Annotated in this window: 49 protein-coding genes (2 of these 49 running past the window's edge); 21 read left to right on the top strand and 28 right to left on the bottom strand. The window is 72.0% G+C overall.

Going from position 1 to position 57,671, the window contains the following annotated elements; all coding sequences use genetic code 11:
• Both ACWC94_RS14030 and ACWC94_RS14025 read left to right on the top strand, forming a co-directional pair.
• Positions 1-965 carry the 3' portion of an aldose epimerase family protein gene (locus tag ACWC94_RS14030; protein WP_450796776.1) on the top strand. It extends 181 nt beyond the left edge of the window, so 965 of the gene's 1,146 nt are visible here — the last part of the coding sequence; its start codon lies beyond the left edge, outside the window; the stop codon is at positions 963-965.
• Positions 966-1,066: 101 nt separating this feature from the next.
• A complete protein-coding gene (locus ACWC94_RS14025; RefSeq protein ID WP_450796775.1) occupies positions 1,067-2,761 on the top strand; it encodes a pyridoxal phosphate-dependent aminotransferase in 1,695 nt (564 codons plus the stop codon).
• An 87-nt stretch (positions 2,762-2,848) separates the two neighbouring features.
• Here ACWC94_RS14025 and ACWC94_RS14020 read toward each other — a convergent pair whose 3' ends face one another.
• Positions 2,849-3,514: a DUF4097 family beta strand repeat-containing protein gene (locus tag ACWC94_RS14020; protein WP_450796774.1), complete on the bottom strand. Its 666-nt coding sequence runs from the start codon at positions 3,512-3,514 to the stop codon at positions 2,849-2,851.
• A 236-nt stretch (positions 3,515-3,750) separates the two neighbouring features.
• Between ACWC94_RS14020 and ACWC94_RS14015 the strand changes: the two genes are divergently transcribed.
• Complete coding sequence (locus ACWC94_RS14015) at positions 3,751-4,500, top strand: helix-turn-helix domain-containing protein (RefSeq protein ID WP_450796773.1); 750 nt, start codon at positions 3,751-3,753, stop codon at positions 4,498-4,500.
• Here ACWC94_RS14015 and ACWC94_RS14010 read toward each other — a convergent pair.
• The 7 genes from ACWC94_RS14010 to ACWC94_RS13980 all read right to left on the bottom strand — a co-directional run bounded on the left by ACWC94_RS14010 (position 4,497) and on the right by ACWC94_RS13980 (position 12,157).
• Positions 4,497-4,958, bottom strand: coding sequence for an ATP-binding protein (locus tag ACWC94_RS14010; protein ID WP_450796772.1), 462 nt, complete (start codon positions 4,956-4,958; stop codon positions 4,497-4,499). The two genes, ACWC94_RS14015 and ACWC94_RS14010, sit on opposite strands and share 4 nt — an antisense overlap.
• A 132-nt stretch (positions 4,959-5,090) precedes the next feature.
• On the bottom strand, positions 5,091-6,527 hold the full coding sequence (locus tag ACWC94_RS14005) for an FAD-dependent oxidoreductase (protein ID WP_450796771.1): 1,437 nt from the start codon (positions 6,525-6,527) through the stop codon (positions 5,091-5,093).
• A gap of 121 nt (positions 6,528-6,648) precedes the next feature.
• On the bottom strand, positions 6,649-7,524 hold the full coding sequence (locus tag ACWC94_RS14000; RefSeq protein ID WP_450796770.1) for a geranyl diphosphate 2-C-methyltransferase: 876 nt from the start codon (positions 7,522-7,524) through the stop codon (positions 6,649-6,651).
• 58 nt (positions 7,525-7,582) lie between these two features.
• Positions 7,583-9,130 carry a family 2 encapsulin nanocompartment cargo protein terpene cyclase gene (locus ACWC94_RS13995; protein ID WP_450796894.1) on the bottom strand — a complete coding sequence of 516 codons (1,548 nt, stop codon included), beginning with the start codon at positions 9,128-9,130 and terminating at the stop codon, positions 7,583-7,585.
• 50 nt (positions 9,131-9,180) lie between these two features.
• A complete protein-coding gene (locus tag ACWC94_RS13990) occupies positions 9,181-10,611 on the bottom strand; it encodes a family 2B encapsulin nanocompartment shell protein (protein WP_450796769.1) in 1,431 nt (476 codons plus the stop codon).
• Between the two features lie 270 nt (positions 10,612-10,881).
• Complete coding sequence (locus ACWC94_RS13985) at positions 10,882-11,535, bottom strand: DUF4360 domain-containing protein (RefSeq protein WP_450796768.1); 654 nt, start codon at positions 11,533-11,535, stop codon at positions 10,882-10,884.
• Positions 11,536-11,698: 163 nt separating this feature from the next.
• Complete coding sequence (locus tag ACWC94_RS13980; protein WP_450796767.1) at positions 11,699-12,157, bottom strand: RrF2 family transcriptional regulator; 459 nt, start codon at positions 12,155-12,157, stop codon at positions 11,699-11,701.
• Between the two features lie 75 nt (positions 12,158-12,232).
• Here ACWC94_RS13980 and ACWC94_RS13975 point away from each other — a divergent pair, with 75 nt between their 5' ends.
• Complete coding sequence (locus ACWC94_RS13975) at positions 12,233-15,184, top strand: glycoside hydrolase family 35 protein (protein WP_450796766.1); 2,952 nt, start codon at positions 12,233-12,235, stop codon at positions 15,182-15,184.
• Here the strand turns inward: ACWC94_RS13975 and arfA are convergent, their stop codons facing one another.
• Positions 15,185-16,699, bottom strand: coding sequence for an arabinosylfuranosidase ArfA (gene arfA, locus ACWC94_RS13970; RefSeq protein ID WP_450796765.1), 1,515 nt, complete (start codon positions 16,697-16,699; stop codon positions 15,185-15,187).
• A 313-nt stretch (positions 16,700-17,012) separates the two neighbouring features.
• On the opposite strand from arfA, the gene ACWC94_RS13965 reads away from it, so the two are divergent.
• From ACWC94_RS13965 to ACWC94_RS13955, 3 genes are read left to right on the top strand one after another with little or no spacing between them, the layout of a single operon-like run.
• Positions 17,013-17,666 (top strand): toxin-antitoxin system, toxin component family protein, encoded by a 654-nt coding sequence (locus ACWC94_RS13965; RefSeq protein ID WP_450796764.1) that lies wholly within the window; start codon positions 17,013-17,015, stop codon positions 17,664-17,666.
• Positions 17,663-18,883 (top strand): MAB_1171c family putative transporter, encoded by a 1,221-nt coding sequence (locus tag ACWC94_RS13960; protein WP_450796763.1) that lies wholly within the window; start codon positions 17,663-17,665, stop codon positions 18,881-18,883. The genes ACWC94_RS13965 and ACWC94_RS13960 overlap by 4 nt, the downstream gene beginning before the upstream one ends.
• Entirely contained in the window at positions 18,876-20,276 is a 1,401-nt protein-coding gene (locus ACWC94_RS13955) for an FAD-dependent oxidoreductase (RefSeq protein WP_450796762.1), read from the top strand. Before ACWC94_RS13960 ends, ACWC94_RS13955 begins: the two co-directional genes overlap by 8 nt.
• A 63-nt stretch (positions 20,277-20,339) precedes the next feature.
• Here ACWC94_RS13955 and ACWC94_RS13950 read toward each other — a convergent pair whose 3' ends face one another.
• Both ACWC94_RS13950 and ACWC94_RS13945 read right to left on the bottom strand, forming a co-directional pair.
• Positions 20,340-21,188 (bottom strand): SMP-30/gluconolactonase/LRE family protein, encoded by an 849-nt coding sequence (locus ACWC94_RS13950; protein ID WP_450796761.1) that lies wholly within the window; start codon positions 21,186-21,188, stop codon positions 20,340-20,342.
• Positions 21,185-21,958: an IclR family transcriptional regulator gene (locus ACWC94_RS13945; protein ID WP_450796760.1), complete on the bottom strand. Its 774-nt coding sequence runs from the start codon at positions 21,956-21,958 to the stop codon at positions 21,185-21,187. Before ACWC94_RS13945 ends, ACWC94_RS13950 begins: the two co-directional genes overlap by 4 nt.
• A 140-nt stretch (positions 21,959-22,098) precedes the next feature.
• On the opposite strand from ACWC94_RS13945, the gene ACWC94_RS13940 reads away from it, so the two are divergent.
• Complete coding sequence (locus ACWC94_RS13940) at positions 22,099-22,656, top strand: hypothetical protein (protein ID WP_450796759.1); 558 nt, start codon at positions 22,099-22,101, stop codon at positions 22,654-22,656.
• A gap of 76 nt (positions 22,657-22,732) precedes the next feature.
• Here the strand turns inward: ACWC94_RS13940 and ACWC94_RS13935 are convergent, their stop codons facing one another.
• Together ACWC94_RS13935 and ACWC94_RS13930 are read right to left on the bottom strand one after the other, a co-directional pair.
• On the bottom strand, positions 22,733-23,563 hold the full coding sequence (locus ACWC94_RS13935) for an oxidoreductase (protein WP_450796758.1): 831 nt from the start codon (positions 23,561-23,563) through the stop codon (positions 22,733-22,735).
• 123 nt (positions 23,564-23,686) lie between these two features.
• Positions 23,687-24,559 (bottom strand): ATP-grasp domain-containing protein, encoded by an 873-nt coding sequence (locus ACWC94_RS13930; protein WP_450796757.1) that lies wholly within the window; start codon positions 24,557-24,559, stop codon positions 23,687-23,689.
• A gap of 185 nt (positions 24,560-24,744) precedes the next feature.
• Between ACWC94_RS13930 and ACWC94_RS13925 the strand changes: the two genes are divergently transcribed.
• Positions 24,745-26,262, top strand: a complete 1,518-nt coding sequence (locus ACWC94_RS13925) for an acyl-CoA synthetase (protein WP_450796756.1) — start codon at positions 24,745-24,747, stop codon at positions 26,260-26,262.
• Positions 26,255-27,586 carry a carboxyl transferase domain-containing protein gene (locus ACWC94_RS13920; RefSeq protein WP_450796755.1) on the top strand — a complete coding sequence of 444 codons (1,332 nt, stop codon included), beginning with the start codon at positions 26,255-26,257 and terminating at the stop codon, positions 27,584-27,586. Before ACWC94_RS13925 ends, ACWC94_RS13920 begins: the two co-directional genes overlap by 8 nt.
• Positions 27,587-27,592: 6 nt before the next feature.
• Here ACWC94_RS13920 and ACWC94_RS13915 read toward each other — a convergent pair whose 3' ends face one another.
• Positions 27,593-31,225 (bottom strand): S8 family serine peptidase, encoded by a 3,633-nt coding sequence (locus ACWC94_RS13915; RefSeq protein WP_450796754.1) that lies wholly within the window; start codon positions 31,223-31,225, stop codon positions 27,593-27,595.
• A 464-nt stretch (positions 31,226-31,689) separates the two neighbouring features.
• On the opposite strand from ACWC94_RS13915, the gene ACWC94_RS13910 reads away from it, so the two are divergent.
• Positions 31,690-32,727, top strand: coding sequence for a rod shape-determining protein (locus tag ACWC94_RS13910; RefSeq protein WP_450796753.1), 1,038 nt, complete (start codon positions 31,690-31,692; stop codon positions 32,725-32,727).
• Between the two features lie 22 nt (positions 32,728-32,749).
• Here the strand turns inward: ACWC94_RS13910 and ACWC94_RS13905 are convergent, their stop codons facing one another.
• Positions 32,750-34,153: an MFS transporter gene (locus ACWC94_RS13905; protein ID WP_450796752.1), complete on the bottom strand. Its 1,404-nt coding sequence runs from the start codon at positions 34,151-34,153 to the stop codon at positions 32,750-32,752.
• A gap of 93 nt (positions 34,154-34,246) precedes the next feature.
• Between ACWC94_RS13905 and ACWC94_RS13900 the strand changes: the two genes are divergently transcribed.
• Entirely contained in the window at positions 34,247-35,149 is a 903-nt protein-coding gene (locus ACWC94_RS13900; protein ID WP_450796751.1) for a LysR family transcriptional regulator, read from the top strand.
• A 51-nt stretch (positions 35,150-35,200) separates the two neighbouring features.
• On the opposite strand, the gene ACWC94_RS13895 is transcribed toward ACWC94_RS13900, so the two are convergent.
• Together ACWC94_RS13895 and ACWC94_RS13890 are read right to left on the bottom strand one after the other, a co-directional pair.
• The gene (locus ACWC94_RS13895; RefSeq protein WP_450796750.1) at positions 35,201-36,163 is read right to left on the bottom strand and encodes an anti-sigma factor RsbA family regulatory protein; all 963 of its coding nucleotides are present in this window, start codon (positions 36,161-36,163) and stop codon (positions 35,201-35,203) included.
• Complete coding sequence (locus tag ACWC94_RS13890; RefSeq protein ID WP_450796749.1) at positions 36,160-36,519, bottom strand: STAS domain-containing protein; 360 nt, start codon at positions 36,517-36,519, stop codon at positions 36,160-36,162. Before ACWC94_RS13890 ends, ACWC94_RS13895 begins: the two co-directional genes overlap by 4 nt.
• Positions 36,520-36,678: 159 nt before the next feature.
• Here ACWC94_RS13890 and ACWC94_RS13885 point away from each other — a divergent pair, with 159 nt between their 5' ends.
• The gene (locus ACWC94_RS13885) at positions 36,679-37,383 is read left to right on the top strand and encodes an ANTAR domain-containing protein (RefSeq protein WP_450796748.1); all 705 of its coding nucleotides are present in this window, start codon (positions 36,679-36,681) and stop codon (positions 37,381-37,383) included.
• Between the two features lie 233 nt (positions 37,384-37,616).
• On the opposite strand, the gene ACWC94_RS13880 is transcribed toward ACWC94_RS13885, so the two are convergent.
• From ACWC94_RS13880 to ACWC94_RS13850, 7 genes are all read right to left on the bottom strand, one after another.
• Positions 37,617-38,840: a cytochrome P450 family protein gene (locus ACWC94_RS13880; RefSeq protein WP_450796747.1), complete on the bottom strand. Its 1,224-nt coding sequence runs from the start codon at positions 38,838-38,840 to the stop codon at positions 37,617-37,619.
• Between the two features lie 11 nt (positions 38,841-38,851).
• Entirely contained in the window at positions 38,852-40,069 is a 1,218-nt protein-coding gene (locus ACWC94_RS13875) for a cytochrome P450 (RefSeq protein WP_450796746.1), read from the bottom strand.
• Positions 40,066-40,692: a GTP-binding protein gene (locus ACWC94_RS13870; protein WP_450796745.1), complete on the bottom strand. Its 627-nt coding sequence runs from the start codon at positions 40,690-40,692 to the stop codon at positions 40,066-40,068. The genes ACWC94_RS13875 and ACWC94_RS13870 overlap by 4 nt, the downstream gene beginning before the upstream one ends.
• The gene (locus ACWC94_RS13865; RefSeq protein ID WP_450796744.1) at positions 40,670-41,023 is read right to left on the bottom strand and encodes a DUF742 domain-containing protein; all 354 of its coding nucleotides are present in this window, start codon (positions 41,021-41,023) and stop codon (positions 40,670-40,672) included. The genes ACWC94_RS13870 and ACWC94_RS13865 overlap by 23 nt, the downstream gene beginning before the upstream one ends.
• Positions 41,020-41,442 carry a roadblock/LC7 domain-containing protein gene (locus ACWC94_RS13860; RefSeq protein WP_450796743.1) on the bottom strand — a complete coding sequence of 141 codons (423 nt, stop codon included), beginning with the start codon at positions 41,440-41,442 and terminating at the stop codon, positions 41,020-41,022. Before ACWC94_RS13860 ends, ACWC94_RS13865 begins: the two co-directional genes overlap by 4 nt.
• 2 nt (positions 41,443-41,444) lie before the next feature.
• Positions 41,445-42,827 carry an ATP-binding protein gene (locus ACWC94_RS13855; protein WP_450796742.1) on the bottom strand — a complete coding sequence of 461 codons (1,383 nt, stop codon included), beginning with the start codon at positions 42,825-42,827 and terminating at the stop codon, positions 41,445-41,447.
• Positions 42,828-43,539: 712 nt separating this feature from the next.
• Positions 43,540-44,268 carry a TetR/AcrR family transcriptional regulator gene (locus ACWC94_RS13850; RefSeq protein WP_450796741.1) on the bottom strand — a complete coding sequence of 243 codons (729 nt, stop codon included), beginning with the start codon at positions 44,266-44,268 and terminating at the stop codon, positions 43,540-43,542.
• Between the two features lie 351 nt (positions 44,269-44,619).
• Between ACWC94_RS13850 and ACWC94_RS13845 the strand changes: the two genes are divergently transcribed.
• From ACWC94_RS13845 to ACWC94_RS13820, 6 genes are all read left to right on the top strand, one after another.
• A complete protein-coding gene (locus ACWC94_RS13845) occupies positions 44,620-46,014 on the top strand; it encodes an MFS transporter (RefSeq protein WP_450796893.1) in 1,395 nt (464 codons plus the stop codon).
• Between the two features lie 35 nt (positions 46,015-46,049).
• Entirely contained in the window at positions 46,050-47,063 is a 1,014-nt protein-coding gene (locus tag ACWC94_RS13840) for an isopenicillin N synthase family dioxygenase (RefSeq protein WP_450796740.1), read from the top strand.
• A gap of 152 nt (positions 47,064-47,215) precedes the next feature.
• Positions 47,216-48,214 carry an isopenicillin N synthase family dioxygenase gene (locus ACWC94_RS13835; RefSeq protein WP_450796739.1) on the top strand — a complete coding sequence of 333 codons (999 nt, stop codon included), beginning with the start codon at positions 47,216-47,218 and terminating at the stop codon, positions 48,212-48,214.
• A 69-nt stretch (positions 48,215-48,283) separates the two neighbouring features.
• On the top strand, positions 48,284-49,045 hold the full coding sequence (locus tag ACWC94_RS13830) for a class I SAM-dependent methyltransferase (RefSeq protein ID WP_450796738.1): 762 nt from the start codon (positions 48,284-48,286) through the stop codon (positions 49,043-49,045).
• Between the two features lie 53 nt (positions 49,046-49,098).
• On the top strand, positions 49,099-49,827 hold the full coding sequence (locus ACWC94_RS13825; RefSeq protein ID WP_450796737.1) for an NAD(P)-dependent oxidoreductase: 729 nt from the start codon (positions 49,099-49,101) through the stop codon (positions 49,825-49,827).
• A 579-nt stretch (positions 49,828-50,406) separates the two neighbouring features.
• Positions 50,407-51,222, top strand: a complete 816-nt coding sequence (locus ACWC94_RS13820) for a hypothetical protein (protein WP_450796736.1) — start codon at positions 50,407-50,409, stop codon at positions 51,220-51,222.
• A gap of 85 nt (positions 51,223-51,307) precedes the next feature.
• On the opposite strand, the gene ACWC94_RS13815 is transcribed toward ACWC94_RS13820, so the two are convergent.
• From ACWC94_RS13815 to ACWC94_RS13800, 4 genes are read right to left on the bottom strand one after another with little or no spacing between them, the layout of a single operon-like run.
• Positions 51,308-52,636: an FAD-dependent monooxygenase gene (locus tag ACWC94_RS13815; protein ID WP_450796735.1), complete on the bottom strand. Its 1,329-nt coding sequence runs from the start codon at positions 52,634-52,636 to the stop codon at positions 51,308-51,310.
• Positions 52,633-54,225 (bottom strand): class I adenylate-forming enzyme family protein, encoded by a 1,593-nt coding sequence (locus tag ACWC94_RS13810; protein WP_450796734.1) that lies wholly within the window; start codon positions 54,223-54,225, stop codon positions 52,633-52,635. Before ACWC94_RS13810 ends, ACWC94_RS13815 begins: the two co-directional genes overlap by 4 nt.
• A gap of 40 nt (positions 54,226-54,265) precedes the next feature.
• On the bottom strand, positions 54,266-54,817 hold the full coding sequence (locus ACWC94_RS13805) for an SRPBCC family protein (protein WP_450796733.1): 552 nt from the start codon (positions 54,815-54,817) through the stop codon (positions 54,266-54,268).
• 21 nt (positions 54,818-54,838) lie between these two features.
• Complete coding sequence (locus ACWC94_RS13800) at positions 54,839-55,915, bottom strand: 3-oxoacyl-ACP synthase III family protein (RefSeq protein ID WP_450796732.1); 1,077 nt, start codon at positions 55,913-55,915, stop codon at positions 54,839-54,841.
• Between the two features lie 327 nt (positions 55,916-56,242).
• On the opposite strand from ACWC94_RS13800, the gene ACWC94_RS13795 reads away from it, so the two are divergent.
• Both ACWC94_RS13795 and ACWC94_RS13790 read left to right on the top strand, forming a co-directional pair.
• Positions 56,243-57,178 (top strand): amidohydrolase family protein, encoded by a 936-nt coding sequence (locus ACWC94_RS13795; RefSeq protein WP_450796731.1) that lies wholly within the window; start codon positions 56,243-56,245, stop codon positions 57,176-57,178.
• Between the two features lie 13 nt (positions 57,179-57,191).
• Positions 57,192-57,671, top strand: partial view of an arylamine N-acetyltransferase family protein gene (locus tag ACWC94_RS13790; protein WP_450796730.1) — the 5' portion only. Its footprint extends 321 nt past the window's final position; the window shows 480 of its 801 coding nt (coding positions 1-480); it begins with the start codon at positions 57,192-57,194; its stop codon lies beyond the right edge, outside the window.

Raw genomic sequence — 57,671 nt, 5'->3', positions numbered from 1 at the left:
TCCTCTCCTACGGCGGCATCGTCCAGTCCCTGGAGACACCCGACCGGCACGGCCGGTACGCCAACGTCTCCCTGGGCTACGACAACCTCGACGCGTACGTCAGGGGGACCACGTACTTCGGTGCCACCATCGGCCGCTACGGCAACCGCATAGCCAAGGGCCGGTTCACCCTGGACGGCAAGCAGTACCAGCTGTCCGTCAACGACGGCGTGAACAGCCTGCACGGCGGCAAGCAGGGCTTCAACACCAAGGTGTGGGACGTCGAGCCCTTCACCGCCGGCTGCGACGTCGGTCTGCACCTGTACTACACGAGCGCCGACGGCGAGATGGGCTATCCCGGCACGCTGAGGACGAAGGTCACCTTCACGCTGAACCGGCACGGCGACTGGCGGATCGACTACACGGCGACCACCGACAGGCCGACGGTCGTCAACCTCACCAACCACACGTACTACAACCTCGCGGGCGAGGGCAGCGGCAGCGTCTACGACCACGAACTCTGGCTGGCAGCCAGCCGGTTCACCCCCACCGACGCGGGTCTGATCCCCACCGGGGAGCGGGCGGGGGTCAAGGGCACCCCCTTCGACTTCACCCGCCCCAAGCCGATCGGCCGGGACATCCGCACCGGCCATCCGCAGCTGGTCACCGCCAAGGGCTACGACCACAACTTCGTGCTCGACAAGGGGGTGACCGCGCGGCCCGAGCACGTGGTGACGCTGCGCGACCCCGCGTCCGGCCGGACCCTGAAGATCCTCACCGACCAGCCCGGTGTGCAGTTCTACTCGGGCAACTTCCTCGACGGCACGCTCGTCGGCCAGTCCGGCCACACCTACCGGCAGGGCGACGGTCTGGCCCTGGAGACCCAGCACTTCCCGGACTCGCCGAACGAGCCGTCGTTCCCGTCGACCGTCCTGCGGCCCGGCCAGACGTACCGGACGACGACGATCCACAAGTTCAGCGCGTGAAACCTCGCCGGTTCCCCACGAGTTGAACGGCACCACCCCCGCCTCCGTACTGAGGGGTGGCCCGTGCTCCCCCGCACGGGCCACCCTGAACGGAGGACCCCTTGGCCGGCAACGTCACCTCGTTGTTCAGCGGCGGCACCGCGCACAGCCCCTCGATGGCGGCGCTGACGCGCGAGGGCGACGGCACCGGCCCGGTGGACTTCTGCATCCCGTGCAACCCGTACTTCCCGACCCCGGCCATGTACGACGAACTGTCGACCCGGTTGCGCGAGATCATCACGTACTACCCGAGCAGCGCCGAGACCATCACCGGCGAGCTGTGCTCCCTGCTCCAGCTGCCGCCGCAGTGCGTGGCGATGGGCAACGGCTCCACGGAACTGATCACCTGGATCGACCACCTGCTGGTGCGCGAGTCCCTCTCCGTCCCGGTGCCCACCTTCGGCCGCTGGACCGACCAGCCGATGGAGACCGGCAAGCGGGTCGACATGTTCCCGCTCCAGGAGGCGAGCGGGTTCGCGCTGGACCTGGCGCGGTACGCCGAGTTCATCCGGGCCCGCAAGACCCGGGTGGCGGTGATCTGCAATCCCAACAACCCCGACGGCGGGTATGTGCGCAAGCAGTCGGTGGTGCAGTTCATGGACGCGATGGCGGACCTGGACCTGATCGTGATCGACGAGTCGTTCCTGGAGTTCGCCGACGCGGAGGCCGAGCCCAGCGTCGTCCAGGAGGCCATGCTCCGCCCCAACGTGATCGTGCTGCGCAGCCTCGGCAAGAACTTCGGTCTGCACGGCATACGCTTCGGCTACCTGGTCGCCAACCCTGCGCTCGCCGGGAAGGTGCGGGCGATGCTCCCGAAGTGGAACCTCAACTCCTTCGCCGAGCACGTGGTGTTCATGCTGAAGGAGCACGGGGCCGAGTACGCGCGGAGCCTGCAGCAGGTCCGCCGCGACCGGCTGGAGATGGCCAGCCATCTGTCGGCGTTGCCGGGGCTGACGGTGTACCCGTCCCAAGGCAACTTCCTCTTCGTGCGCCTTCCCGTCGGCGCCGAGGGCACGGTGGTCCGGGACCGGATGCTCACCGAGCACCGGATCCTGGTCCGCGAGTGCGGCAACAAGATCGGTTCGTCCAGCCGCTTCCTGAGACTCGTGGTGCGCCCCCAGGTCGACGTGCGTCGCCTGGTGTCCGGCCTGGAGCAGGTGCTCTACGGGTCCAGGAGGGGAGCCGCCGTACCCGAGCTGGGCACCGGGACCAGCTACAGCTCGGGTACGGCGGCCGTGGACCGGCTGATGAGCGAGACCAACGGGCGCGGAATGCCGGCGCTGGCGCAGGCCGCCGCCGCTTCCGGCCCCGCCCCGGCCGCCGGCACCGGCATGCCGCTCCCCGCCGCCGTACAGCCCGGCGGGATGCCGATGCCGGCGGCGCCCCAACCCATGCCGGCCGCGCCGCAGCCCCTGCCGGTGGCGCCACAGCCGACACCGGTGCCTGCGCCCATGCCTGCCGCGCCTCAGCCGATGGCGGCCCCGGCCCAGCCCGTCCCTGCGACGCCTCAGCCGACACCGGTACCCGCACCGACACCGGTACCCGCACCGACACCCGTGCCCGCACCGATACCCGTGCCCGCACCGATACCGGCGCCCGCTGCCTCTGTCGCGCCCACGCCGCCCGGGGTACCGGCCAGGGGTGGGCTCACCGCGGCCCAGGTCCGGGGGATGACGGCGCCGGCCACGGGTCTGACCCCCGCGCCGGCCACGGGGTGGCCCAATGCGCAGAGCTGGCCGAACGCGGCGGGGGCCTAGACACCTGCGGGTCAGTACGCGACCGGCCCCGCGTACTGCGCCGTGTTCTGCGGGGAGATCCCGGAGAACGGTCCGGCTTCCGCCTCCTCAGAGGCTGCGGGCGGTGATGTCGCCGTGGGAGGTGGTGGCACGGATGTCGAGTTCGGCGGTGCCGTCGTTCTTGAGGGCGTTGGTGATGCGGCCGTAGGCGGTGCCGGCGTCCAGGGTGGCCGAGACACCGGCGGCGGCGCCGACCATGATGTCGCCGGACTGGGTGTTGAGCACGACCGCGCCGCGCACGGCCTCGGCTATCCGGATGTCGCCCCGTGCGGTGCTGATCTCCGCGGGGCCGCCCAGCCGGCCGACCTCGACGTCGCCGTCGACCGCGGTGAGGCGGAGGCTCGCGGTCTCGTCGACCTTGATCTGGCGGTACGCGCCCTCGAAGACGACGTCGCCGAGGCGGCCGACACCGCGCAGCTCACAGCTGCCGGTCCTGGCCTCGACACGGGAGCCGGCGGGCAGCTTGACGGTGATCTCCAGGGCTCCGGAGGGGCCGAAGATCTGGTTCTTGGGCTCAGGGGTACGGATCCGCAGCACACCGTCGGCGTAGACAACCTCCGTCTGCTCGGCGGACTGGACGTCACGCCTCTTGGCGGGGCTCGCCGGCAGGACCTCGACGGTGGTGTCGGCGCGGTCGGCGGCGATGAACTGGACGCGTCCGGCCGGGATGTCCAGGACGGCGGAGATCGGGGCGGGGGTCTCGAACTTCTGCATGGTGCTCTCCTCCTGCGCTGCTCGTTTCTGACACCAGAAACGCTACGTTGCTTTCCATATCTCGGCAACTACCTCGTTGCATAGAACCGCTAACTATGCTGGTCAAGGCCACTAAAGTGTTGCAATGAGCCTGACTGGTAATGCAACAAACATGTCTCTCCGTTGCAATGGGTGAGAAGTTAACGCTATAGTGGGGCCGTCGGGAAGCACCACGAAGGACCCCCAAGGAGATCGCGATGCCGGGAGGCAGGCTCACCCAGCAGGAACGCCAGCAGATCGCCCTGGGGCTGGCCGACGACCTCGCCTACGCGGAGATCGCCCGGCGCCTCGACCGTCCGACGTCCACGATCACGCGTGAGGTGATGCGCAACGGCGGCCCCACCGCCTACCGCGCCGACCTGGCCCACCGCGCCACCGAACGCCGGGCCCACCGGCGCCGGCCCGCCACTCCCCGAGGGGCGGAGTCGGTCCCCCAGCCCCACGGACGCGACGCCGACGCGGTGGCCGAGTTCCAGGAGAGGTTCACCACCGTCTTCATGGCCTCGGGTCTGCCCAAGATGACGGCCCGGGTTCTGGCCTGCCTCTACATGACCGACTCGGGCAGCCTCACCGCCTCGGAACTCGCCCAGCGCCTCCAGGTCAGCCCGGCGTCCGTCTCCAAGGCGATCACGTTCCTCGCGAACTTGGACCTCGTCCGCCGGGAGCGCGACGAACGCCGCCGCGAGCGCTACATCGTCGACAACGACCTCTGGTACCAGTCGATGATCCGCAGCGCGCGATCCAACGCCCAGCTCGTCGAGACCGCGCGGGAGGGCGTCGCCATCCTCGGCCCCCGGACCCCCGCGGCCACCCGCCTCGAGAACGTCGCCCGCTTCCTCGTCTTCGTCAACGAAAGCCTCCTGCGCGCCGCGGAACAGGCCCGCGAGGTCCTCTACACCAAGACCGGGACGACCTCGGCCGACACGGCCACGCCCCCTCACCCCTAGCGTGCGCGACGGCGCCCGCCGCACGGGGTCACGTCGACCTCGGCCCGCACCGTCTTCCGGGGCGGGTCCCGGTCGACCACCTCCCACCGGTCGGCCAGCGCGTCCACCAGCAGCAGCCCGCGTCCCGCGACCGCGAGGGGCGGGGGCTCGGGCACCTGGCCGGGGGCGGGCGGGCGGCGCTCGGCCCGGGTGTCGGTCACCTCGACTCGGAGACTGCCGTCGAGGAGGGACAGGCGGACCTCGAAGTCCCGCCCGGGCACACGACCGTGGGTCACGGCGTTGGCGGCCAGTTCGGCGACGATCAGGGCGACGGCCTCCGCGGTTTCGGTGCCGTGCGGGATCCCCCAGGTGTCGAGCTGGGCGAGGGCCACGTGTCGCGCGAGGCGGGCACCTCGGGGGGTGGAGCTGAGACGCTGGGCGAAGGTGCGGTCGGTGACCTGGGGGGAAGGGGCTTCCATGGGGCCAATGTGTCGGAGGGGAAAGGGACTTCACGAGGTCCGGCGCGCGTACGCTGCGGGAGCGTACGCGTTCACAGGCTGTGCGGCTTCAGGACTCGGTGAGCCTGCCGCAACGGATCCGAGGAGTCGACGTCACGCACGACGGCGACTGACGGTCAGGACCTTCAGGGCCACCAGGGGATGGAACAGCAGCGCCGGTGAGGCCACCATGTTCACCACGCGGACGAACCGCGCCCATACGGCCGCGTCCTTCACCGCCACGTGGAAGAGGCGGGTGTTGTACCAGTGGGCGAAGCGCGCGGCGAGGGGCTGGCCGGCCGGGGCCCACATCAGGTCCGAGTTGGTGGACAGCGTCCACGGGCCCAGCAGCAGGCGGCCCAGCTTCTTCTGGAAGCCGTCGGCGAGGCCGTCCAGCCGCCCGGAGGCGCGGCGTCGCTTCAGCATGTCCTGCAGCTGCTCCGCCTCCATCGCGGCCACCGTCATGCCCTGGCCGTAGACGGGGTTGAAGACGCAGACGGCGTCGCCGAGGGCGATGAGGCGGTCCGGCCAGTCCTTGACGGTGTGGAAGGGCCGCCACTGGTTCTCGGTGTTGGTGTAGCGGCGCGTGGGCTCCTGGGCGGTGCGCCGGCCGATCTGTTCGGCCAGGTGCGGGTTCTTCAGGGTCTCGGCGAAGGCCAGGTAGCCCTTGTCGTCGGTCGGCGGCTGGTCCTGGAAGCCGAAGAGGGAGCAGGTCCAGCGGTTGCGCTCCACGGCGAGCAGGACTCCGGCCCGGGGCACGCTGGGAGCGAACGGCATCTGGTAGGCGACGTAGAAGTCCGGGTGGCCGGGATGGGACTGGTGCGGCCGGTCGAAGTTCATCGACGTGTAGGTGATTTTCGCCTTCACGGTCCGTTTGGGCGGCACGGTGACGCCCAGTGCGTCCAGCCAGTCCGTCAGGGAGCTGGACCGTCCGGAGGCGTCGACGACCAGGTCGGCGGCCAGCTCGAAGGACTCGGAGGTCGCGGAGAACTCCGAGGACTTGGAGGTCTCGGGGGTCTCGGTGGTCTCGGAGGGTTCCGGGCTCAGCGGGCTCTGCGGGCTCAGCGGGCTCTGCGGGCGGCACGTCACGCCGGTGATCCGGCCCGAGGAGTCCCGGGTCAGACCGGTGCAGCGGGTGGACGGCAGCGGCCTGACCTGGGGCAGTGCGAGCACCTTGCGACGCAGACGGCGTTCCAGTTCGTCGCGGGTGAAGGTCTGGATCCGGACGCCCGTACGGCGGCGGGGCGCGCGTCCGACGGGCAGCAGGAAGTCGATGCCCTCTCCGTAGTCGAAGACCGGCGCGCCCGCCTCCCTCAACTCATCGCGCAGTCCGGGGAAAAGCCGCTCCAGGATCTCCCCGCCCTTGGCCAGCATCGCGTGCGCGTGGTAGCCCTGCGGAGCGCCCGGATGGACGCCGGTGTCCTCGTCGACGGCGTCCCGTTCCACGAGGACGACCTCGCTGAAGAAGTCGGACAGCACGCGGGTGGTCACCAGTCCCGCGTAGCCGCCGCCGATGACAACGGCCTTGCGCCAGGGGCGTTCTGTACTCATGTCGTCTCCCATTCACCCAAGTCAACGGCACCCCCGAGAGCCCCGGCACGGGGCTCGGGAAGCACCCGGGGAGCGCGCGCAGGCCCACGATCATGCGTGCATGGGCCTGTACGCCGTAACGTCAGATCCGGTCGGCCACGATCAGGAGGTAGTGGAAGCTGCCCTCCTTGTAGGCCGTCAGGAACGGCTCCTCGATGCCCGTGGCCACGGAGGACTTCGCGCGCAGCTCCCAGTAGGGGATCGTGTCCGGGGTCAGGTCCACCACCTGCAGCGGCACCAGATTGCTCGCCGCGAGTGCCCTGAAGTACGCGCTGCGCGGGTGGATGTTGCAGGTGTAGTGCTCGTCGATCCTGCTGACGGCCTTGGAGCGCATGCCGGTGACGTCGTTGGAGCAGCCGGTGATGCAGACGTAGCGTCCGCCGTACTCCAGCAGGCGCGAGAACTCGGCGAAGAGTTCGAACAGGTCGACGTACATGGTCGTCTCGTTGGTCCAGATCGCCCGGCGGGATCCGGTGTCCAGGCGGGTGTCGAGCATGTTGCGGAAGTGGAAGCGGACCCGGTCGGCCACGCCCCGCTGCCGCGCCTGCTCGTTCGCGAAAGCGACCTGCTGCTCGGAGATGGTGACGCCGTCCACGTGGCAGCCGAAGCGCGCGTTGGCCATGAAGCTGGTGCCGCCGCGGCCGGAACCGGCGTCCAGGAGACGGTCGTCCGGGGTGATGGTGCCGAGGCGGTCGAGGAGCACCTCGGCCTGCGCGGTCTCCAGGCGGTGCAGTTCCTCGATGATGCGCCGGTCGCGGCTCTCGGGCGGGCCGGCGAGGATCGTGGGATCCCAGTCGCCCAGGCCGTAGTGGTGGTGGTACAGGCCGTCGACCTCGCCGAGCTTGATGTTGACGGGGTCCTTCTCCTTGTTCCAGTACTCCGCGACCGACCTCTGGTAGTCGGTGCGCAGCACATCGCTCATGACGATGTCTTCCATCTGGGTGGAGATCTTGGACATGGGTGTTCCTTACGGGGGACTCAGGTGGAGGTGCGCGGGGCCGGGGGCCGCGGGGGGGTCAGGCGGCGTGTGCGGTGCCGTGGTAGCGGCCGCTGGTGGCGTGCCACTCGCGGCTGCCGCCGACCCAGGCCCAGGTACCGGCCAGGAACCGGCGCAGTTCCGGGGAGCCGGTCGGGGCGAGCGCGGCCGCCTCGGCCTCGAAGGTGAGCATCAGCTCGTTGTGGATGTCGACGGTTCGGTCGACGGCCTCCTGAAGCGTGCAGCCGTCCTCGGCGGCGATCAGGCGGGGCAGGCTGAAGTCCGTCGGGCCCTGCTCCCTGGCCATGGAGTAGAGGTCGTTGACGATCACGGTGGCGGTGCCCGCCAGCGTGAACGCGCGCCGTACCCGGGGGTCGGCGAACTCGCCGTACGGGAGCTCGTAGCCGGCGACCGCGTCGACGAGCACCATGCACGGGATGAAGCTGTTCTCGTGCCGGTGCATCAGGTACTCCCACACCGGCGGGGTGTGCCCGGCGGCCTGCCAGTAGCCCTCCTGGTTGTAGGCGACGAACATGATGCCCAGCTCGTGGCGGAGCCGGCGCACCTGTGAGGTCGTCGCGTACGAGTGGAGGTTGCGCAGGCTGTCGCGCAGGGCCCGCATGACGGGGTCGGCCGTGACGACCTCCTCGAGCTGGGGGGCGTAGGCGAGCGGGAGGTTCGCCTGGTCGATCACCGAGTGGGCGATGGCGAGCCGCCTGCCGAGCTGCTCCGGCCGGGCCTCCTCGACCTCGCCGTCCACGTAGTGGTCGTCGACGGCCCATTCCGCCAGCGCGCACTTGGCCGCCGCGAGCAGTCGGTCGGGGTCGTCGGACTCCGGGTGGGCCAGCATCATCAGCCGGCCGAAGTCGGCCGTGCGGATCTTGTCCAGCTGGCCCGGGTAGATCCCGATCCGCTCGGCCCACTCGACCAGGCGCTCGGTGACGGCCTCGCCCAGTGCGGGGTCGTCGCGTACGGCGGGCGGGCAGTGCAGCCGCCGCCCGGGATCGCAGGCCCGCACCGACGCCTCCCGGCGGGGCTCGGGAGCGGCGGTACGGCGACCTGCCACCGCGAAACCCCCAGCACCGGTCCGGCCAAGGTCTGCCACCGAGGTGCCAGAAGCGGTCCGGGCAAGGGCCGCCGCCGAGGAGCCGAGTCCGGTGGGGCCGTTGGCCGCCGCATCCGTACCGACACCGGCGCGAGCGGGCGCCGCCGCATCCCTGCCGAGACCGGCGCGAGCGGGGGTTGTGGACGAGGTGCCCTGGTCGGTGGGTCCGGGGGGCGGGGGCGGCGCGGTGCCTGTCGCCGACTGCCCGGCGTCCGGCCGGTGCACAACCGTCCGCTGTCCGGCCCCCGGCCGATGCGCGACCGACGGAGTCGGTGACGGCAAGGGCAGCCCACCCGCTCGGGCCGCCCCCCGGCCTGTCCGTGCGCGGCGCGGGGTGGCCCCCGCCCCGGCGGGGATCCGTGCCGCCGACGTGCCCAGCCCCGTGGGCCCCGAGGGGAGGCCGGGCTCGGGGGACGCGGCCCCTGCGGACGGCGGGCGCGGCGGCGGTGCCGCCGACAGCAGGGCCCGTACCAGGCCCGCCATGTCATGGGCCCCGGCGGGCGCCGTGAGCCGGGAGATCAGGGACACCGGCGTCAGTTTCCGTTCGTCCGGGCGATCTCGACGTTCTCGAGGATGCCGAGGGCGTCGGGCACCAGGACGGCCGCCGAGTAGTAGGTGCTGACCAGGTAGGAGATGACCGCCTGTTCGTTGATGCCCATGAACCGGACGTTCAGGCCCGGCTCGACCTCGTCCGGGATCCCGGTCTGGTGGAGGCCGATGACACCCTGGTCGTCCTCGCCGGTGCGCATGGCGATGATCGACGTCGTGCCCTGCCCGGTGATCGGGATCTTGCTGCACGGCAGCAGCGGCACCCCGCGCCAGGCGGGCAGGTGGTTGCCGTTCAGTTCGACGCTGCCGAAGTAGAGGCCCCGCTTGTTGCACTGGCGGCCGAACGCGGCGATGGCCTTGGGGTGGGCGAGGAAACAGCGGGTCTTGCGCCGCATGCTGAGCAGCTCGTCCATGTCGTCCGGGGCCGGCGGGCCCGAGTAGGTGGAGATCCGCTGGTCGAAGTCGGCGTTGTGGAGCAGCCCGAACTCCTCGTTGTTGATCAGCTCGTGCTCCTGCCGCTCGCGCAGCGCCTCGATGGTCAGCCGCAGCTGCTGCTGGGTCTGGTTCATCGGCTCGTTGTAGAGGTCGGCGACCCGGCTGTGCACCCGCAGCACCGTCTGCGCCACACTCAACTCGTATTCACGGGGGGCGAGTTCGTAGTCGGCGAAGGTCTGCGGCAGGGTCTCCTCGCCCACGTGTCCCGAGCTGAGCTCGATCTCCGCCTCACCCGACCGGTTCAGCTTGCGCTGCCCGTTGGAGCTGATGTCCCGGACATGCCGGCGCAGTGCCTCGTGGCGGTCGGCGACCGCCTTGTACGCCGTCAGCGGCAGCGCGAGCACCGTGGTGGCGGTCAGGGCACGGGCCGTGAACTCCCACTTCTTGCCCGGCCCGGCGAGCACCTGGCCGCCGAAGGAGTCCCCGTCGGCCATCAGCCCGAGCACGGACTCGTCGCCGTACGGGCCCTCGCCGATCTTCTCGACCTTGCCGTGCGCGATCAGGTACACCTGGTCGGCCTTGCGGCCCTCCTGCACGATGACCTGGCCCGGGGTGAACTCCTTCTGCACGAACCTGTCGGCCAGAGCACCGAGCGCGTCGCCGTCCGAGAAGCCGCGCAGCAGCGGCAGTTCGCCCAGTTCGGCGGGGACCACCTGGACCTTGGAGCCGGTCTTCACGAAGCTGACCCGGCCGTCGCCGACGGTGCAGGAGAGACGGCGGTTGACCCGGTAGGTCGCGCCGGGGACGTTCACCCAGGGCAGGATGCGGGTCGCCCAGCGGGAGCTGATGCCCTGCATCTGGGGTTCGGACTTGGTGGTGGTGGCGAGATTGCGCGCCGCCGCGGTGCTGAGACTCTGCTGCTCGCGCTGCTGCTGCTCCGACTCCGGGTCCGCGGCTGCGGTCACTGCGTCGAGGGGCATGGCTCTACCTCGTCTTCCATGGCACGGGAGACGCGACGACCTACTGCCGTCACGCTGCGTACACAGGAGTAGCAGAGCGCGCTTACGTCGAGTAAGGAGATCAGGTGGCGCGCGAGGCATTCGGCATGCTGGACATGCGCCCCTCGCGCGCCCCTGACGCACAAAGCTCCAGGTCGAACGATTCCGCAGGTCAACCGATGGATGACCGCCTACCGACAGGAGCCGCCCGGAGCCGGCACACACTCAGAGTGACCGGCGTGGCGGGCACATCTAGCCGTTCGGGCACTGCTTCCACGCCAGGTGGTACACCGTGCTGATGTCCCCGTCCGTCGAGTCCATCGTCATGAAGCTGACCTTGCCGGGGGACGTGGTGCCGGCGTTGACTCTCAGCTCGGTGTTGATGTTGAAGTTGCGCAGCACCCCGCAGGGGGCCCAGACCAGTTGGGCCCAGTCCGTGCTGTCGGTGGCCTGCCAGTCGTCGTTGTAGGAGCCGCTGAAGGGATGGGTCCTGGGCACGGTCTGCGAGGAGCCCTGGAAGTAGTACGAGGCCTTCTGGGTGGCGGTCGCACCGGGCTGGAGCGAGAGGAAGCCGCGGTAGTCGGCGCTGGCCACGGCGTAGGTGAAGCCCTGGGGGACGTGGACCACCAGGTTGAGCTGGCAGTTCTTGCGGAAGGCCGTGGGGTCGGAGTTGCCGCCGGCCTGGGCCAGGTAGCTGCTGTAGGTCACCGTGAAGGCGGTGTTGTCCGGCGAGACGGCGACCGCGGCCGTGCCCGCGGGACAGCCGGAGCCGTTCACCGTCGCCACGTCGATGACGATCTTGTCCGGGGGCGGGTTGTCGAACACCCCGGAGGCGGGCGTGTGGGCGGGCAGTGCGGTGGTGAGCAGCGCCGCCACGGCGCCGCTCAGGAGGAGGCCACCAGCCATGGTTTCTCCCATGTCGTGGAGTGGGGGGTCTGTGTGGAACCTGTGGAGAGCCTGAGCGCTCCGCATCGTAGGAAGCACCGCTCACCCCCGGGAGGGCCGCCTTCGGCCATTCACAACCGGCTGTTCACACCGGCCCGTCACACCGAACCGGCACCCCGAGCCGTCACGGGTTCTCCCATGCCCCCGGATCCGCCGCCAGCGCCCGTACCGGCTCCGGCAGCGCGTCCGCCGCGAGGTCGGCGATGGTGACGCCCTCGAGGATCCGGCGCACATTGGCGCGCAGGGCGATCCAGAGGGGCAGCAGCGGCTGTGCCGTTCCCGTGTACGCCAGGCCCGTCGGCCGTTCTCCCCGTACCGACACGATCGGGCCGTCCACCGCGCGGATGACATCCGCCACAGTGACCGCCGCCGCGTCCCGCGCCAGCCGGTAGCCGCCGCCCCCGCCACGCCGGCTGTCGACGATCCCGCCGCGCCTCAGATCGCCCAGGATCCCTTCCAGGAACTTGTGCGGGATGCCCTGCGCGGCGGCGATTTCCTCCGCCTTCACCGGGCCGTTACCCTGCCGTACGGCCAGCTCCAGTACCGCCCGTACCGCGTAATCCGCCCGCGCCGAGATCCTCATGGATCCATTGTGGGGCGTCGCCACGTGGAGAATGGCCGCACCCGCGCCCCGTAAGATCGCCCGGGAGGATCCACCTTGGCGCTCAGCAGACGTACTTTCAGTGCCCTGACCGGCTCGACCGCGCTCGGGCTCGCCCTGGGCGGCAGCGGCGGCCCCGGGGCGCCATCGGCCTACGCGGCGCGCAGTGTGCCGACCGGCCCGGCACCCGCCCCGCCGAGGGCCGACGGCGCGCGGCACACCATCGGCTACGACCGGTACTCCCTGCTCGTGGACGGCAGACGGCTGGTCGTGTGGTCCGGCGAGATGCATCCCTTCCGGCTGCCCAGCCCCTCCCTGTGGCGGGACGTGCTGCAGAAGATGCGGGCGCACGGGTACAACGCCGTGAGCATCTACGTGGCCTGGAACTACCACTCCCCCGCGCCGGGGACGTACGACTTCACCGGCGTCCGGGACCTGGACCTGTTCCTGCGCACGGCCGCCGAGACGGGCCTGTACGTCATCCTGCGGCCCGGCCCGTACATCAACGCCGAGGTCGACGGCGGCGGCTTCCCCGGCTGGCTGACGGCGACGAAGGGCAGGGCCCGCACCGACGACCCCACCTACCTGGGCCACGTCGACGCGTGGCTGACCCAGGTGAACCGGATCGCCCGCAAGCACCTGTTCACCCAGGGCACCGGCACGATCCTGCTGTACCAGATCGAGAACGAGTACGACGCCCACGTCGACGCCACCGGCCGGGCGTACATGTCCCACCTGTACAAGAAGGTGCGGGCGGACGGCATCGACGTGCCGCTGTTCCACAACGACAAGGGGCGCAACGGCTACTGGGTGCCCGGTTCGCTCGACACCGGCGGTGAGGAGGGCGGCTGGCTGTACGGCTTCGACGGGTATCCGTCGCCCGCGAAGACCCCGCCGGACTGGGGGACGTTCGGGCCCGGCGGGCCGAAGGGCGGGGCCAGCGCCTCGCCGTCCACGCCCGGTTTCGTGCCCGAGTTCGGCGGCGGCTGGTTCGACCCGTGGGGCGGCGCCTGGTTCGACGGCAAGGGGTACGCCGAGTCGCGGCGCACCCGGGACGCGGCTTATGAGCGGCGCTTCTACCTGACCAACCTCGCCAACGGGCTCACCCTGCACAACGTGTACATGACCTTCGGCGGGACCTCCTGGGGGTGGCTGCCCGCACCGGTCGTCTACACGTCGTACGACTACGGCGCCGCCATCGACGAGGCCCGCAACGTCACCGACAAGATGGCGCCGATGCACCAGCTCGGGCATCTCCTGCAGCGTGTGCCCGACTTCGCCAAGCTGGACCGGGCGGCGGACGTGCACGCCGAGGGCCTGAAGGTCTACCACCTGACCAACCCCGACACCGGCGCGCACGTCTACGTCGCCCGCAACGACGGCACGGACGCGGTCACCACCGGCCTGCCGACCGACGCCGGCCGGCTGCGGATCACCGTGCCCGGCCAGGACGCCCGGCTGTTCACGACCGGGCTGAAACTGGGCCGGCGGACGCTGAAGTACGCGACCGCCCAGCCCGTCATGTGCGTGACGGCGGGACGGCAGGACATCGCCGTGTTCTCGGGGCCGCACGACGAGATGGCCGAACTGGTGCTGAAGTGCCCGGTCGAGCCGAGCGTCATGCGGCTGGACCCGGAGGCCGCCTGGGTCATCGACGGCGACGAGCTGCATGTCAACGTCCCGCTCGGCGAGGGCGGCCTGACCCGTGTGCTGGTGCAGAAGGGCGAGACCGAGACCCCGCTGCTGCTGCTCTTCACCGACGACGCCACCGCCGTGCGGCTGTTCCCGTACGACACCCCGTCCGGGACCCTGCTGGTGTACGGCCCGACGATGCTGCGGCACGTGGAACTGCGCGGCTCCGAGGTCCACTTGACGGGTGACGTCACCGAGACGACGAGTGTGGAGGTGTGGGGACCGCGCGGGATCGACACCGTGGTGTGGAACGGCCGCACCCTGCGCACCCGGGTCACCCTGTCCGGCAGCCTGATGACCGCAGGCCTGCTGCCCGCCGCCCCCGAGGTGAAGCTGCCCGCGCTGGGCGGCTGGCGGATGCGGAGGGAGAACCCGGAGGCCGGGCCGGGCTTCGACGACTCCGGCTGGAAGGCCGCCGACAAGAGGTCGTCGTTCAGCACCACCCCGGTCCCCGGCGGTCAGCCGGTGTTGTTCGCGGACGACTACGGTTTCCACTACGGCGACGTCTGGTACCGCGGCACCTTCACCGACTCCACCGCCCTGGAGGAGATCCGGCTCGCCTACAGCACCGGCACCCAGGGCCTGCTGATGGCCTGGCTGGACGGCGATCCGCTGGGCACGCACCGGATGCCGGTGCCCGACAAGGACACGACCGTACGCAAGGGCAGCTGGGCGGCGACGGCCGCTTTCCCGGTGCGCGACGCGCTGCGTTCGCCCGGCCGGCATGTGCTGTCCGTGCTCGTGCGGCGCATGCAGCACGACCAGGACGGCAAGGGGCTCGACACGCACAAGGTGGCGCGGGGCCTGACGGCGGCCACTTTCAAGGGTGCCTCGCCCACGGTGCGCTGGCGGATCCAGGGTGAGAAGGCCCCCGACCCGGTCCGCGGCCCGATGAACAACGGCGGCCTGTACGGCGAGCGGGAGGGCTGGCACCTTCCCGGGTTCCGGGACGACGACTGGGAGAAGGCGGCCTTCCCGCGCGCCGCCCGGTACCAGGGCGTGACCTGGTACCGGACCACGTTCCGGCTGTCGGTGCCGACCGACGTCGACGCCTCGATCGGACTGACCCTGGAGGACGACCCGTACCGGGCCTACCGGGCGCAGATCTTCCTCAACGGCTGGAACATGGGCCAGTACATCAACAACGTCGGCCCGCAGCACACCTTCGTCCTGCCGAACGGCATCCTGCGCACCCGGGGCACCAACACCCTCGCGCTGGCGGTCCTGTCGGAGTTCACCACGCTGTCGGGGCCGGGGAAGGTGGGCCTGACGCTGCTCGGCAGGGCGAGCGGCGGAGTACCGGTCTCACCGGTCTGATCACGCGAGCCTGATCACGTTCCAGGACAGCGGCTCCAGCACGGCGGTGAGGGTGCCGTCCCGCAGGACGGTGCCCTCGACCGGGTGCGGGGTGACCCGCTCGGGGTCGTCGGCCGTGTTGCGGGCGTCGGGGTCGGCGTCCGCGAGCGCGCTGTGCTCGATGACGGATGTCAAGTCCATTGCCCTCAGGGCGACTTCGAGCGGCAGTGCCTCCGTACGGCTGCGGTTGACGGCGAAGGCCGTCACCGTGCCGTCGGCCGCGCGGACGGCCGTGGCGTGCAGCAGGTCCGTCTCGCCGTACTTCTCCGTCTCGTACGTCGGCGAGTCCACACGCACGTCGAGGACCTCGCCCCGGCCGTACTTCGACGCCTGCGCGAACGGGAAGAACGTGGTCTGCCGCCAGGCCCGGCCGCCCGGCTCGGTCATGATCGGGGCGATCACGTTGACCAGCTGGGCGAGGCAGGCGACGGTGACGCGGTCGGCGTGCCGGAGCAGGGCGACGAGGAGCGAGCCGAAGACGACGGCGTCGGTGACGCTGTGGTTGTCCTCCAGCAGGCGCGGCGCCTCCGGCCAGTCGGACGGGTCGATCGTCCTGGCGCGCTCCTCCCAGCGGGAGAGGTACCAGACGTTCCACTCGTCGAAGGAGAGGTTGATCCTCTTCTTGGACTTGAGCCGGGCGCCGATGTGGTCGGCGGTCGCCACCACGTTCTCGATGAAGGACTCCATGTCGACGGCCGAGGCGAGGAAGGAGTCCAGGTCGCCGTCCGTGGGCTCGTAGTAGGCGTGCAGGGAGATGTGGTCGACCAGGTCGTAGACCTCCTTCAGGACCGTCGCCTCCCACTCGGCAAAGGTGGGCATGGCCTGGCTGGAGGAACCGCAGGCGACCAGTTCGACGGCCGGGTCGGCCTGGCGCATGGCCCGTGCCGTCTCGGCGGCGAGCCGGCCGTACTCCTCGGCCGTCTTGTGGCCGGTCTGCCAGGGGCCGTCCATCTCGTTGCCGAGACACCACAGCCGGATGCCGAAGGGTTCCTTGTCGCCGTGGGCCGCGCGGAGGCCGGAGAGGGCGGTGCCGGAGGGGTGGTTGGCGTACTCCTGGAGTTGCAGGGCTTCGGCCACGCCGCGGGTACCGAGGTTCACCGCCATCATCGGCTCGGTTTCGGGGCCGAGCTTCTTCAGGAACGCGATGAATTCGGAGAGGCCGAAGCGGTTCGTCTCGGTGGAGTGCCAGGCGAGGTCGAGGCGTCGGGGGCGCTCCTCGACGGGGCCCACCGAGTCCTCCCACCGGTAGCCGGAGACGAAGTTCCCGCCCGGGTAGCGGATGACGGTGACGCCGAGTTCGCGGACGAGGTCCAGGACGTCGGTGCGCAGTCCGGCTTCATCCGCCGAGGGGTGGTCGGGTTCGTAGATGCCGGTGTAGACGCAGCGGCCGAGGTGCTCGACGAAGGAGCCGAAGACGCGGGGGTTCACTCGTCCGACGGTGAAAGCGGGGTCGAGGGTGAAGCGGGCGGGGTGCATGTGCGCCTTTCGGGGTGGGTGGCCTGCGGTTCGGCGGCGAGTGCGCGTGCGTGGCGGCTTGTCGCGCAGTTCCCCGCGCCCCTGCCTGCGATTCAGGCCAGGTTGTCCCATCCCCGTGCCCCCACCGTTCCGAGATGTTCGAAATATCGAATAGTGCTCGCAACTTCGCACGGGACCGTAGATTCGAAGCGCTTCCGCCGTCAATGGGTCGGACACAAGCGCATAGGTGGTTTTCTCTTTGACCAAGGTCGCCTGGACCTCATGACGGGCACACGCCCAGACGCGTACGCTCGGACCGGCAGAAGGGGGACCGATGAGCATCGCGGGCGCGCGTGAGCGGGCGGCACGCCTTTCCGCACGGCTGCGGCGCCCCCGTCCGGGCCCGGCCATGCGCTCGCTCGCCGGTGACCTCGCCGCCGCCGTCGGCACCCGGCCCGGAACGCCGGACGGGGTACGGGACCTGTGCCGGGCCGTGTGCGAGGAGATGAGCGCACTGCGCGGCGGGCGGCCGGTGGAGGTGCGCTTCGAACGCTTCCCGGACGAGATCGAGGTCACCGGACTGTGGCTGGAGTTCGCCGACTTCGACCTGGTGATCGTGGAGGAGCGGGCCGAGGCCGTGCAGCAACTGGTGATCCTCGGCCACGAGTTGTGGCACCTGCACGCCGGGCACCGCCACCACCACCTGGCCGGTGACGCGGCGGCCCGCGCGCTCGCCGACGGACCCGGCTGGCGGGGCATGCCCCTGACGGTGGCCGCCCGCAACGGCTCCCGCGAGGCCGACGAGGCCGAGGCGGACGACTTCGGCCACCGCCTGGCCGCCCTGTTCCGTCCCCACCTCACCGCCTCGGTGACCGGCGCCGCCCCCGGCCCGGCGCAACGGACCCTCAGCCCGGTGCAACGGACCCTCGGCTATCGCGGACGCGCCGAAGCCAACCGGGTGTCAGAAAAGGGAGGAACCACGCGGTGACGCCGGCGCTCGCTTCCTCGGGATTCCTCGGGGCCCTCTCCATCTCCTTCTGGATCCCCACGGCCGTGCTGACCGCCGCCCTGGTGATCAAACTGCCCAGCATCATCAAGATGTGGCGCGACCCGATGCTGCGCGCCGTCGGCGGTCTGCTGCTGTTCGCCTGCGCGGTGTTCGTCTTCGCCGCCCCGAGGACCATCGCCTGGACGAACCGGGTCACCGGGGTGCCGAACATCTCGGCGCCCTGGGTGTACTCCCTGCTCACCGCGCTCTGCGCGTCCTGGCTGCTGCTGATCATCGCCTGGCGCAACGGCCGCTCCGCCCGGACCCGCCGGGTGACCCGCTGGGTCGTCTCCGTCTACGCGGGCGTGGTGGTCGCCCTGTGGGTGCTGTTCGCGCTCGCGGACGTGCCGCAGGAACGGCTGCGGGACCTCGACACGTACTACGCCAACACGCCCTTCATGCGCGAGGAGATCCTGCTCTACCTCGTCGCGCACACCGTGGCCTGCTCCATCACGGCCCGGCTGATCTGGAACTGGATCCGCACCGACGGCCTCGACGCGTGGCTGCGCTGGGGACTCGGGCTGCTGGGCGTCGGCTATGCCACGAACCTGTTCTACGACGCGACCAAGCTCACCGCCGTCGTGGCCCGGTGGACCGGCCACGACCTGGACTGGCTGAGCACCAACGTGGCACCGGCGGGCGCGTGCGTGTCCGCCACGCTGGTCGCGGTGGGCTTCATCGTGCCGCACGTCGGCCAGTACCTGCACGAGCGCTGGAACGTCCGCCTGCGCCACCGCGGCCTCGGTCCCCTGTACCAGCTGATGCGGACCGTCACCGGCGAGCGCGAGCCCTTCGCCCCGCACGCCCCCGCCGAACTGCGCCTGATCCGCCGCGAGACCTTCATCCGCGACGCGCTGCTGCAACTGTCCCGGCACCTCGACGAGGACCTGCGCGGGCGCTCCTACGAGGCCGCCCTCGCCCTCGGCTTCACCCGCGCCCGGGCCAGGGCCCTGGCCGCCGCCGTCACCCTGCTGGACGCGGCCGGCGGTGAGCGCCCGCCGCGCGCCGACGGCGCCGGCTCCCCGTCCGGCCCCGACACGGCGTACCTGCTCCAGGAGATCCAGGCCGTCTCCCAAGCCCTCCGCCGCCCCGACGACATCACGGCGGTCCGCGCCCGCGCGACCGCCCCGGCAGAGAGCGTGCCCGCGCATGAGTGAACGCCCCTCCCCCGCCAGAACCGCCGTCGTGCTGGGGGGATCCCACACCGGCATGCTCGCGGCACGCGCGCTCGCCGGCCTCGCCGACCGGGTCGTGGTCGTGGAACGCGACGCCCTGCCCGAGGGCCCCGCACCCCGCAAGGGGCTGCCGCAGGCCCGGCACGCCCACATGCTGTGGTCGGGCGGGGTACGGGCCGTGGAGGAGCTGCTGCCGGGGATCACCGACGCGCTGCGGGCCGCCGGGGGCCGCCGGCATCCGTTCACGACCGGTGTGGTCGCCCTGTCCTCGCACGGCTGGTTCCGGCGCTGGCCCGAGTCCCACCACGTGTTCCTGGCCGGCCGGGATCTGCTGGACGCCACGATCCGCGCGCGGGTGCTCGCCGACGAGCGGATCGAACTCCTCGCCGAAGCCGAGGCCCTCGGCCTCACCGGTACCGGGGCCGCGGTCACCGGCGTACGGGTCCGGACGCGGGACGGCGCCGAGCGCTCGCTGCCGGCCGATCTCGTGGTCGACGCGACGGGGCGCGGGTCCCGGGCCTCTCACTGGCTGGCGGATCTGGGGCTGCCGGCGCCGGAATGCCGGGTGGTCGACCCCGGCCTGGTCTACGCCAGCCGGCTCTTCCTCGCCCCCGAGGACGCCCGCGACGGCTTCCCCCTGGTCAACCTGCAGCCCGACCCGCGCGGTGCGGGCCCGGGCCGCTCGGGGTTCCTCCTGCCCATCGAGAACGGCCGCTGGATCGTCACCCTGCAGGGCACCCGCGGCGGCGAACCCTCCGCCGCGAACGAGGAGTTCATCCCCTTCGCGCGCGAGAAGCTGCGGCATCCGCTGCTGGGTGAGCTGCTGGAGCGCGCCGATCCGTTGTCCGACGTGTCGGTCACCCGGTCCACGGTCAACCGCCGGCACTTCTACGAGCGGATGCCGGCGTGGCCCGAGAACTTCACCGTCCTCGGCGACGCGCTCGCCGTGTTCAACCCGGTCTACGGCCACGGGCTGGCGGTGGCCGCGCAGAGCGCGCTGCTGCTGCGCGAGGTGATCCGGCGGCACGGCTGGGGCACGCCGAGGCTGGCGCGGCGCGTGCAGCGGGCGGTCGCCCGGCCGGTGCGGGCGGCGTGGGACCTGGCACTGGGGCAGGACGTGTTCTACCCGGGCGCGACGGACCGGGGCCCCACTCTGCGGGACCGGCTCCTGTCCGCCTACGTCGGCCGGCTGATGTACACCGCGACGGGGAACGGGCGGGTCGCGCGCCGGGTCACCGACGTGACCTCGCTGGAGCGGGGGGCGCATGTACTGCTGACACCGGGTGTGCTGGTCGCCGCCGCGGTGGGGCCGCTGAAACCGGCGTTGACCGAGCCACCGTTGACCGCGGAGGAACGGAAGGCGGCGGGGGTATAGCCGCCTTCCGGGAGCCGGTCCGCGGTGGTCGCCCGCCCGGTCCGCCCCCACGGGGCGACCGGGTCAGCCCTGGAACGCCGGTTGGGGCAGCCCCTCGCCCGCCCCGGAGACCACCAGGACCGAACCCGACAGGGGGTGTGGGGAGGGCAGACCGGTCCGGGCCGTCGTGATGTACAGGTCGGTCAGGCCGGCGCCGCCGAACGCGCAGGCCGTCGTACGAGGCACAGGCACGCTGATCACCCGGTCCAGCTCACCGGCCGGCGTGTAACGCCGCACCGCGCCCCCGTCCCACAGCGCCACCCACACGCATCCGTCCGCGTCGACCGTCAGACCGTCGGGGAAGCCCGCACCCTCCTCGATCTCGACCAGCGGCCGGCGGCCGTGGACCCGCTCGCCGTCGTAGTCGAAGACGTCCACCCGGCGGGTGGGACTGTCGACGTAGTACATGAGGCGTCCGTCAGGGCTCCAGCCCGTGCCGTTGCTGACCGTGGCGTCGGACAGGACCGCCTCCGCCGTACCGTCGCCGGTCAGCCGGGTGAGCGTGCCCCCGCCCGGCGCCTCGTCGTACCGCATGGTGCCCGCCCACAGCGAGCCGTCGGGCGCCACCGCGGCGTCGTTCGCCCGGCGGCCGGCGACCGGCTCGTGGTGCAGCCAGCGGAACGAGTCGTCGGGGTCCAGCAGGCCGACGCCGTCCCGCAGGTTGAGGACCAGGCCACCGCCCGCGCGGGGCTTGACCGCGCCCACGTGGTGCTCCGTCGTCCGCACCGTACGACGGCCCGTCGCCGGGTCGTACGTGTGGATCCGCATGCCCAGGATGTCGAGCCAGATCAGCCGGCCCGTCGCCGGGTCCCAGGTCGGGCCCTCGCCCAGCTCCGCCTGCGCCCGTACGGCGACCTCGTACCCGCCGCTCACGCCGCGCTCCGGTGGCCCAGCCGCTCGGACAGCTCCGTCGCCCCCTTCGCCGCCAGCTGCTCCAGGTCGGCCCGGCGCTCGTCGCTCCAGCGGATCATGGGGACCGAGATGGACAGGGCCGCGACCACCTGGCCCGTGCGGTCGCGCACGGGAGCGGCCACACAGCTCACGTCGGGGTTGGACTCGCGGCTCTCCACCGCGAGGCCCCGCTGCCGGATCTCCGCCAGCGCCTCGCGCAGCACACGGGGGTCGGTGATGCTGTTGGGGGTCATCGCGGTCAGGTCGGCGTCGTCCGGGATCCGTGCCGCGAGCTCCGGCTCCGGCAGCGAGGCCAGCAGCATCTTGCCCACCGAGGTGCAGTGGGCCGGCAGGCGGCGGCCGGCCGCGGAGACCATGCGGACGGCGTGCGTGGAGTCGACCTTGGCGATGTAGATGACGTCGGTGCCCTCGAGGATCGCCACGTGCACCGTCTCGTCGCAGGTCTCGGCGACCGAGCGGGCCACCTGCTGGCCCTCGGCGGAGAGGTCGAGCTGCTCGGCGTAGCGGCTGCCGAGCTGGTACGGGCGTACGCCGAGCCGGTAGCGTCCGGGCTGTCCCGGCACGGGCACGATGTACGACCGTGCGGCGAGCGTGGTGACCAGCTCGTGCACGGTGGTGCGCGGCAGCTGGAGCTTGCGCACGATGTCGGGGGCGGAGAGCGTCCCGTCCCCGTCGAGGAACAGCTCAAGAATGTCGAGAGCCCGGGTCACGGCAGGCACGAGGCGTCCCACGTCCGGCCCCCTCCCTTGGGTCTAGGCGCCCGCCGACATCTCGTTCGAGATATCAACAGGCGATCGGCATGACGAACACAGGCTAGTCACCGGGAGATGCGCGGGCAATGGCCGGGAAGGCGCCGGGCACCATGGGGGCCATGGATCTCGACTTCCAGCTGGTGCTGCTGCGCCGTATGGCCGACCACAACCCGGATCTGGTCGAGGACGCCCGGCGGGAACTGGGCGCCTCGATCGCGGACATGCGGGAGGCCAACAAACGCTGGCAGGCGATGGTCCGCTCACCGAGGTCGCGGTCCGCCGCCGCCCGGTACCGGTCCGTCCTCGGCGAGCCGGAGTCCGTTGTTCCGCGCCGCCTCGGCGACGTCGACTGCGAGGCCCGGCGCTGGACCCTGCCCCTCTGGCCCGACCTGCGCTTCGAGGTGCTGGTCGGGCCGGGCGGGGCGGTCTGGAACGAGTGGCTGGTGCGCGCGCCGGACGCCCCCGCGCCCCGGCTGGCGACCCTGGACGACCTGGTCCCCTGGTCCTGCACGGTGGACGAGGCCGCCCGCGCCTTCGCCCCGGCCCGCCCGCTGGAGGGCACGGCCCCCACCCGTTGGGGGCTCGCCTTCACCGCCCCTGACCGGGACGGCGTACGGCACGAGGTGGTCGCCGAGTTCACGTGGGGCCTGCTGCAGCGGACGGCCGTCGTGGGCTGAGCGGGCAACCGCGCGATCAGCCACGACGGCCGTCCGCTGCCGAAGGACGGCCCGTCTCAGCCCTTCCGGCGGGCGCTCACTCGTCGAAGGCCGTGGCCCGGGTCCGCTTCTCCCACGCCACGACGTCCTCGCGGACCTGGTCGAGGTGGCCGAGCACCGCGCCCACCCCGTCCTCGCCGAGCGGCAGCCGCAGCGGCGTGTGCTCGGCCTCCAGCGCGGCCAGGATGAGGGCCGCCGCCTTGGCGGGGTCACCGGGCTGGCTGCCGTGGCCGCCCTCGACGAAGCCACGGGTCTCGGCGACCTTCGCGTACACCCCGGTGTCGGAGCTGACCCCGGCCCGGTCGGCCTCGAACAGCGAGGTCCGGAACGCACCCGGCTCGACGACGAGCACCTTGATGCCGTACTCCCGCACCTCGTCCACGAGCGCCTCGGACAGGCCCTCCAGGGCGAACTTCGTCGCGCTGTACGCCCCGAAACCCGCGACGGACATCTGGCCGCCCATGCTGCTCATCTGCACGACGGCGCCGGAGCGCCGCTCCCGCATGTACGGCAGCACCGCCCGGACAAGAGCCACCGGGCCGAAGAAGTGCAGGTCGAACAGCGCGCGCAGCTCGTCGTCGGTGGTCTCCTCGACGGCTCCGACATGGGTGCGCCCGGCGTTGTTGACCAGCACGTCGACCCGCCCGTGCCGGGCCACGACCTCCCGGACCGCCCCCTCGATCGCGCCCAGGTCGGTGACGTCCAGCCGCAGTGCCTCCACTTGCCCGGGATGGGCGGCCACCAGGTCCGCCAGGGCCTCCGGGCGCCGGACCGCGCCGACCACCACGTCACCGGCGGCCACCGCGGCCTCGGTGATCGCCCGCCCGAAACCGCTGTTCGCCCCGGTCACCAGCCATACCTTGTCCACGGCAACTCCCCGTTTCTGTGTCGTGTCCGCTTGTGTCCGCTTGTGTCCGCGTCGTGCTGCCGACAGGGACCAGCCTGCCGCCCCTTGCCGTTTCCCGCTGTCCGGTGGGCCGGATCCTCCCGGCTACTCCTCCGCCGCCGTGAGGATGGCCTGCGTCACCCGCTCCAGCGACCCGGGGTGCAGCCACAGGAACAGGTTCGGCTCCACCAGCTCCAGTTCCATCAGCCGCGGCTCGCCGTCCTCCCCGTCCACGAGGTCCACGCGCGCGCAGAGCAGCTCCGGGCCGCCCGGTACGGCCGCCAAGGCCTTCTCCGCGACGGCGAGTTCGGCCTCCGTGGGCCGCCAGCGTTCCAGGTCCGGGTGCGCCACCTTCTCCGCGTCGTACGGTGTCCCGGGCGCGAGGACGGCGCCCTTGCGGCTGGCGTGCAGCAGCCGGCCGCCGAAGAACTGCAGCGCCCGCTCCCCGCTGACGTCGATGCCCCGCACATACGGCTGCACCATCGCGGTGAAGCCCTCGGCGTGCATCCGGGCGAGCTGCCGTTCCGCCTGCTCGTGCCCGTCGGGGGTGTAGCGGGCGGCGAACCGGGCGCCCGCGCCCGAGGTCGGCTTGATCACGAACTCGTGGCCGTCGGGCAGGCCGGCCGGCTCACCCGGCGCTATGTAACGCGTGGGAACGGTGGGCACGCCGGCCGCGGCCAGCTCGCCGAGGTAGCGCTTGTCGATGTTCCAGCGCACCACGGGCGCCGGATTGGCGAGCCGGGTGAGTGCGCCGACCCGCTCCACCCAGGCCCCGAACTCCGCGACCCGCCAGCTGTAGTCCCAGGTGGAACGGATGACGACGAGGTCGTAGCGGCCCCAGTCCGCGTCCGGGTCGTCCCAGTACCGGGCCTCGGCCTCGGCGCCGGCCTCGCCCAGCGCCCGCACCAGCTCCGGCAGGTCGGTGTCCTTGCCGGGCCCGGCTCCGGGGTCGTAGGTGGCGAGGGCGATGCGGGGCACGGTGGCCTCCCTGTCGTACGACGGTGCGATCACGGGGAGGCTAACAACCGTCGCGGTCCGGCCCGAAGGCGGCGCGGCCATCGGCCGCGGCTCGCGCCGTACTTGAACGCGGTCGTCGGGAGGAGCCCGCTGGTGTAGGAAGGTGCCGACGGTCAGCGACAGTCCCAGAGTTAGGAGTGCGCCGCGTGTCCTCCCTCTTCCCCGCCCTGGCGGACGGCCCGGGCAAGCGCAGTGAGACGGGGGTCCCCCCGGACGAAGTCCGGGGGAGGGTCGCCCTGCGGTTCGGCGAACGGTCGTTGACGTACGGCGAGCTGGCCGGCGCCGCCGGTGCGCTCGCCGCCCGGCTGCGGGGCGCCGGCCGGGTCGCCGTGTGGGCCACCCCGGAGCTGGAGACCGCCGTCGCCGTGACGGGCGTCCTGCTCGCCGGGGCCGTCGCGGTGCCGCTGAACCCCAAGTCGGGCGAGAAGGAGCTCGCGCACATCGTCTCCGACAGCGCACCGGCGCTGGTGCTGGCCGCGCCGGGCGCCGACCTGCCGGCGGCCCTCGGCGACCTGGCCCGCATCGACGTGGAGGCGTCCGCCGGATCCGGCGCCGCCCCCGACGAGACGGACGCCGACGCCGCGGCTTCCGGCGGGTCGGTCCGCGCCGAGGACCCGGCGCTGGTCGTCTACACCTCCGGCACCACCGGGCCGCCCAAGGGTGCCGTCCTGCCCCGCCGGGCCCTCGCCACCACCCTGGACGCGCTGGCCGACGCCTGGCAGTGGACCGCCGACGACGTGCTGGTGCACGGGCTGCCCCTGTTCCATGTGCACGGGCTGGTACTGGGCGTCCTGGGCCCGCTGCGGCGCGGCGGCGGGGTCCGGCACCTGGGCCGCTTCAGCACCGAGGGCGTGGCACGGGAGCTGAACACCGGCGCGACCATGTTGTTCGGGGTGCCGACGATGTACCACCGCATCGCCGAGGCCCTGCCGGAGGACCCGGAGCTGGCCGAGGCGCTGGGCCGGGCCCGCCTGCTGGTCTCCGGCTCGGCAGCGCTGCCCGTGCACGACCACGAGCGGATCGCGGCGGCGACCGGACGCCGGGTCATCGAGCGGTACGGCATGACGGAGACCCTGATGAACACCAGTGTGCGGGCCGACGGGGAGCCGCGTGCGGGGACCGTGGGAGTACCGCTGCCCGGCGTGGAGCTGCGGCTCGTGGAGGAGGACGGGACGCCGATCACCGCGTACGACGGGGAGAGCGTCGGTGAGATCCAGGTGCGCGGGCCGAACCTGTTCACCGAGTACCTGAACCGGCCCGACGCCACGGCCGCCGCGTTCACCACCAACGGCTGGTTCCGCACCGGCGACATGGCGGTGCGGGACGGCGACGGGTACGTCCGGATCGTCGGGCGCAAGGCCACGGACCTGATCAAGAGCGGCGGATACAAGATCGGGGCCGGTGAGATCGAGAACGCGCTGCTGGAGCACCCCGGGGTCCGGGAGGCGGCGGTCACCGGGGAGCCGGACCCGGACCTGGGCGAGCGGATCGTGGCCTGGATCGTCCCGGCGGACCCCCAGGCACCGCCCGCCGCCGAGGAGTTGGCGGACCACGTGGCCCGTCGCCTCGCCCCGCACAAGCGCCCTCGTGTCGTCCGGTACCTGGACGCGCTGCCCCGCAACGACATGGGCAAGATCATGAAGCGGGCGCTGACCGATGCCTGAGCGACGCTCGGCCCGGGAGATACTGACCCTGCTCGCGGACCTCGGCACCTTCACCGAACTCCCGTCACCGGCAGGGGAATCCCAGCCGGACGGCCCCCTCGGCTGGCAGGGCTACGACGCCTCGCGCGCCCGCGCCGCCGCCCGCACCGGCGAGCAGGAGTCGGTCGTCTGCGGCACCGCCCGCGTCGAGGGCACCCCGGCTGTGCTGATCGCCTTCGAGTTCGGCTTCCTGGGCGGCTCCCTCGGCGAACGCACCGGAGACCGCCTGGAGGCGGCGTACACCCACGCCCGTGAACACCGGCTGCCGGTCGTGCCGTTGATCGCCACCGGGGGCAGCCGCATGCAGGAGGGCATGCTCGCACTGAGCCAGCTCCAGCGGGTGGCACGGCAGTCCGCGCTCACCCGCGAGGCGGGCCTGCCACAGATCGCGGTGGTGCGGGACCCGACGACCGGCGGCGGCTGGGCCACGCTCGGCGCGGGCGCGGACGTCGTCCTGGCCCTGCCCGGCGCCCAGGTCGGCTTCGCCGGCTCCCGCGTCCGCCCGTCCGACGCCGACCCGTCCGCGTACACGGCGGAATCCCAGCTGGCGGCGGGCTCCGCGGACGCGGTGGTGGCTCCGGCCGAGCTGAAGGAGGCACTGGGGGCATGGCTGCGCCTGCTCACCTCCCCCTCCGCCGAGGCGCCTCCCCCGCCACCGGCACAGGGCGGCTCCGGCCTCCCGGCCACCGGCTGGGACGCCGTCCAGCGGGCACGCGCGCCCGAACGCCCGCGCGCACACGCCTACCTGGACGCCTACTTCACCCACCGCCGCGCCCTCAGCGGTGACCGCTGCGGCGGTACGGATCCCGACGGCATCCTGTGCGGGTTCGGCGAGCGGGACGGCCGTACCGTCGCCTACGCCGCGCAGACCGGAGCGGCGACCCGCCCCGCCGGCTTCCGGACCGCGGCCCGCCTGATCCGGCTGGCGGACCGCCTCGGCATCCCCGTGCTGACGCTGGTGGACACCCCGGGCGCCGCCAACGACGCGGAGGCGGAGCGGCAGGGCGCCGGCGCGGCCATCGCGGAGGTCTTCGGGGCGGTGGCCTCCGCCCGCGTCCCCGTCACCACGCTCGTCATCGGCGAGGGCGGCTCCGGCGGAGCACTGGCGCTGGCCGCACCGGCCAACACCTGGGCCACCCCGGACAGTTATTTCTCGGTCATCGCACCGGAACTGGCGGCGGCCATCCTCAAACGCCCGAGGCAGGAGGTGGAGACGACCGCCGACCAGCTGCGGATCCGCCCGCAGGACCTGGTGGAGCTGGGGGTGGTCAGGGGGATCGTGTGAACAGCGCTACCGGACCGCCACCGCCCGGACGACCTCCTGCCTCACCGAACCGCCCCTGTCGTCGTGGGCGGAAGCCCGCAGCGAGACGGACGACGCGCCGCGCGGCACGTTCAACGTGCCGCGCCAGGAGGCGTCGGCACCCGTGAGGGGGACCGCCCGCCAGGTGGCGCCGTCGTCGTACGACACCTCCAGCCGGCCCCCGGTCAAGGTCCCGGTGCCCGCGGCCCGCGCCACGTACTCCGCGCCGAGCGCGACCGGGACCCGCCGCCCGCCCCGCAGGGCCCCGGCGAGGTCGGTGCCGACGTCGAACGCGAGGTTGATCAACGGCAGGTACGTCCAGTGATCCTCCGGCGTCGCCGCCGACCGGAACGTCCACTCGCTGTGCCCCGCCGAGGCCGGCGCCCAGCGCCCCGCCTCCAGGGCCGTGTCGGTGACGACCTTGTACGCGTGCTCGTCGGCCGGCGCGTCCCAGACGTACGCGGCGGAACCGGTGCGCCGGTCGACGAGCGTGCCGTCGAGGTAGACGGCGGTGGTCTGGCTCATGCCGCTGTCCGCGCTCCACCCGTCGCCGAACCCGGTGTGGTCGGGACCGGAGTCGCCCCAGCCGGGGGTGTCCAACTGGATCCGGTTCCCTGCGCGTTGCTGGCCCCAGCCGAGCCCGGTGCCCAGCCACGGGTGCCAGACCGGCCGGAACCAGTTCAGCACCGGCCGCGTACCGCCCTCGTACCGCACCAGTCCGCCGCGCTCCTCCAGGGCGCCGTCGCCGACCGTCACGGACTCGTGCCAGCGCTGGCCGGGGCCGGCGGAGACGTAGTCGGTGCGCTCGGCGGGCAGGCGGACCCGCTCCTGGAAGCCGAGTCCGACGGGGAAGGTGTCGGTGAGGGAGTAGCGGAACTCGGTGCCGTCGGCCGGCCGGGCCGCGTGGAACCTCACCCGCACCGCGGCCAGTCGACGCTTGCCGGGCGCGTAGGTCAGGTCCCGGTTTGGGATCGCGCCCCGATGCCCCTCGGACAGGTCGTACACGTACGGGGAGTCGGCGGTGCCCGTCATGTCGACCCGGCCGGCCGCGCGGAGCCGGGCGGCGTCCGCGGCGTTCACCGTGGCGATCTGCAGCGGCCGGTCCGTGTTGTCGTCGGTGCCGAACCAGGCCAGCAGCCGGCCGGGCGCGTCGTCCGTCACGAACAGCGCCTTGGCGCCCGCGTCCTGGGCGGCCCGGGCGAGGGCGGCCGGGTCGGCGCCGTCGGCGAGGTGCGCGAGCACCGCCTTGCCGGCCACACCGGTGAACGGTCCGTCGCCGGCGTCCACCAGCGGCAGCCTGGTGCGGCCCTCGATCAGGGTGCCGCCCGGCTGGACGGTCGCCTCGCCGACGCCCCGGACCGCCAGCTGCGGCTCGGCCAGCCGCCACACGGTCCGGTACTCGAAGGCGCCGTCGCTCACCTGGGCGGTGGGTGCGGCGAAGACACTGTCGTAGGTGAGGGGCACCTGGACCGCGCCGAAGAGGTCGGTGCCGTCCGCCCGGCGGTCGTACTCCATCAGGAGCTGGTGGGTCTCGGTGCGCCGGTCCACGGCGGCCTTGATCTCGCGCAGACTGCGGCCGTCCAGGGTGATGTCCTGGTCGTGGTCGAGGGCGATCTCGGGCGCCGCGAGGAAGCCGAGGCCCAGGGAGTCGGCGCCGTGGCTGCCGCGCACGTCGAGGAAGGTGGCGAGCGCGTAGGTGCCGGGCCTGAGACGCAGCCGGAGGGTGCCGGAGTCGCCGACGTGGGCGGGCTGGGCGTCCTCGTCCGCGGCGAGCCGCTGCACGGTGAGGTCGGCGGGGGCGGGGGTGCCGGCGCGGTCCTTGACGTGGACGGTGAGCGTGTACCGCTCCTCCTCCTTGACCAGCCCGAACACCGTGTGCGCGACGGTGTCGCCGGTCCGGTCCACGGCCACGATCTGCCCGCTGGTCCCGCCGGCCGGCGCCTTGGATCCGTCGCCGGTGACGGTGGTGGAGGCGGTGCCGTGGGCCGGGACGGTGAGGTCGGGGTCGGCGAGGGTGGCCACGCCGTCCGGGGCGCCGTGCACGGACAGCTTCAACTCGACCGGGGTGTCGGTGGAGTTGGTGTAGGTGACGGTCCGGGTCACCGGCTTGTCCGCGTCGTACGGCCAGCTGTGGAAGCCGAGGTCGGCGCTGCCGGTGGCGGTGACGCGGGCCCTGACGGCGTCCGGCACGCTCACCCGGCCCGCTCCCAGCACATAGGCGGACGCGTCGAGTTGCCTGGAGGTGGACATCAGCGCGTCCTTCAGGCGGGCGCCGGTCCAGTCGGGGTGCTGCTGGGCGAGGAGGGCGGCGACTCCGGCGACGTGCGGGGTCGCCATGGACGTACCGCTCATGGAGGTGTAGTAGCCGCTGCCGTCGGTGAGCTGGGAGCGGGCGGCGAGGATGTCGACGCCGGGAGCGGACAGGTCGGGCTTCAGGGCGTTGTCGCCGTAGCGGGGTCCGGCTCCGGTGAAGTGGGCCGCCCGGTCGGCGGAGTCCACCGCGCCGACGGTGAGGGCCGCGTCGGCGGCGCCGGGCGACCCGATGGAGGACGGGGCGCCGGCGTTGCCCGCGGCGACGACGAAGAGCGCCCCGGTCTCCCGGGAGAGGGTGTTCAGGGACTGGGCCATGGGATCGGTGCCGTCGCTCGGCTCGGTCGAGCCCAGGCTCATGGAGACGATCCTGGCGTGCACGTCCCGCGCCGCCCACTCCATCCCGGCGATGACCTGCGACTCGCTGCCCGAGCCCTGGTCGCTGAGCACCTTGCCGACGGCGAGGCCGGCCCCGGGCGCGACACCCCTCTCCTTGCCGTCGGAGGCGGCGCCGCTGCCGCCGACGGTGGAGGTCACGTGCGTCCCGTGGCCGTTGCCGTCGGCGACCTCCTGACCGTCGACGAAGCTCTTGGCCGCGGTCACCCGGCCCTTCAGGTCCGGATGGCCCAGGTCGGCCCCGGTGTCGAGGACGGCGACGGTGACGCCCTTGCCGGTGAGTCCCGCCTCCCACCCCGCCGGTGTGCCGATCTGGGCGTTGCTCTCGGCCATGCCGGCCCGCACCCTGCCGTCCAGCCACACCTTGTCGACGCCGTCGTGGTGGGTGAACGACCGCCAGAAGGTGCGCCCCTTGCCGGCCTCGACCGCGGCCCCGCGCAGACTGGGCAGGCTCCGGGTCCGCTCGGTCCCGGCCGGGGTGGCGGGCCGCGCGCCCTTGCCGTAGGTCACGATCAGCGGCGTCGCGCCGGCCCCGGCGTCCGTCAGCCCCTGCCGGATCAGTCCGCTCACGTCGAACAGCCGCCGGTCCAGCGTCCCGGCCCGCAGATACGGCAGCGCCTCGTCCGGTACGACGGTGATCACGCCGTTGCCCACCTGGGTCCGTACGGCTCCGGTGGCCCCCTGGGCCCGCTGCACGGTGACCGTCTTCTTCCCGTGCCCGAGGTCGGTGACGGTCACCTTGTCACCGGTGACGAGGGTGACGGTGGCGGCCGCGGCGGCGCGGCTGGGGGCGGCTGCGGCCGGGGGTGCCGCCGGGGGTGCCGCCGCCGCGGGGCCGGCCGGCAGCAGGGCGCCCACCAGTCCCGCCGCCAGCAGTACCGGCCCGCGTCCGGTTCGTCCTGGTCCTCTGGTCATCCACGCCTCTTCTCGTCGGGGGTGTCTGTCCGAGTGGCTCGCGTGCTGGGACGAGTGTCCTGTGCCACCCGGCGCGGGAGCGTTGACCGACGATGGCGGGAAGGCGCCCTGACGGCTGTCCGCCACGTCGTTCCCCGCCGCGCACACAAGGCCGGAGGGCCCGCCTCTCCCGCGCCGCAACGGAGCTGATCCGGGATCAACCGCACGGGCCGGCCGGCCTCGTGACCGGGCTGTGGTCCCCGCGCGGGAAGCCGGCAAAGGCCGCAGCGGCCGTGGACCGCCCCCGGCGGGCCGCACGGGACCCGACACGAAACCGCGCCTGACCAGGCGACACACCGGTGCACCCCCGGAAACCCCCCATTCAGCGGCACCCCGCCCGGCCCCCTCCAGAAGGCGCCCGCCCCCGGATCCCGCGCAGGATGCAGACAGAAGGAAGAGGCCCGCGCACCCCGGGAGGATCTGCCGTGACCGTCCGTCTGGAGCAGCTGCGGCGCTGCCACTTCGCCGTCGACCTGGGCGCGGCCCGCACCCGGGTGTATGTGAAGGGCGCCGGTCTCGTGATCGACCAGCCCTCGGTCGCCGCCGTGAACACACGGAGCGGGTCACTCATCGGGGTCGGGGACTTCGCGGAGCGGATGACGGGACGGACGCCGGGCTACATCCGGGTCGTACGGCCCATCTCCGGCGGCACGGTGGTCGACATCGAGATGGCCCAGCGCATGCTGCGGCAGCTGCTCGGCGACAAGGTGCGCCGTGCCCTGCGGCGCAATCTGCGGCTGCGGGCCGCCGCGTGCACTCCGCACGGCGCGGATCCGCTGGCCCAGCGGGCGACCATCGAGACGCTGGTCGGGCTGGGTGCGCGCCGGGTCGAGCTGGTGGACACGCTGATCGCCGCCGCCGTCGGCTGCGGGCTGCCCGTCGAACGCCCCGAGGCCACCATGATCATGATGTGCGGGGCGGCGGCCACGCAGGTCGCGGTGCTCTCGCTCGGGTCCGTCGTGACCGCCGAGCGGGTCCCGGTGGGCGGCGAGGCGGTGGACCAGGCGATCGTGCAGCACCTGCGGCACGCGCACGAGCTCATCCTGCCCAGCCAGTCCGTACGTCCGCTGCAGCTGGCCCTGTCCGGCACCGGGCTGACCTCGCAGGGCCCGTCCTCCACGGTGATCAACGGCCGGGACGTGGTCACCGGTCTCGCGCGCAGCGTGCGCGTCGACACCGCCGCCGTGCGGGAGGCGATCCAGACCCCGCTGACCGCCGTCCTCGACGGCATCGGCAAGGTGCTGCGCGACTGCCCGCCCGACCTGGTCGCCGACCTCGCCGACCGCGGGATCACGATGGTGGGCGGCTCGGCCCTGCTGCCCGGCTTCGACCAGATGCTGCGGCAGGCCACCGGGATGCCGGTGTACATCGCCGAACGCCCCGACATCTGCGCCGCCGAGGGCATCGGCGCCATGCTGGAGGGCCGGATCGAGCCGCTGGTCCTGAACCCGCTGGCCGCCTGAGCCGCCCGCGGCGGCACGGCCCTCAGTCACGGCTGCGGACGACCAGCAGCACCGCCAGGGCCCCGACCCCCAGCAGAACGTCACCGGAAGCGGCCGGGGAACCCATCGTGCCCAGCACCGCGACCCCCAACGCCGACCCCGCCTGCCGAATGCCGTTGAGCGCCCCCTGACTCGTGGCGGCGTACTCCGGTGGCGCCGCGACGGCGACCGCGGCCGCGGCCCCCGGAATGGACAGCGTGCCGGTCGCGGCGAGCGCCAGTTCCGCGGTCACGACCAGGGGCAGCGCCGGGTGCGGACCGACCACGCAGGCCAGCAGCGCGCCGGCGACCACGGCGGCGGACATGCCGGACAGCAGGACCGGGCGGGGGCCGTGGCGGGCCACGAGCCGGCCGGTGAAGAACGGCATCACGCACACCGGGAGGACCATCGGCAGGGCGGCGAGACCCGCGTCGAACGGCGTCAGGCGGTAGGTGTGCTGAAGCCATACGGCGAGCTGGTACAGGCCGCCGAAGTAGGCGAAGCAGGACACCGCGGCGGCGACCATCGCGGCCCGCACCTTCGGCAGGGCGAGCAGCGCGGGCGGCAGGACCGGGGCGGCGGCCCTGCGTTCGACGGCGGCCACCGCGGCGAAACAGCCGAGCGCGGCGGCGAGCGGGACAAGCGCCCAGGGCGCGTCCCAGCCCTCGATGCCGGCCTCGACCAGGCCGAAGGTGAGCAGGCCGAGGCCGGCGGTGGACAGGAGGAGACCCGGGCGGTCCAGGGCACGGCCGGCCCGTGCGGGCGGCGCGGGCAGCCGGCGGGCGAGGAGCAGTGCCGCCAGGGCGAGGGGCGGGTTGACGAGGAACACCAGCCGCCAGCCGCCGAGTTCGACGAGCGCGCCGCCGAGCACGGGGCCGACGGCGGCGCCGAGCCCGCTGAGCGCGGTCCAGGCGCCGATGGCACGGGTGCGGCGGACGGGATCGGGGTGCAGATGGATGAGCAGGGCCACGGAGGCGGGCACCAGACCGGCGCCGGCGGCGCCGAGCAGCGCGCGGCCGGCGATCAGGGAGCCGGAGCCGGGGGCGAGGGCGCAGGCCACGGACAGGACGGCGAACAGGCCGAGGGCCGCGGTGTAGACGCGGCGGGCGCCCCAGCGGTCGGCGACGACCCCTCCGGTCAGGAGCAGCCCGGCGAAGACGACCGTGTAGGCGTCGACGGTCCAGGGCAGTGCGGCGGCGGCCGGGCGCAGCGAGGTCTGGATGTCGGGGACGGCGACGTTGAGGATCGACGTGTCCAGCAGGACGAGCAGGTTGCCGAGGGCGATACCGGCGAAGGTGGGACGGGAGATGCCGTGGGACGGTGTCCGGGCGGCCTTCCCGGGCCCCTTGCCCGAACGGGTGCCGACGGCGGTCGCCGAGGGCCGTGCGGTGGAGTCGGCTGTGGTCATGGGCGCAGCCTGTCGCGGTGGGCGCGGGTGTCGCGACACCGTGATCGCGATGGCCCCATCGAAGAGTCCGATGGGCTGGCTACCCTTGGCGCCGTGGACTCCCGCCATCTGCGCGCCTTCGTCGCGGTCGCCGAGCACGGCGGCATCTCCGCCGCCGCCCATGCGCTGGGCTACGCCCAGTCCAGTGTCAGCGCCCAGCTCAAGCGGCTGGAAGCCGACCTGGGCGTGAGCGTCCTGGTGCGGGCGGGCACGGGTGCGGTGCTCACCGAGGCCGGCACCCGGCTGCTGCCGTACGCCCGCGAGTCGTTGGAGCTGGAGGAGCGGATGCGCCGGGCGGCCCGCGGCGACCGGCCCCGGCTGCGGATCGGCGCGCCGGAGTCCCTGGCCCACGCGTGGCTGCCCGAGGTGCTGGCGGCCCTGGAGTACGGCGCGGGCGGCACGGACGCGGGTACGGACGTCGTACTGACGGTGGCCCCGCGCAAGGGGCTGGAACAGGCCTTCGCGGCAGGCCGGCTGGACCTGATGTTCGAGTACGACAACGGCGTCCGCCCAACCCGGCCGCACGCGGTCGTGGGGCACTGCCGTTCGGTGCTGGTGGCGGCGCCGGGCCATCCGCTGGCGCGACAGGAGACGGTGACCCCCGGGCAACTGCTGGGCCACGACTTCCTGGTGGCCGAACGCGGCTGCACCACGGAGATGCTGATGGACCGCTTCGGCCGGGACCTGCTGGCCGGTGCCCAGCAGACCCTGCTCCAGGGCTCGATGGCGGCTCTGCTGCGGCTCGTCGGGCACGGCCAGGGCATCACCCTGCTACCGGAACTGACGGTCACACGGGAGCTGCAGGAGGGCGACCTGGTCGAACTGCGGCTGACCGAACGGATCCGCCCGGTCAGTATCATCGCCCAGTGGCACCCCCGCCTGGGCCCGGCGGAGAGCACCGTACGGGCCCTGCTGGAGTTGGCCCATCGGGCGAACCCCGTGGGCGCCCGGAATTGAGCGCCCCCGAGGGGCGCGGGGGCCGTCCTCGACCCACGGCGGGCATCCGGATCAACGCCCCACGTAACACCGGATGACCGTCCCGGCAGGCCCCGTGTGCACCCGCACCAGGTCCGCCACCAGGTTGACCAGCAACAGCCCGCGCCCGCCCCGCTGGTCCCGGGAGGCCGGCCGCCGGCCGGCCAGCGGGTCGGCCAGCCGTCCCTTGTCGCGGACCTCGCACAGCACGTATCCGCCCTCGGCCCACACCGTGAGCCCGCCGGTGCCGCCGCCGTGGACGACGCTGTTGGTGGTCAGCTCGGCGGTGATCAGCGCCAGGTTCTCCAGCCCCAGTCCGGCCAGGCCCAGCCGGGCGCCGTGCTCGGTGGCGAGGTGCCGTACGGCGGAGAGGGAGTCCTCGTCGAAGGCGGTGGTGAACACGTCCGTACCGTCGCCGGGGGCGGGTCGCAGCGGCTCGTTGTAGCGGGCGACGGCGCCCCCGGGGTCGTAGGCCTCGCTTCTCTCCTGCGCGCCGGCGCGGATGACGACCGGATGGGTGGCGTGGGCGTCGGCGAGCGCGCGCTCGTCCAGCCCGGCGGTGTCGTACGGGCACAGGATGGTGACCTCGCGGCCCTGGAACGCGGCGTTGATCAGGGCCTCGTGCTGGACGCAGGCCGGGTACTCGGCCGGGCTGCGGCCCGGCCAGACCGGCTCGCCGATGATGTGGACGCGCCGGCCGGACGGGTGGGCGTCGGCGAAGGCACGCAGCACGCCGGGGATGATCCGGCCGGGGTTGCGGCCGGCCTCCCGCATGTCCAGGAACCGTACGGCGGCGCCGTCGGCGCCCAGCGCGTCCCGGACGAGCCGCAGGTTGTCCCCGGGTACGGCGACCGCGACCGGCGCGCCGGCCGCCAGCGCGTCACGGACGAAGGGGACGGTGCCGGCGAGGTACTCCTCCGTGTCGCCGTAGAACAGCGCGGGGTGCACGAAGGGCTGGAGGGCGTCGACGGGTTCCGTCGTGGGCTCGGTGGTCACGACGCCGACACCTCGATCGCCGGAAGTCCGGGCCACAGCAGCTCCAGGACGCGGGGCAGGACGGCCGGCGGGCGGTCCAGGACCAGCCGCCGCTCGCCGAACCGCCGGGCGGCGTCCGCGAGCGCCTCGGCGCCGGCGACGTCGACGAAGGACAGCGCGGAGAGCTCCACGTGGTACACGTCCCCGTCGTCGCGCACGGCGTCCTCCAGCGCGCGCTCCCATATGCCGTGGGTCGGCAGGCTCACTTCGCCCACCGCGCGGAATCCGGTCCGCCCGATGAGCGGGCACACGCTGAGCCAGGGCGCCGGCACGGCACCGAGCGCCCGCCGGGGCCGGACGACCTCGGGTCCGCTCACGCCTTCTCCCACTCGCACAGGAAGAGAGGTGCCCATTATTCCGCCCGGCTCACCCGATCGGGACCGGATCCGGGAACGGCGGTGTAGGCGAAGGCGCGCCGGGCAGGCGAGCGGCGTGGCACCGAGCGGACCGAGGAGAGCGGGGAACGGGGCGGCGACATGCGTTCTGCGGCACACGCACCGCACACCGGACGGCCGGACACCCTGGTCGTCGACGGGCACGGGCAGGGCGACCGGATCGTCCTGCGGGCGCGTGGCGAGCTGGTCCACGGCTGTACGGACACCCTCGCCGGGATCCTGGCCGGGCTGCCCGCGGGCGTCCGCGGGATCGAGCTGGACCTGACGGAGGTGTCCTTCATGGACTCGACCGGCCCGGCGTTCCTGGACGTGCTGCGGGAGTACGGCCGCCGGCACGGTGTCGCGGTCTCGGCCACCGGCTGGCGAGGCCAGCCGCGCCGGGTCCTGGAGCTGACGGGGCTGGACACCACCGACCCGCTGCGCACCGCGCCGCCCGCCGGCCTCCCGGCCCGCACCGCCTCGGCGGTGGCCCTGGAACGCGCCGAGCAACTGGACTCCCTGCGCCTGGAGATCGCGCAGTTGCGGCACGCGATCGACTCCCGCCCGGTGATCGACCAGGCGCGCGGCATCCTGATGGCCGCGCACGGCTGCACCCCGGACGACGCCTGGGACATCCTGCGCGAGACCTCCCAGCGCTCCAACACCAAGCTGCGCCGGGTGGCGGCGGCGGTCACGGCGAGCGCGAACCCCGGCGGCCCGCCCCTGCCCGAGGAGCTGCGCACCGCCCTGCGGGCGGCGGTCGACGGCCGCGGGGCGGTGAGCCGGGGATCCCAGGACGCGGGCTGATACGGCGGTCAGTACGGCAGGATGCGCCCCGACGGCGTCCTGCGGTCGATCTCCCGCTCGCGCGGGGCGGCGGGGCGCCGGCTGACGCGTACCCGGATCCGACGGTCCATGACGACCCCCTCCTGCCGGCACCACCCGGCGGTGGTCGCCGGTAGGAGGTCCGTGCCCAGCGCGCGGCACGTTCAAGCACGCGGGGACCGAAGTCGTCGCCCGGTGCGGACGGCGCCGGGGGCCTACGGCCGCAGGCGTACGGGGAGTTGCTGGTGGCCGTTGCTGATCAGGGAGGCCACGGGCCGCAGTTCGCCGGCGGGAACCGCGAGTGTCATGTCGGGGAAGCGGGCGAAGAGTTGGCCGAGGGCTTCGGTGACCTCCAGCCGGGCCAGCGGAGCGCCGAGGCAGAAGTGCACACCGTGGCCGAAGGCCAGGTGTTCCTTGACGGTGCGGGTGACGTCGAAGGTGTCGGCGGTGTCGCCGTGCCAGTCCGGGTGGCGGTTGGCGGCGGCGTAGGACGCGAGGATCGCCTCGCCCCGCGCGATGGTCCGTCCGTCGGGCAGCTCGACGTCGGTGACGGCGTAGCGCAGGGGCAGATGCTTCACGGCGGGTTCGTGCCGCAGGGTCTCCTCCACGACGTCGCCCCAGCCGGCCTTGCCGGTGCGGACGAGGTCGAGCTGGTCGGGCCGGGTGAGCATGGCGACGATCGCCTGGTCGATGACGTTCACGGTGGTCTCGTAGCCGGCGCTGATCATCAGCAGCAGCGTGTCGCGGAGTTCCTCGCCGGTGAAGCCGGTGCCGTCCGACTCCTCGTCACGGGCCGCGATGAGCAGGGACGTCATGTCGTCGCCGGGGGTGCTGCTCTTGGTGGCGATCAGGTCGTCGAGGACGGCGTAGAGCCGCGCCGTGTTGGCCTGGGACTGCTCCTGCGTGAGCGTGGTGTCGAAGACGCGGTCCACGAGCTGCCGGAAGTCGGCTCGCTGGTCCTCCGGTACCCCCATCAGGTGGCCGATCACGGAGATGGGCAGGGGGTAGGCCAGGCGCTCGCGCAGGTCCACGACCTCTCCGGCGGGCAGCGCGGCCAGGTCGTCGACGAGCTCGGTGACCATGGTCTCGACGGCCGGGCGCAGTTCGGCGATGCGCCGTGCGCTGAAGGCGGGGGCGACCATCCGCCGCAGCCTGCGGTGGTCGGCGCCGTAGGCGGTGAACATGTTCCTCACCGCGACCCACAGGGCGAGCGGCCACGTCGTGACCGTCTCCTCGAAGTCCGGCCAGTGCGCGCGTGCGTCCTTGGAGACGGAGGGGCTGGTCAGCAGCTGTTTGAGGAGGGCGGGGTCGGTGACGGCCCAGGCCTGCACGCCGAGGATGTCCACCCGGGTGGCCGGGCCCTGGGCGCGCAGGTCCCGGTGCTCCTGGTGCCGGGCGGCGCCGGTGGGGTCGAGCACGAGCGGAGTGTGCTGGGGCATGCTGGTCTCCTTCAGACGGCAGCGGGGAAACGGACGGGCAGGGCTTCCAGGGCGCGGTGGAACGGCCCAGGCCGCCAGGTCAGTTCGGACACGGAGCAGGCGAGGTCCAGCTCGGGGAGCGCGTCCAGAAGCCAGGTGATGGCCGTCTCGGCGATGAGGTAGGCGTGGGTGCGGGCGGGGCAGGTGTGCGCGCCGATGCTCCAGGACAGGTGCGCACGGTTGCCGGCCAGCTGGCCCTCGGTGACCCCGCCGGTGACGGCCGGGTCGTTGTTGCAGGCGGCCATGGAGATGAGGACGGGCTGGTGGGCGGGCAGCAGCACCCCCTCGACGTCGATGGGGTACGGCGGGTAGCTGATGCAGTAGTTGGCCATCGGCGGGTCGGTGTACAGGACCGTGTCGAGGGCGTCGCGCACGGGCTGGCCGGCGTGCAGGCCGGCGGAGAAGTGCTCGTCGGTGAGGATCTTGAGTACGGTGTTGCTGATCAGGTGGGTCAGGGGCTCGATGCCCGCGCCGTAGAGCGTGACGAGCTGATGGATCATCTCCATGTCGTCCAGGCGGGCGGAGTGGGCCAGCAGCCGGGAGGTGACGTCGTCGCCGGGGTACCGCCGCCGCAGGGCGACGAGTTCCGCGAGCGCCTGGCCGAGCATCTCGTTGCCCTGCGCGGCGGTCTCGGCCTCCGCCTCGAAGATCTTGGCCATGCCCTCGGCGATGCGCCGGCCGATCTCGTCGGGGCAGCCCAGCAGCGCGCTCAGGACCTGGAAGGCGATGGGCCACGAGTACTGGGTGAGCAGGTCGGCGTGGCCGTGGGCGCGGAAGCCGTCGATGGCGCCGGCGGCGACCTTCTCCACCAGGGCCCGCAGCTCGTGCTGGTCGACCGCCCGCAGGCTCGCGGTGTTCGCGGCCCGGTAGCGGGCGTGCTCGGGTCCGGAGGAGCGCAGCGCGTTGGGACGCCACTCCATCATCGGCAGGACCGGGCAGGTCTCGGGGACGTCCTGCTGCCAGATCCGCGGATCGGCGGGGAAGTGCAGCGGGTCGTTGAGGATGCGCCGGGCCTGGTGGAAGCCGATGACCAGGGTGGCGGGGATGCCTGGGGCCAGCTCCACGGGGACCAGCGGCCCGAAGACGCGGCGCATGCGCTCGTAGGTGGCGTGGGGGTCGGCGGCGAACTCGGCGTCGTAGAGGGCGACCGGAGCCGGCGGGGGCGCCGCACCGGGGTCGAGGGGGGTCATGGGCGAGGCTCCACAAGGGGGGCGGGGGTGTGACGGGCGGTCAGGAACTCGATGAGGGTGATGAGCGCGTACACACAGGACCGGCGGTCACGGGCGTCGCACTCGGTCAGCGGGGTGTCGGGGTCCAGCGCGAGTGCCTGGCGGACCTCGTGCAGGGGGTAGCGGGGCGCGTCGGGAAAGACGTTGATGGCGACGGCGTACGGCGTCCGCTGCTCCTCGAGCAGGCTCAGTACCTCGTGGGAGCCCTCCAGGTCGCGGGTGTCGGCGAGCACCAGGGCGCCCAGCGCACCTTCGGTCAGGCCTTCCCACAGGGGGCGGAAGCGGGTCTGGCCCGGCGTACCGAACAGGTACAGGACCAGCCGGTCGTCGAGCAGATGGATGCGGCCGAAGTCCATGGCGACCGTCGTGGTCGTCTTGTGCGGCGTGCCGCGCAGATCGTCCACGCCGACGCTCGCCTGGGTGATCGGCTCTTCCATGCGCAGCGGTGTCACCTCGGAGACACTGCCGACGAAGGTCGTCTTGCCGACCCCGAACGCCCCGGCCACGACGATCTTCGCCGACCGGGCCACGGCAGGGGCGAGATAGTGAACGGCGGGCTGGTCAGACCAGTTCGCGGAGTCCACGCAGCACCTCCTCCAGCAGGTCGAGTCCGGGGCGGCCCCCCTGGGCCGGGGCGGGGCTGGCCAGATGGCCGCTGTCCATCAACGACGAGACGAGGATCCGGACGGTGGAGGGCGGCAGCTCCAGAGCCGCGGCGATGTCCGCCACGGCCAGACCGCCGCGCCCGCCGGCGAACAGGCGCATCACCCTGCGGGCGTCCGGCCCCAGTGTGTCGGTGGGGCCGGACGCGGCGATGACGATCGTCTCCACACGTACGTCCCGGCTGGGGCGGACCTGCCCGCCGGTACGGACGTAGGGCCTGATCAGGTCCGGGTCGTGCCGCGGACCGGTCATGTCGCGGTGCCGCCTTCCGAGGCGGGGCCGCGGTCCGAGACGCCCATCTCGTGGCCGAGCCGTGCGGCCAGCCGCACCATGTGATGGCTGATCAGACCCACATCGGCCTCGGGGCCGGTCGTGACCACCGACAGCATCGTGTTGTGCGCCGCCGCGGTCGTCAGCCCGATGCGGCCCTGCGACTCGATGAGCAACTGGCACATTCCCTTGCCGCCGACGTGTTCGTCCCACGCCTTGCCGGCGGCGCGCAGCGACGCGGTCACGGCGGCGAGTTTCTCCGCGTCCTCCTGGCCGATGGTCGTCGTGCGGGCCTGCAGCAGGCCGTCGCCGCTCATCAGCACCGCGTACTCGACGCCCTCGACGCAGCCGATCTCCTGGTCGAGCAGCCATCCCAGGCTGTTGCTGTGCGTGTCGCGCATGGTCAGTGTCCTTCGGTGAGTCCGGTGTCTTCGTCGGTCTGGCGCCCGCGGCGGCTGCCGGCCGCCCAGGCGGCGGCGACGCTCGGCCGGCCCGGCGGGGCAGGTGTGTCGGACGCCGGCGCGGGCGCGCTGTGTGCCCTGGCCGGTCGTTGACGGACGGTCAGTCCGCTGGCGGTGGTCGCGGGAGCCGCCGGGGGGGTGGGGTTCCGGGGGGCCGGTACGGCCGCGGGCGTGGCGGGCGCGGGTGTTGCGGGCGCGGGCGCGGCGGCTGCGGGCGTGGCGGCGGCCGGGCCGGCGGTGGAGAACACCAGGAGGTTCTTCGGCAGCACCAGCACGGCCCGGGTGCCCTGGTAGATGTTCGGCGCGCTCAGCTCCACCCGGAAGCCGTAGTTCTCGGCGAGCAGCGAGGCGACCCGCAGGCCCGTCTGCGGGTGCGCGCCGAGCTGGGTGATGTCGTCGCGGTCCTTGCCGGACATGATGTCGCTGGCCCACAGCAACCGCTCGTCGTCCATCCGCAGCCCGGCGTCGTCCACGGTCAGGAAGCAGGCGTGATGGCCTTCCTCCACCGAGACGTGCACACGCGCGGTCGGCGGGGAGTAGCGCAGGGCGTTGTCCAGCAGCACGGCCAGGGTGTGGACGACGGCCTCGACCGCGCGGCTCTGCACCGCGACGGTGTCCAACTCGTGGTGCTCCACCCGCTGGTAGCCCTCGATGCGGCCCATCGCCGCGCGGATCACATCGCTGAGGGAGGTCTGCGGCCAGCGCCTGGAGAGTTTGTCGCCGGCCAGTACCGCGTAGCCCTGTGCGGTGAGCAGCATCTGCTGCGCGGTGTGGTCGATGTGCACCAGCGTGGCGTACGCCTCGTCGTCCTGGTGGGAGCGCACCCCCTGGCTGATCTCCCGGCTCAGCCTGGACGCCCGTGCCACCACGTTCGACGCGAAGCTGCGCACGGCCGCACGCGTCGCCTCCCGTGACTCCCGGCGCGCCTTGGCGATCTCGTGGTCCGCCGCGGACCGGATCTCGGCGACCCGGTGGTCGGCCGCGGCCTGCGCGGTCTCCCGCACCCGCACCACGGCGGCGGTCGCCTGCCCGGCGACGTCGCGGAGCCGGCCGGCCAGTGGCGTGTGCGCCAGCGGCGGGGGCAGGGGGAGGTCGGGCCCGCGATGCCCGCCGGGGCCGGGGGCGGCGATCGCGGGCAGCACCTCCGAGGCCAGCTGCGCCATGGCGTGCTCCGCCGCACGCAGTTGCCGGGTGAGCTGTTCCGCATGTCCCTGGAGCTGGTCGGCCCTGCCTCGCTCGCGCCGGTAGGCGCGGTGGAAGTGCCCAGCGGTCCCAGCGGCCGCCACCGCGACCACGGCACCGACGGCCAGTATCAGATCGGTCATCAAGTCCTCTGCAGAGTGTCCGAGCCGCGAACCGGTCAGTGAATCGGGGGGATCGACGGCAGTGGCGGCCCCCGCCAGGCGGGGCGGCGCTGGGGCCGGCGAAGCGGGCTTCGCCGGCCGCCGTTCACCCGGAGGACATCCCTCTGGATGCGGACATGACAGACCAAAAGCCGGGGATGCGCACACAGGTGATCCCACGCGCCGACGGTCCTCCCGGGAGGGACGGGCGCGATCGGCGGGGAGAGCGGGATACGGCCGGACGACGGACACGCCCCCACACGAGGCGTCCGGGGTAAGGCGGGGGGTGCGGCGGGCAGGGTGTCCTCCGGGTACGCGGTCATGTCGCCCTGCGCCACGTCCGCGACGCCCGCCGGCCGGTCTCGATCCGGTCCGAGCCTATCGGCAGACCGGCACGGTGTTCGACGGCCTCCTGCCAGAACTGTGTGAAGGATCGGCGACGGCCCGGCGTGTCGTCGCACGTCCCTCCCCCCTCGAACGGCGCCCCAGTTCCCGTCGCCTGCGTCCCGAGTCGAACGTGCCGCAGTGTAACGAGGTCGGGACAGTGCGTCGGAGGGCCCTTGGCGAAAGGGCGCCCTTCCGGCGTCCGGGCGGGCCGGGTCGCCGGACGGAAGCGACACGTGGTCGCCCCGGCGAGCGCCCGCCCCTCCCCGGCGAAGAGTCACTCGGGGACCGGGGCCGCGCCCCCCCGGCCTCATCCCCTGGTCTGCGCGTCGATTCCGTCCAGCAGCAGTTCCAGACCGACGGTGAAGCTGGTGTCCCAGTCGACGTCGGAGATGTAGTTGTTCGCGGCGACGGTCGGATACCGGTCGCGTTGACCCTCCAGGTACTCCTGCCCCTGCCGGGCCTCCTCGGCGGAGAGCTGAAGGCTGGACTGGGTCGCCGTGGCGCCCATCACGTGGTTGTACAGCGCCCATGTGGCGGCGTTGAGCCGCTTTCCGGTCAGGCCCGCGCGAAGCAGCGCGGACTGCAGGAACTCCATCCACGCCAGGAAGTTGGGTCCCATCAGAGGCCGTTGCCGCGCGGGCAGGGTGGCCGCCCAGGGATGTCGCAGCATCGCCTGCCGCCAGGTGTTGACCAGGACCACGATGTCGTCCCGCGGGTTCTCGGCGCGCTGGTCCGGGAGCCGGGTCTCCCCGAAGATCGCGTCGACCGCCAGGTCGATGACGTCACCCTTGGTCGCCACGTGCCAGTACAGGGTCGTCGCACCCACCTGAAGCCGCTCGGCCAGGTGGCGCATCGTGAGCCGGTCCATCCCCTGCTCGTCCAGCAGGGCGACGGCGGCCAGAACGATGCGTTCCCGCGTCAGCGGCGGTTCCCCCTTGTTGCCCCGCGAGGAGCGGAGCCAGACATTGCCGACTCCCGCGCCACCCTGCGCCCTCGAGCGTTCCTTGCCCGCTATGACGTTCACCTCCGGATTCACGCGGCTCACCCCGAGGGTGCACATCGCGCCACTGAGTGTTGCCGGTCGAGTCTCGCACGCCCGGCTCCGCGCTTCGTGCGCGACCGCCACGACCTGCTGCCCGCATCTTCCACCCCGCCTCAACTCGGCTTGTCCGGCACCGACTTGGCGGTCGTTCCGGGCCCCCCGCACGCACTTCCACAAGGGCACGACCGCATCGAGTTGTAGTAGAGTCGCCCCCTACTAGACCAACGTTCGAGTCACCCGACCATAGTGCGAGTAGTCGTGACAGACATCCAGCAAGAAGCCCCCTTACCGGCTCGGTCCAAGAAGCGCTGGTGGACCCTTCCGGTCGTGAGCCTTGCCCAACTGATGGTCGTGCTGGACGCGACCATCGTGAACATCGCTCTCCCCTCGGCCCAGAAGAGCCTGGGCATGACAGATGCCGACCGTCACTGGGTGATCACGGCCTACGCCCTCGCCTTCGGCGGCCTCCTGCTGCTGGGCGGGCGCGTGTGCGGGGCGATCGGACACCGGCGGTCCTTCGCCATCGGCCTCGTGGGTTTCGGCCTGACCTCGGGGCTCGGCGGTGCGGCGGGCAACGCCGGCACCCTCTTCGCCGCACGTGCCGGACAGGGCCTCTTCGCCGCGCTCCTGGCGCCGGCGGCGCTCTCCCTGCTCATCCTGACCTTCACCGACGGGCGCGAACGCGGAAAGGCCTTCGGTGTCTTCGCCGGTGTCGGCGCCGGCGGAGCGGCGCTCGGCGTCGTGGCGGGCGGACTGCTCACCGAGTACGCCAACTGGCGCTGGTGCCTCTACGTCAACATCCCCATGTCCGCGATCGCCCTGATCGGCGTCCCGCTCATCCTGCGCGACCGCCCGGGTGGCCGCCTGCGCACCCTGGACCTTCCCGGAGTACTGCTCAGCGCCGCGGGCCTCGTCTCACTGGTCTACGGCTTCGCCCAGGCGGAACCGCGCGGCTGGAGTGACCCGGCGGTGCTCGCCCTCCTCGTCGGCGGTGCGCTCCTGCTGGGCCTGTTCGTCCTGGTCGAGACCCGATCGCGGCATCCGCTACTGCCCCTGCGCATCCTGGTCCACCGGGTCCGCGGCACGGCGTTCGTGTCCGTGTGCCTGATGTTCGCGGCGATGTTCGGCTTCTACCTCTTCGTGAGTTACTACACCCAGACGATCCTCGGCTACTCGCCGGTCAGGGCGGGCATGACGCTGCTGGTGAACGCCGTGAGCACCACCATCGGCGCGATGGTCGTCGCCGGCCGGCTCAGCCGCCGGACCGCGCCGAGCGTCCTGATCGCGGGCAGCATGCTGTCGTCCGCCGCCGGCATGCTGATCCTCACGCAACTGAAGGCGGACAGCTCCCATGTGTTCCCGGTGTACCTGACCCCGGCCATGGTCCTGACCGGTATCGGTCTCGGCTGCCTGCTGGCGACGGCGACGAACACGGCGACGACCGGGCTCGACCCGGCCGAGGCGGGGGTCGCGTCGGCGGCCTACAACACGGTGCAGCAGGTGGGGGCCGCGTTCGGCACCGCGCTGCTCAACTCCATCGCCACCAGTGCCGCCACGTCGTACCTGAAGGACCACGGGAACCGCCCGGGAGCCGTCGACACCGGAACGGTCCACGGCTACACCGTGGCGCTCTGGGTGGCCTTCGGCATCCTCGTGTGCGGCGCGCTGCTCGTCGGCCTGTTCTCCCGGGGCGGCCCCCGGACCCCCCGTCCAGAAGCAGTGGCCGAAGCGTCCGGCTGAAACCGGACGGCCACCGGAAGAGGAAGGAATCAGCCATGCACGGCAACCGGGCGGCCGGCGCTGTCGCCGATGGTTTCGTACCCGTCATCGACTTGTCGCCGAGAAGCACCCCTCAGGGTCGCGCGGCGATCGCCAGGACCATCGACCAGGCGTGCACGGGTTCCGGGTTCTTCGTCGTCGTCGGTCACGGGGTTCCGCAGGAGCTCATCGACCGCATGTTCACCGTGACGTACGCGTTCTTCAGACTGCCCGAGGAGGAGAAGGAGCAGGTCGCGCACCGTCCGGGCGTCTCCGGTTTCCGGCGGACGGGCGGGTCGACCGCCCACAGCCTCGACCAGCGGACTCCCCCGGACCTGTGCGAGGCATTCTCGGTCCACGCCACCGGGGAGTTGGGCGACGAGGAGCGCCGGAAACTCGGGAACGAATGGGCGACGTGGACGCTGGCCAACATCTGGCCCCGGAACCCTCCGGAGTTCCGGGAGGTCTGGCAGGAGTACATGACCGCCATGGGCGACCTCGCCGCCGACCTCATGCGCCTGTTCGCACTCGCCCTCGACCTCGACGAGAAGTTCTTCGACGACAAGTTCGACCACCACGGCTCATCCATCGCCGTCAACTACTACCCGCCACAACTCACCCCCCCACTCCCCGGCCAGTGGCGACGCGGCCCCCACACCGACTTCGGCAGCCTCACCATCCTCTACCAGGAAGACGACCGCGGCGGCCTCCAAGTCCTCCAGGACGAGGACACCTGGCGCGACGTCTCCGCCATCCCCGGCAGCTTCGTCGTCAACATCGGCGACCTCATGGCCCTGTGGACCGGCGGACGCTGGGTCTCCACCATGCACCGCGTCACCACCCCCCACCCCGGCGACACCTCCTCCCGGCTCTCCATCCCGTACTTCTACCTTCCCAACCACGACGCCTCCATCGAACCCATGCGCCCCTTCACCGACTCCCCCGCAGTGGAGCGTTCCGGTGCCAGCGTGATCGCCGGGGAATGGATGTCGCACAAGATCCAGAAGTTGTTCGCCGGACCCGGCGCATAGCAAACCGCCGAACGCGGACCTGGGATTTGCGCTCGAATGGTGACGAGTTGACAGATTCCACCACCGAGCGTGGTGACTCGCCTTTGGCGGCGCCTAGGGTCAAAGCCACCGCCCAGCGGATCCCTGAAAGATTCCGGGAGAGAGGGAAAACCGTGACCAGTGACCAGTCGACCGTCACCGTAACCGATGGCTTCGTGCCGGTCATCGATATTTCCTCTCGGGAAGACCAGGGCAGACGCGCCGCAATCGCCGAAGCGATCGGAACAGCGCTGCGCAGGTCCGGCTTCTTCATCGTCATCGGTCACGGTATTCCGACGGATCTCACGGACCGCATGTTCACGGCGACCAACCGGTTCTTCAAACTACCGGAACCGGAGAAGGACCTCGTCGCGTCGCGCCCCGGGGTGTCCGGATACCGCAGGGCCGGCGGGACCCTTGCCCGCAGCCTCGACCAGAAGACTCCCCCGGACCTGTGCGAGACGTTCGCCGCTCATGTGACAGGCGAGCTGGGCGACGAGGAGCGCCGGAAACTCGGGAACGAATGGGCGAGTTGGACCCACAGGAACATCTGGCCCCGGAACCCTCCGGAGTTCCGGGAGGTCTGGCAGGAGTACATGACCGCCATGGGCGACCTCGCCGCCGACCTCATGCGCCTGTTCGCACTCGCCCTCGACCTCGACGAGAAGTTCTTCGACGACAAGTTCGACCACCACGGCTCATCCATCGCCGTCAACTACTACCCGCCACAACTCAGCCCCCCACTCCCCGGCCAGTGGCGACGCGGCCCCCACACCGACTTCGGCAGCCTCACCATCCTCTACCAGGAAGACGACCGCGGCGGCCTCCAAGTCCTCCAGGACGAGGACACCTGGCGCGACGTCTCCGCCATCCCCGGCAGCTTCGTCGTCAACATCGGCGACCTCATGGCCCTGTGGACCGGCGGACGCTGGGTCTCCACCATGCACCGCGTCACCACCCCCCACCCCGGCGACACCTCCTCCCGGCTCACCATCCCGTACTTCTACCTCCCCAACCACGACGCCTCCATCGAACCCATGCGCCCCTTCACCGACTCCCCCGCAGTGGAGCGGTTCGACACCGTGACGGTCAGCGAGTGGGTGTCGCGCAAGGTGCAGAAGATCTTCAGCTGAGCACGGCCCGGTTACCGGGTCCGATCACCGACCAGGCCTTTGCCCTGCGCCGCAGAAAGGCAGTGGATCATGCAGAAGAGCATCCATCACGACCGGATCAGCGAGCAGTACCAGGAGTCGAGCACGCAGTACGACAGCGTCAAGAACCTCCCCTACGCGTTTGCCGAACGGGAGACGCTGCTGTCCGGGATTCCCGATCTCACCGGGAAGCGGGTCCTGGACGTGGCCTGCGGAACGGGCTTCTACTCACGCATCTTCAAGCGCCTCGGCGCGCGGACGGTCGTCGGCGTCGACATCGAGCAGAGCATGGTCGACGTGGCCCGCCGGATCGAGACCGAGCAGCCGCTGGGCATCACCTACGAGGTGGGGGACGCGGCCGAGCTGCCGGTGCTCGGGGAGTTCGACGTCGTCGCGCCCGTCTGGGCGTTCGTGCACGCCAAGGACACCGCGGAGTACCAGGAGATGGTGGCGCGGTGCGCCGCCAACCTGGTGTCCGGCGGCACCATGGTCGCCCTGTGCTCGAACCCCGACATCGACCTCGGGAAGATGTCCGTCTATCCGCGCTACGGCCTCTCCATCACGCCGAAGGAGAAGCACGGCGAACTCCAGGTGATCCACATCGAGATGGACGTCGAGCCGCACGTCGGGTTCGACGGCTTCTTCTGGCCGGCCGGCACCACGGAAGAGGCGATGGAGAAGGCGGGTCTGGTCGATGTCCGGCGGCTGCCGAACCGCGCCCCCGGGCATGCGGCCGGCCTGTCCGAGAAGGGGTACTGGGCCGCTTTCGTGGCGAACCCGCCGTTCGCTCTCTACACGGCCACCAAGCCCTAACGGGAGCGCAGTCGCACCAGACGCGGTGGAAACTCTCGAGACGGAGAAGTCCATTGAAGCTCGCTGTGTTCGGAGCGAACAGTTCGACCGGACGGCACCTCACCGAACAGGCACTCGCCGCGGGCCACACGGTGACCGCGGTCGTGCGGCGACCCGAGGAATTCCCGCTGTCCGGCCCGCATCTTCGGATATGCGGCGCGGACGTGACCGACCGGGCGGCGGTCGAGCGAGCGGTCGCCGAACAGGACGCGGTCGTATCGATTCTGGGTGTGCCGTACGGACGCCAACCCGTGACCGTGCTTTCACGGGGTATCACGCACATCACGGACGCGATGGCCACGCACGGCGTCAAGCGGCTGGTCACGGTGACCTCACGTCTGCTCGCCGTGCACACCAACCGGGCGCCCGGAGAAAAGCCGCCCCTTGAACGGTTCATGTACCGCAGGGTGATCTACCCGTTCCTCACCACCCTCGGCCGCACGCTGTACGACGACATGGTGCGCATGGAGCAGATCGTGCGATCGACGGATCTCGACTGGACGATCGTCCGCCCCTCGGCGCTCTTCAACACCGACACCGTGAGCCCCTATCACTTCGGCCCGCCGGAGTCGCCGGGGCTTTATACGTCGCGCATTGACCTGGCGCATTCCCTGCTGACCGAGGTGACCGGAAACAAGCATGTGCACTCGGTCGTCTCGGTCTTCACCACACAGGGGGTCCCGACCTTCGGCGACGTGCTGAAGAAGGAGGTCATGCGTATCGGGTCCTGGGACCACAAGTAGGCTTCAAGCCATGTCCTGATGGCGGCACCGCCCTGTAATGGGCGGTGCCGCCGTCCGCACGTCCGCACCCCTGACCCCAAAACCCTGGAACCTGAGATCGTCTGAATCCGAACCAACTTACTTTGCACAGTGGAAATACTGGAACAGGTGTGACAATCTGAAACAGGTGACGACAAGGCCCTTACGTGTGAAGGGAAGCTTCAAGGGGGAGATGCATCCGTGCACAAAGGATCGCAGCTCGCATTATTCCTCGAAAGTCTGCACTGGTCGCCCGAGCGGCTGGCGCGTGAAATTAATCGCAGATACGGCGAGGGCACGGTCAGCCTGAAAGCCCCGTACGGCTGGACGAAAGGGGCGTACCCACGGGGTCAAGTTCCTGAATTCGTCGCCTCCATACTTTCCGAACAGCTGGACAGACCGATCGGTATCGGTCAGATATGGCCGGAGCGCATTGACGACACCGGGCCCGCCGGTGCCGGCGGGCCGGCCCGCGGGACTCCCTGGTCCGAACAGCACGTCGACCGTGTCCTTCGAGCCCTCCTCGACCAGGAGGAGCACGGGACCGGGCCGTGTCCGCGCTTGGGTGAATCGGTCCCCGGACCCGAGCTGGTGCTGCTGGCCGTCGACTGGCTCACGGCCGACACCAAACCGGCCTCGGCACGATCGGACGGCGTCGAACTCCCCGCGGAAATGGTCGAGGTGCTGGCCGGCCGGATCACCCGGCTGCGCAGCCTGAGCGCCACGCACAACAGCGCCCTCATCAGGAAGTGGGTGGTGCACGAGCTGCACTGGGCCCGTCACCTGACCAGCGGCGCCGCCTACGACGTACCGACCGGCAGACGGCTGTACAGGGCGATAGCGGAGTTGGCCCAGCTCGCCGGCTGGCTGGCCGCGGAGAAGGGCCGGTACACCCAGGGCCAGCAGTACCTGCTGGTGGGACTGCACGCGTCTGCCCTCGCGGACGACCGCAACCTGGGCGCGTACATCCTGTCCTGTCTCAGCTACCACCTCACGAAGTGCGGCAACGGACGGGACGCGCTGCGGCTGATCAAGCTCGCCGACATCGGTACGGAGGACGCGGTGCCCGGTGTCCTGCGTTCTCTCCAGGCGTCACGTGAGGCGTGTGCGCGCGCCGGGTCCGACGACGAGGACGAGTGGGGGCACCTGGACCAGAGGGACCCGGACGGCGGCGCCGTCCACCGCCCCGGTCTGGAGGAACGTATCGCCGCGGCTCTGCTGAGCCGGGAGGACGACAGCCGGTTGCCGCGGCAGGCGCAGCACCCGCGCACGCCGGTGTCCGAGCCGGGCCTGGGCACGGTCGCCGCACCGGCCGGCCTGAGCGGCTGCGGCGAGTTCGCGGAAGCCCGGCGGGCCGGCGGGACGGGTGACACGTGACCTGGGGCACCGTCCGGGACACCCGCGCGCGGCGGGGCGCGGGGCTGTCGGCGCGCCCCGCGTCCCGCCCGGAACTCAAGACCTCCTACTGCGGCTGGTCCGGCGGCGCCAGGTAGCCGCCCAGGGTGTAGGTCCCGGGCGGCACGGCCCGGCCCCTGTCGTCGACGTCGGCGGCGGCCAGGACGCCGGCCAGTGTGTACGTCTCCTCCGCCGCGGGGTCCGGCAGCCGCGCGGCATCCGGTGCGGCGAAGTTCCGCGCCCCGTGCAGCCATGCCACGTAGTCGTGGAGGTCGGTCGCCGACATGGCGGTCAGCGCCTTGTTGCGGGCGGTGGCCCGCGTGTCCGCGGCGTGCCACAGTGCGATGCTGTCCCGGGCCAGCCGATGGACCCGCGCCGTCCGGTCCCTGCGGGCCGCGTTGTAGCGGCGCAGCCGCGCGCCGACCTCGGCGGCCGTGCAGTCCAGCAGGTCCCCGAGCACCACCGCGTCCTCGAGGGCCAGGCACGCGCCCTGCGCCGCGTAGTGCAGCATCGGATGGGCCGCGTCACCCAGAAGAGCGACCCGGTCGTCGGTCCAGCCGTCCACGGGGTCGCGGTCGACCAGCACCCAGGCCTTCCACTCCGTGGCCAGTTCCAGGAGTCGTTGCGCGGTGTCGCAGAGCACGGCGAACTGCTCGCGCACCCGCGCCGTCGGCACCACCGTGCCGGAGAAGGTCTCGGCGGGCTGGTTCTCCACGCTGGGGGCGAGGTTGAGACTGCGGCCCGAGGCGATCGGATAGTGCACGAAGTGCCGGCCCGGCCCCGCCCACCACGTCACCGCCGCGTGCCGCAGGTCCGGGGGGACCCGGTCCATGGGGACGATCGAGCGGTAGACGGTGATGCCCGCGTTGCGCGGTCCGCCGTCGCCGACCAGTTGCCCGCGTACGGCGGAGTGCAGGCCGTCCGCTCCCACGAGGGCGTCGGCGGTCAGGGCCCCGCCCCCCGCGAGCAGTACGCGCACCGCCTGCCCGGTGTGTTCGTAGCCGACGACCGCGCTGGACGGCCGCAGCTCGATCCGGTCACTGTCGCGGCACGCGCGCAGCAGCAGCCGGTGGAGCTCTCCGCGGTGCACCACGACATAGGCGTTGCGGAAGCGGGCGCGGTAGCGCTCGTCCAGCGGCATGCTGACGACGTGCTCCCCCGACACGCCGTCCATGAAGCGCAGTTCCGTGACCGGTACGGCGATCCGGCGGACGGCCGCGGCCAGGCCCAGGCGGTCGAGCGCGTGCATGCCGTTCGGGGCGAGCTGGATACCCGCCCCGAGCTCGGCGAACTCGCTGTTCCGCTCGCACAGCACCACACGGTGCCCCCGGGCCGAGACGCTCAGCGCCGTGGCGAGACCGCCGATGCCGCCGCCGGCGACGACGACCGTCGTCATGCCGGTGCTCCGGCCCGGCCCTCGTCCGCGCGCCCGTCCCGTCCGACCAGCCGTGCGAGTTCCAGCCGCTTGATCTTGGCGGTGGCCGTCCGGGGCAGGTCCGCCTGCCGCCACTGCACCGGCGGCGCCATCTCCGGCAGGTCGGCCACCGCCGCCCGCCAGGCCTCGGGGTTCAGCGGCCGGTCTCCCTCGGTGCAGACCACCGGGCGGGGCAGCCCGTTCTCCGAGGGGATGATCACGACCTCGGTGATGTCAGGGAGGCGTGAGAACAGCCGGTCCTCCACCGACAGGGTGCTGCCGAAGCCGGGGATCTCGTCCACTTCCCGGTCCATCAGGTGCAGGCAGCCCCAGCGGGTGCGGTAGCCCAGGTCGCCCATGCGCCACCAGCGTGCGTCGGCCTGCCGGTCGAAGCGCTCCTGCTCGCCGAGGTACGTGCGGATCCGGCCGTCGCTGCTGACCTCGATGTACCCCGGCGAGGACGACGTCGGCCGGTGGCCGTCGCGGCTCACCACGCGTACGCCGGTCATGCCTGGGAACGGGATGCCGACACAGCGCCCGTCCGCCCGGGGCGAGCGGTGTCTGCCGTAGGAGCGCGCGGCGGTCGGTCCGATCTCGCTCTGTCCGTAGATCTGGCCGAACCGCGCGGACCGGCGGCGCGAGCCGCCTATCAGGGTGCGTACCGTGCGCGGGTGCAGTGCGTCGAAGGTGCTGCTGAAGAACTTCACGTTGGCCAGCGGTTCGAGCGGGTCGGCGGCGAGTCGCTCCCAGCTCATGTACGTGTTCGGATGGGCTTCGAGGACGGCCGGACGCAGCCGGGCGAACAGCTGCGACACCCGCTGCGGGTCGGCGTCCGCGAGGACTGCCACCGGGAAGCCGCGCAGCAGCGCGATGGCGAGCGCGGTGAACAGACGCGAATGCACGAAGGAGACGTGGACGGCCACCGGTTCGCGGCGCCGCATCAGCGCGGTGGCCAGTGCCTGGGGCCGGTACCGGGCTTCGAGGCTGAACGCGGTGTGGACGGCCAGCTTCGGGACCCCCGTCGTGCCGGAGGTGTGCGTGACGAGGGTCGGGTGATCGGGAGGCAGTTCCAGCACGGGAATCCGGGGAGCACCCGCCAGTCCGGCCAGGGCCGTGGCGCGTTCGTCGGCGCCCGAGGCCAGCAGCACGCGTCGGGTGAGGGCGAAGACCGTGTCCGGCAGAGAGCCGGTCAGCTTCGCGGCGTCGGTGATCAGGTAGGGCCGGCCGACCCTGCGCAGAAGCGCCGTCACCGTGTCGCCGTCCAGGTGGGGCGACAGCAGGACGGGCACCACGCCGATCCGGGTGGCCGCGACGGCCAGCAGGGTGATGTCGAACGCGTTGCTCTTGTGGATCACCGCATGGTCGCCGGGTCGTAGCCCCGCGCGCCACAGGCGGGAGCCGAAGTCGCTCACGAGATCGGCGACGTCCGTCATCGTCATGGCTCGGCCACGTTCCGGCGCGATGTCCAGATCGTGGTCGAGGAGCAGGACGTTCGCCGGGTACCGGGCGGCGGCCCGGTCGAACAGCGCTCCCAGCCTGATGCCGCGATTTCCTACGCGCTGGAGAAACATGCGTCAACCTCGATCTGCTCGGATGTCCGGGAACGCCGCGTCAGTCGCTTTCGATGACCTTCTTGAGACGTCCGGCGGTGGCGGCCATGTCGCTTTTCAGCTTCTCCCCCCATTCCTTGAAGAACCTCTTCTTCTCGTCGTCGTCCATCTCCGCGGTGATGCCGAGGATTCCCTCGGTGGCGGTGCCCATACGGAAGTGGTGGACAAGTTGTGTGCCGCCGTCGGCGGCGCGCAGGGTGAAGCCCCAGACACTGTCCTGGGGCCGGCCGGACAGGGTGCGCATGGCCCAGGCGAAGCGGCGCGCGGGCTCGGCGGCCACCACCTCGGCCGTCGTGGTCCACGGGCCGCGGACCACCGGTGCCCACGCCACCACGTCGTCGGACCGGTCGTTGTGGCCGCGGAAGACGGAACCCAGGGCGCCCGGTTCGCCCTCGATCCACTCACCACCGGTGCATTCCTCGCTCCACTGGTGACTGCGCGGCAGATCGCTGACCACCGTGTAGACGAATTCGGGTGCCGCGGCGACATGCACGTCGACCCCTATGTCGAAGAGGGGCACTTTCTCGTTTTCCGCTTCCCTTTTCGTGTCCATGCAGACATCGTCGTCACCCGTTTACCGGCCGGGCAACGGGATCGGCGGCGATTCGTCAAGTCCCGTCCGCGGGCCGGTCCGGTCCGCTCGCGCGGCCTGCCATTCGACCAGGGCGAGGCCGGCCGCCATGCCCCCGCCGAACCCAGCCAGCACCACCAGGTCACCGGGGGCGATCCGGCCGGCGGCCCGGTCCAGGGTGACGGGGACGGACGCCGCTCCCGTGTTGCCGGAGAACGCCACGGTGGTGTGCGTACGCTCGGGCGCAAATCCCAGGTCCGCGGCGAGCGTCTCGATCATCCGGCCGTTGGCCTGGTGGGGGACGAAGTGCAACGGCCGCGCCCGGTCCGGCACATGGGTGTCCAGGAAGGCGCGGATCAGCGGTGCGACACGGCTCTCCACGAAGCGGCGCACCGCCGGGCCGTCCATCGTGAAGCAGTGCAGGCCCTGCTCGACGGACATCCGCGAGGCGGGGATCCGCGAGCCGCCCGCGGGGACGCGGATCAGGCCCCGTTCCCCGGGGAAGGTGGACAGCCGGGTCGCGATCACTCCCGCGCCACGGGTGGGCCCGAGAACCACGGCACCCGCGCCGTCGCCGAAGAGCACGGCGGTCCGCCGGTCGCCGGGGTCCAGCATGCGGGAGTAGATGTCGGCGCCGATGACCACCGCGTGCCCGCCGGAGCCGTGGATCATGCGTTCCGCGGCGGTCAGGGCGAAGACGAAGCCGCTGCACACGGCGTTGACGTCGAACGCCGGTGTGCCGGCGGGAACGCCGAGTTCCGCGGCGACGGCCGTGGCGGTGGGCGGCTGGGGCGAGTCGGGGGTGGACGTCGCCACGAGGACCAGCGTGACGTCCTCGGCGCGCACGCCGGCGTCGTGGAGCGCCCTGCGCGCGGCCACGGCCGCCAGGTCCGAGGTGGCCTCGTCGGGCTTCGCCCAGCGGCGTTCGCGGATCGCTGTCTTCCGCCTGATCCACTGGTCCGTGACGCCGGCTGGTGGTCCGACGTCGTCGTTGGTGACGACGTTTCCGGGGAGACAGGAACCCGTGCCGAGGATTCCGACCGGATCCGCGTCGCGGACCGCTCCTGCACGACTGGCCATGGTGACTCATTCCAGGTCGTCGCCGTGCGGAATTCCGGGGACTCAGTCCCGCACGGCGTCCGGTACGACAGTTCTGCGTCGGAAGATAGCCACCGGGGCCGCACGCCCCCCAGACACCGCGGCAATGAATGTCACCTCTGAGGCCTTCACGACCGCAGAAGCCCACTCTGTTCGAGGGAGTTGACAGACTTGTCGGCCGGCCCGTCGACGCTCCTCGCGGGAAAACGTAGCGTTGGTGGCCGATATGCCCGTCCGTCCGACAAGGGACACCGCATGGGGAGAAGTAATTCCGCGTCGGCAGGCGCACCGTGGTCCGATGCCATCGACGTGCATCACCACATCATTCCGGAATTCTATGTGGAGGAACTCCGGAAAATCGGCTCCGCCGCCACGCTGCCGGGTGTCGACAGACCCGCGTGGCGGGTGGAGAGCAGTCTGTCGATGATGGACCGGCAGGGCATACGGGCGGCCGTGGTCAACGTGTGGCCGGGGGTGCCCGCCGTGGACGCGGCCACCGGCGCCCGGTTCGCGCGCCGGGTCAACGAGTTCCTCGCGGAGCTGGTGGCCGCGCACCCCGGCCGGCTCGGGGCGTTCGCCGTGCTGCCGCTGCCGCACCTGGAGGCCACACTCGACGAACTCGCCTACAGCATGGACGTCCTCGGCCTCGACGGGGCGGGACTGGTCACCCACTACGGCGGGGTGTACGTGGGGGACCCGTCGCTCGACGCGTTCCACGCCGAGGCGGCTCGGCGGGAAACGCCGCTGTTCGTCCATCCGACGGCGCCCCCGGTCGATCAGCCGGTCTTCGGCCTGCCGGTCTCGCTGTGCGAGTTCCCCTTCGAGACGGTGCGACTGGCGACCCAACTGCTGTACCACCGCACCCTGGACCGGCACCCCGGGCTGCGTGTGATCCTTTCCCACGGCGGTGGCGGTGTGGCGTACTACGCCGCCCGGCTCGCCAGCGGGCCGCTGATCCGCGCCGACCTCGCCGAGCGGCTGCCCGCCGACCCGATCGGCTATCTGCGGCGCCTCTACGGCGACACCGCCATGATCGGGGATCCCCATGCCTTCGCGTCGGTGCGCTCTTTCGCGACAGCGGACCGAATCCTCGTCGGTTCGGACTTTCCTTTCATGCCGGAGTCGTCCGGCGAGCAGGGCGGGCGCTACATCGTCGACCACGGCGGATTCACCCCGGAGGAACTGGAACGCATCGAGCTCGGCAACGCCATGGACCTTTTCCCTCGATTGGCGAAGTACCAGTAGAAGGGCTGTCAGCGTGCTTGAGGAAGCCACGATCACCACGTATCTGGAACGCATCTCCGCCCGGCGCCCGGCCCGGGCCGACCTTGAATCGCTGCGTGTTCTGCAGATGCGTCATCTCCTCTCCGTGCCCTTCGAGAACCTGGGCTACCACCTGGGCGAGGAGATCCACATGGACGAGAGGGTCGTCGACAAGATCGTCAAGGAACGGCGCGGCGGCGGCTGTTACGAGGTCAATCCGGGTCTCGCCTATCTCCTCCGGGGCCTCGGTTACGACGTCTCCTTCATGCCCGGCCGCGTGTGGATCAAGGGCGAGCTGACCGCTCCCCTGTGCCATCTGGCGCTGAAGGTCCGTGCCGACGGGACCGACTGGCTGGTCGACGTCGGCTTCGGCCGCAACAGCAGGTACCCGCTGTCCCTGGAGACGGACGGCGTTCAGCCGGACCCGCACGGCGACTACCGGGTCATCGGCGCCGACGACGGCGGCATCGACGTG

This window comes from Streptomyces sp. NPDC001135 (genome assembly GCF_053598395.1).
The sequence above is the reverse complement of the archived record's forward strand: the minus strand, read 5'-3'. Positions and strand labels throughout refer to the sequence as shown.

Bases quoted from the DNA above. Each gene is read 5' to 3' on its own strand.
- ACWC94_RS13885 (WP_450796748.1), top strand. From the start codon at position 36,679: ATGCGTTCTGCGGCACACGCACCGCACACCGGACGGCCGGACACCCTG.
- ACWC94_RS13920 (WP_450796755.1), top strand. From the start codon at position 26,255: ATGCCTGAGCGACGCTCGGCCCGGGAGATACTGACCCTGCTCGCGGAC.
- ACWC94_RS13995 (WP_450796894.1), bottom strand. From the start codon at position 9,130: ATGGCGGGCCTGGTACGGGCCCTGCTGTCGGCGGCACCGCCGCCGCGC.
- ACWC94_RS14015 (WP_450796773.1), top strand. From the start codon at position 3,751: ATGCCGGGAGGCAGGCTCACCCAGCAGGAACGCCAGCAGATCGCCCTG.
- ACWC94_RS14010 (WP_450796772.1), bottom strand. From the start codon at position 4,958: ATGGAAGCCCCTTCCCCCCAGGTCACCGACCGCACCTTCGCCCAGCGT.
- ACWC94_RS13830 (WP_450796738.1), top strand. From the start codon at position 48,284: ATGCAGAAGAGCATCCATCACGACCGGATCAGCGAGCAGTACCAGGAG.
- ACWC94_RS13880 (WP_450796747.1), bottom strand. From the start codon at position 38,840: ATGCCCCAGCACACTCCGCTCGTGCTCGACCCCACCGGCGCCGCCCGG.
- ACWC94_RS13860 (WP_450796743.1), bottom strand. From the start codon at position 41,442: ATGCGCGACACGCACAGCAACAGCCTGGGATGGCTGCTCGACCAGGAG.
- ACWC94_RS13940 (WP_450796759.1), top strand. From the start codon at position 22,099: ATGGATCTCGACTTCCAGCTGGTGCTGCTGCGCCGTATGGCCGACCAC.
- ACWC94_RS14000 (WP_450796770.1), bottom strand. From the start codon at position 7,524: ATGTCCAAGATCTCCACCCAGATGGAAGACATCGTCATGAGCGATGTG.
- ACWC94_RS13875 (WP_450796746.1), bottom strand. From the start codon at position 40,069: ATGACCCCCCTCGACCCCGGTGCGGCGCCCCCGCCGGCTCCGGTCGCC.
- arfA (WP_450796765.1), bottom strand. From the start codon at position 16,699: ATGCACCCCGCCCGCTTCACCCTCGACCCCGCTTTCACCGTCGGACGA.
- ACWC94_RS13805 (WP_450796733.1), bottom strand. From the start codon at position 54,817: ATGGACACGAAAAGGGAAGCGGAAAACGAGAAAGTGCCCCTCTTCGAC.
- ACWC94_RS14005 (WP_450796771.1), bottom strand. From the start codon at position 6,527: ATGAGTACAGAACGCCCCTGGCGCAAGGCCGTTGTCATCGGCGGCGGC.
- ACWC94_RS13965 (WP_450796764.1), top strand. From the start codon at position 17,013: ATGAGCATCGCGGGCGCGCGTGAGCGGGCGGCACGCCTTTCCGCACGG.
- ACWC94_RS13865 (WP_450796744.1), bottom strand. From the start codon at position 41,023: ATGACCGGTCCGCGGCACGACCCGGACCTGATCAGGCCCTACGTCCGT.
- ACWC94_RS13905 (WP_450796752.1), bottom strand. From the start codon at position 34,153: ATGACCACAGCCGACTCCACCGCACGGCCCTCGGCGACCGCCGTCGGC.
- ACWC94_RS13845 (WP_450796893.1), top strand. From the start codon at position 44,620: ATGGTCGTGCTGGACGCGACCATCGTGAACATCGCTCTCCCCTCGGCC.
- ACWC94_RS13915 (WP_450796754.1), bottom strand. From the start codon at position 31,225: ATGACCAGAGGACCAGGACGAACCGGACGCGGGCCGGTACTGCTGGCG.
- ACWC94_RS14020 (WP_450796774.1), bottom strand. From the start codon at position 3,514: ATGCAGAAGTTCGAGACCCCCGCCCCGATCTCCGCCGTCCTGGACATC.
- ACWC94_RS13855 (WP_450796742.1), bottom strand. From the start codon at position 42,827: ATGACCGATCTGATACTGGCCGTCGGTGCCGTGGTCGCGGTGGCGGCC.
- ACWC94_RS13990 (WP_450796769.1), bottom strand. From the start codon at position 10,611: ATGCCCCTCGACGCAGTGACCGCAGCCGCGGACCCGGAGTCGGAGCAG.
- ACWC94_RS13810 (WP_450796734.1), bottom strand. From the start codon at position 54,225: ATGTTTCTCCAGCGCGTAGGAAATCGCGGCATCAGGCTGGGAGCGCTG.
- ACWC94_RS13980 (WP_450796767.1), bottom strand. From the start codon at position 12,157: ATGAGGATCTCGGCGCGGGCGGATTACGCGGTACGGGCGGTACTGGAG.
- ACWC94_RS13800 (WP_450796732.1), bottom strand. From the start codon at position 55,915: ATGGCCAGTCGTGCAGGAGCGGTCCGCGACGCGGATCCGGTCGGAATC.
- ACWC94_RS13815 (WP_450796735.1), bottom strand. From the start codon at position 52,636: ATGACGACGGTCGTCGTCGCCGGCGGCGGCATCGGCGGTCTCGCCACG.
- ACWC94_RS13985 (WP_450796768.1), bottom strand. From the start codon at position 11,535: ATGGCTGGTGGCCTCCTCCTGAGCGGCGCCGTGGCGGCGCTGCTCACC.
- ACWC94_RS13840 (WP_450796740.1), top strand. From the start codon at position 46,050: ATGCACGGCAACCGGGCGGCCGGCGCTGTCGCCGATGGTTTCGTACCC.
- ACWC94_RS13955 (WP_450796762.1), top strand. From the start codon at position 18,876: ATGAGTGAACGCCCCTCCCCCGCCAGAACCGCCGTCGTGCTGGGGGGA.